Consider the following 45,296-nt stretch of genomic DNA (forward strand, 5'->3'; position numbering starts at 1 on the left):
CGTGCGTTCCCTGTCATCGTAGGTCCGCTCCCGCTCGTCCCTGACCACCCCCAGATTCAGGTAGGTCCGATCCTGCAGTCGGTAGCTGGCATCCACGTGGTAGCGGTTCTGGGTGGAACTGACCGGACGTGAAGACCATGTCCGTCCATTGTGTTCCACGTCATAGGCGGAAGTGCGGTTGTCACGATCGTCGTAGCGGTAACCCGCACGCAGGTTCAGCCGCTCGTGGGGGCGGCCGCTGGCCCGAAGGTTTACCAGCGTGGTGTTGATCTGCCCGTCCAAAGATGAAGGCAGCCCGTCGAACTGCTCCACGAATCGTTCATCCTGGGTCATCCGGCCCAGGGCCACGTCGGCGCCTATCCGGGCGGTGCTTTCGGTAAAGCTGTAACCGATAGAACCCGTGAGCTGATGAAACTGATTGTCCGGCTCCAGGGCCACCGTACGGCTCGGAGCATTGTCCCAATTGGCCACCGTGGCATCGGGAACATCCAGACTCTGGCCATCCCGCTGGGAGAAGACAGACACGTGATAGCCCAGCCGTCCCTGCAGCTGGTCACCGTCGTAGGTGACATCGGCCTCGAAACGGGTGGTCTCGTAATCCACCGGCACCGGCACCACGGCGGAACGTTGCAAGGCCCAGAAGTAGTCGTTGTTCACGCCTCGGGCCATGAGGCCATCCTTGCGGTCGTAATGCACCGCCGTACTGGCCCGCCAGCGGGTATCCAGGTTGACCCGCCCGCCCGCGCTCAGGCGCTCGCGCTTCACACCCAGATCCACTTCGCGCAGAAACTCATCGGCAGTCGCCGCCCCGCCCGCCGCTGGCAGGCTCAGATTTCCCGAGCCGGTCCCACGGTAGGGCGTACCCACGTCCCGGTACTGGTAGCTGGGCATTTCCTGGTAATACAGGAAGGTGCTGTAACGCCCCCGCTCACCGGCATCCAATTTCAGGCTGCGGGAATCCAGTCCGAGGTTGCGGCCTTCCAGTCGCCAGTAGCGGGTGGTATCTCCGTCATGGGGATCCAGGCCGCGCAGCAGGAATCCCAGATCCAGAAACACCCCGGCCTGGTCGACGCCGGTAAAGCGTCCCAGCCGGAAGGAGTCCTCGCTCAGATAACCGACCCCGGCCCGGATCTCCTTTCTGACAATCTGGCTTGATCCCTCCTGCGCGGCCAGGGTCAAGGGCGTGGCCAGTCCCACGGCGCAGACCGTGGTGGTCGTCAAGAGTGATTTCGACATTCTGCTCATGATTCTCTCCTCGCACCTGTCCACCGGGAGATACCGGTGACGGTTGGCCTCATTCCTTGAAGACGAAGCCACGGGGATGGTTGGAACCGTGGACCTGGCTATGGCAGTTCAGGCAGCTGCGACCCTGCACCCGGAAATCCATACGTGCGCCGGTGAGTGGCACGTCGGAGTGGGAACCCAGGTGACACTGCTGACACAGCATGGGGGGGCGGCTGACCAGCATCGGCCGATGGATGGAACCGTGGGGATCGTGACAGGTGGTGCAGGCCTCGCGAGCCGGGTTGTGCTCCCACAGGAAGGGTCCTCGCTTTTCGGCGTGGCAGTTGTAGCAGGTCTCATTCACCGTATGACCGATCAGCTTCTTGGGACCGGGGGTGCCATGGGGGTTATGGCAGTCGGTGCACTGCATGAGGCCTTCCGGGACCGGGTGATGAGAGGGCTTGCCGAAATCGGCGCGACGATCCAGGTGGCAGGCACCGCACACTTCCAACTGGGTATCGGCCTTGAGCAGTCTCGGGCGCTCATTGTGCATAGCATGGCAGTTGACGCAGGCCAGGCCGGAGAATTCATGGGTGCTGCCATGCCAGTGGCGGCGCGCGCCCTCCTCGTGACAGCTCAGACAGGGCTGGTTCATGCGCTCGGCGGATTCCTTCTCGGGGTTGAAGAAGATCTCCATCCCGGGTCCGTGACAGCGATTGCACATGCCCTGGGCAAACGGCGTGCGCTCATCGGCGAAATTGGCATGGGGTGTCCTGAAGATGCGCTGCACGTGTTCCTGGATACGGGCGGAGCGGTCCACCTCCAGCTTGGGTACCTTGTCCACCCCACGTATGGGCCGTTCCGGATCACCGCCCACCGCCCAGGCGGGCGCCACGGGCACCAGCACCATCGCCAGTGCAATGCCGAATACGAGTAACCAATGCCTCATCACAACCCCCTCTGGTTTGCCCCTGTTTGTTATTGCGCAGGCCCTGCAACAGGCCTGGTGGTCAACATCGACCGCTGGATGGTGGGGCAAGGTTCGCCAGCCTGCTGATGCAGGATGCGGGCCAACAAAAAACCATATGTAAATCGTTGATTCTTATGTCGACCCGGGGGCAGGAACAACCATGACCAGTGGTTAAAAACAGACCGATCGGCGGTGGGCTGGTAAAAAATCTTCCAGCACGCCGTCCCGTTAAGCCCAGCGGGCTCAAACCATCACCGGGGATATTCGTGGATGAGGCGTGAGCAGGTTATGACCATCTTGCGCAGAGAATGAACAGCGCCGGTGCGGTTGCAAACCCGGTATTTGCCCGGAGTTGCACAACGGGAATCAGCGCCTGGGACCTCGACAATCCCTAGGTCCGATCACTAAAAGCCATTGAGATCACAAGCTTTTATGTACACATAAACCAACAACGGGATTTCGAGCAGCGTTATCCATGCAGTGCTCCGGCCAGGATGGCACGCTCTCTGCAAAGATCTCGGCGCTGTCAGCACATTACAAAATGAGATAGAGGAGAACAGCACCATGAGTGACAAGAACGCTTCCATGCAGCGTCGCCGATTCCTGAAAATGGGCGCGGCCGGTGCCGCGATCACCATCCTGCCCGTGTCGTGGCACGCGGCCCTGGCAGCGGAACGCCTGGACCCGAGCAGTGCCCAGGCAAGGGCCATGAGCTATGTGGAAAATGCGTCGGACTCCACCCACAGCGCCTATCAGGCAGGCCATAACTGCGCCAACTGTCTGATGTTCAGTGATCCGTCCCAGGCGGAATGGGGGCCTTGCGCCGTATTCCCGGGCAAGCTGGTCGCGGCTGGTGGATGGTGTAATGCCTGGGTGACCCGGGGCTGACCGACGGCTGCAACAACCTGAAGTTTCCATACCAAACCGAAAAAATGAGAACTCCCCCCAAAAAATCAGGCTAAAGACTTGATCCTTGAACAGCGCCGGGAAATGATTCCAGCGAATCCCAGAGGCAAGGACGCCCCCCATGTTCACGGCTGCCGGCGGCGCCTCCGATCAGGAGGTCCACTACTTTGATGACACGGATGTTCTCACCATCTTTCGGGGTGGCAGCCTTTCCTGGCGCACCCAGAACCCGGGGCTCCTGGGCCTGGGCATGGCGGCCCTGGACAATGGCAGTATCGGCATTGCCCAGGGCCTGCCCGTTTTCCCTTCCCTGGACCAGGGCCGGCGAGCACTCAGGGCCTGGCTCGGCGGTCAGGAGACAGCGCATCAGACGCTGGCCGGTCTCTATCGCCGCATTGATCCCGACTGGACGCTACCGGAAACATCCGCGCCGGATGGAAGACGGATAAGCCGCTGCCCCCGGACCGGCCTGGATGGTGATGTCCTGCTGGGCAGACTCAACCCGGGGGACATTCGGGCGATCGCCGACACGATCGAGGCACGCATCGGCCTGATTCCCGGCACCATCCTCACCCGCCCACTCACTTCGGGAGAACCTGAGTCCGGTCACGTGGGAGGCAACTCACCCCGGACTTCCGGCAACCGAAACATCGCCATCAACGGTCGCAGCGCGGTCCATGCCGGCTCGGAAGGCATCCTCACCACCATCGACGTCTGCCGTACCCGCATCGGCAAAAAGTGCAAGCCCATCCCGTACATGAACGTGGCGGAGAGCATGGATGCCGTCGGCACCGCCGACAGCATCCGCATCAACGGCCACCCCGCCTGTCACCTGGATTCACGATTCTCCAGAAGTCGAGGAGACGAAGCCGGCAACTGCGGTGGCCTTCGCTCCGGTACCCGACAGGGTCATGCGGAGTTTCTGACCGCCTCCGGCAATGTCTTCTTCGAGGGACGACCGGCGGTCAGGCAATTCGACCAGATGGTTTCCAACTGTCGCAACACGCCACCGGCACCCTTGATGCAGCCAGGCTGCACACCTCCGCCTGAAATCGATCCCGAGATGCTGGAGGCGCCGCCTCTCGCAGAGCCTCCTTATGCCCTGCGCCTGGACATTGATCTGGATCGCGCAGAAGGGAAAGGACTGTTGATCGAGCTGACGACTCATGGCACTACCCAGCAACCCGTGGAAGCCTATCCCGAACCGGAGCCCGGTCACCGGGGCCACCATCGGATGATCTTCACAGGGCTCGAAGAAGCACCGGTCGACCTTGCATTGCGGCTGGAAGATCCCTTTTACGGTATCTATCGAGTCCCGCTGGCCAGTGGAGTCATGCCGCAGAAAAGGAACTTTGCAGGTGACCCGGAACTCAGGGTGCATCGCCACCGCCATCAGTTCGTCGCCGTCGTCCTGCACCGGGCGCTGGATCTGGACCAGCGGGAAACTGCCCCAATACGCCCTGGGTGCCGGGTTTACATCTTTCGTGACGGACATCTGTGGCGCGAACTGGAAGCCGGCCCCGAAGGCTGTTGGTTTGAAGTCAACCTGGCTCAATGGCAGGGCCAGGACGAGCGCCCGGCACATTGCCCTCTGGGCGCAAAACTACTCCTGCCCCACTACGTGGCAGGACATCTCCATGAATATCACCTGGCCATGAGCGAGATTCCCTGGCATTGGGAGCGGATTGAGGGTTTTGGGGGGATGGCGTGGGGGGATTTGAGGAATCAATCCTCATCAATATCAATGAACACAAATAAGCCTAACCGTAATGATTCGATTGTGGCAGAAAGGTTTCAACCTCTATGTTTAGGCAGAGATAGCGCAAGGTCGGGGCGCCTTGGATATAACGCAGAACATGGAGGGCAACCACGTAAACATTTTCAGCTGCAAGACGACAGAAATGACATGCTCACATTACGAGACGTCTCCAGCTGTCTTATAGCAATATTTCAAGACCCCTTGCAGATGACAAGAGATTTAAAAAATCAACTAGACGAGCAACTAACCACACTAGAAAAAATTGAAGAATCCGCCACAAAAGGAGAAATAGCACTTGGAAGACTGATTCAGAAAATGATAGAGCAAAACCCAGAACTAACTAAAGTAGCAGACACCATAAGAATAAAAAGAAGGCTTGATAAATGGGATAAAATAACCCTCAAATCCAATAAGATAAAAAACTTAACAGAAAGAAAATTGGCAAAGATAATAAATTCAAAGGATTTCGACAGATCAATAGAAGACTTCACCAGTAGCGAAAACCCAGAGACAAGAGGCATCGGAATACTGCATTGGGGATATGCAATATTTGAAAACGAATCTCAAGAATCCCTGGATTACTTATATAAAATAGCACTGGGAGAAATAGTAAAAATCCCGGTCATTAACGGCAGGGACAGCGAAGCAAGAAAAATACTATTCGCCTGGTTTGAGAGCGTAGAGAAATTAAAAACAACAAACATTAATCTAGCTAGCATCAAAGAAAGCGACCGTTTAAAGCTAATCACATTTTCTGCGGACGCCATTGAAGCAATATTACAAGCACTGACAGAAGCAACACTAAGTAAAAACCTAGAAACCCCAGAGACAGGAATACAAAAAACGGCAGAACTACTCGAGCGGATAACAAAAGTAAAACTGGATAGAATAAAAATATATTCAGAAGAAATAAATAGAACAAACATAAGCGGAAAGACAAGAAATAATACCGAAAATACAAAAATAAAACACCTTGAATTACCAAAAATAATAAGCCCAATACATTACATCCAGATCAGCCAAAAAATCACGTCCAACCCAAACTATAGAGCAAGCTTAAACTGCGTAAAAATACCAATAATTACAGCAAACATCTTCAGCGCCGCAAAAAACCCAAAAAATGCCACACTCGAAGAGCAGCTAGACCTAGTCTCAGCACTATCGGCGCTTGCAATATTCTCAATAAATGAATTGCAAATAGAAAAAGCAATAAAGAACACTAACAGAAGAGCCTTTTATGAAGGTCTGCTACGTAAAACAAGTAGATTACTGAATCGTGGGGTCGGACTAATAGAGTCTGCCACTGGCATAATAGCCATAAAAAATGGGATAAAACATAAAAACATGGGTCAAGTCTTTGGAGGCTCACTAATATTCATTTCGGGAGCGATAACTTTTCTTATCCCAGCAGGACCAGGGCTAGTAATACTAACAGCGTTAGCCATTGGCGCATTAGGCCAGACAGCAACAATGGCTAACACAAGGAGCAAAACACAAAAAGAAATAATAAATAGCTACTTTGGAAAAACACCAAAAACAGAAAACCCAAAAGACATAAAGAAAGAAATAGAAAAGATCATAATCTCTACAGTCAAAATAGAACTAAAAACAATAATTCACGACATAAAATCAAACCGAATAAAAAGCTACAAAAGAAAAGCCAACAAAACCCAAGAAGACCTACTTAAAATTCATAGAAAAACAAATGAGCTAGGACCTGAAGATCCGGTCATCATTGAAATAATAATATCCACCCCACCCAACCTAATCGGAAGTAAAAACATAAATGGAAGCATAGAATTCAATCACCAAAAAATTAATAGAAAAATTACAGAAGAAACCAAGTCAAAGACAACGAAATCAGAAAAAAACCAAAAAACTCACTTCTATTTAGAGGCAAAAAGAAAGGAGATAACACATGGGATTAGAACAAAAATAGAGATAAAACTACCCGGAATAGAAGATGATATCATTAAAAAATTTGAGCAAAAATGGCCGAACAGCACCATTTTCATAAAAAGTCATCACGAAAAAATAGAAGCGAATAAATAAACAACACTAGCAGGGAAAAAGAAAACATGGGCGTCGCAAGATCAACCGTAAAATCTCCACTAATTGAAACCTTCAAAAGATCGGATATAAAGATATCAAAAGAAAAAAATACCTCGCTACTTTCAGAAAAAATTATCGAAAAAATAAGGAGCAACGAAATACAAAGCCCAGCCCCGGCAAGACATGATAAAAATTTATTAATATATGGAGACAACTACTGGAGCCCGACTGTTGACACGATCGCCACGACGATGTTACTAGCTGGGTTAGTTATGCCAATATCAGCCATTTTTTACAATATAAATCTATGGATGATATGGCTTATCCTACTAGTACCTACAGGCATTCTTTTATTTAAAATAACTGATAAAACAAAACATAACAGATTTGTCATATTCGACAAAGAAAACCAAGTCGTCCACATCCCAAAACTACTATCAAAAAGGCAAGACACTATAAATTGGGGCGACACATCATTCTTAATTCACGATCACCATAACCCAGTAAAACCAACAAAATACGAAGAAACACATCTGAGCATCATAAGGCCGCCAGATGACCTAATTGTTAACGGGGCACCAAGCGCCTACTTGAGGTACAAATTAATAAATGTATCAGACTGCCTAGAAAATAAATACACAGACGAAGACGCAGAAGAAATTTACTGCTACATATTAAGGTTCATGGAAAAAAAAAGCCCAACCCTCCGGGAAGAGGCACATACAAAAAACAAAAACCCACCTAAAAACATCGACTCTGAAGACTGGCAATGGTCACTACTAAAAACTGAAAAACTACCAAAAAAACCCAACTGGATACGGCACCCAGACGGCAGATGGGAGAGGACTGGCCCTGGAACTGTTATCCGGAAAACCCTTCTTGATGGCTTCCGAAAGAGCAAAGGGCATGGATAAAGCCATCACTAAACATAAAACACCAATAAATTATCCTGCCGTCACGCCCACACAAGCGGGAGTCCGGAATTTCCAGTCCATGACTGGATTCCAGCTTCCGCGGGAATGACGGACGGGATGCATCCAGAACAAACCTGATCAATGTTTTCAGCAGTCAGGCCAGCTTGCACATAAAACGACAAAGCTGAAATGGAGCACAAAAAAAGAAGCACTCTGAAATTCATTTCAGAGTGCTTCTCGTTACCTGCTTGAACTTCTGAGTCAATTCTGGACGGACAGGTACTCTTCCATGGTTTCTGCATCAACTGCACGGACAGTACTGCTCAATGGACCAACGCCAATACGAGCTACATGATTACCGCTCTTCTCCTGACCCGGCTTGAGCACCCATAGACGACCATCCTTCGCCTTCGCCTGGAAACCCGGCTTGGTTCCCAGATATTCCAACGCGGTGTCCCGGTCCAGAGCGCGCAAAGTCATCCCATGAGGGCCGGCACCGATCAAGGCCACATGATTGCCACTCTTCTCCTGACCCGGCTTGAGCACCCACAGACGGCCATCCGACTCTTCAACCCGGAATCCGGCGCGATCAAACGGGCCATTCATTTCAGCCTGTTGCAGCGTGGCCTGAGCAGTCGGAGACTTTTCCGGTGCGGTCTGGCAACCGGCAACGCCCATCACCAGTACAAGGCCCGCCAGCAGGAGGGGAAATTTTTGTTTCATTGCAATCGTTCCTCAAAATCAGCCGTTGTCTACATGGAATTCAATGAGCAAAACACGTTTATGCTAAGCATCCATGATGACAATTTGCTGACAGGGCAACAGTCCCGAGGAAGTTCACAGGCCTGTCACTCTTACGTGGTATTCATGGTGAGATGCGTGGAAATGGCCGCGTGCGATACAGGTTCCCTGCCCATGACTCAGCACCCTGCCCCGGTAACCCAGGATACATCACCGGCAGATCTGAATACGTTGACGGATGCCATGCTCAAGCTCAGGAACGAGGTGGTTTCCGGCGCCGAACGGCGGCTGAAAAAATCTCATCCCGACTGCCCGGACATCATTCCATTTTCCGCCCGCAATCTGGCCCAGTATCTGGCATTGAGGGCCATGGATCTGAGGCCCCTGCAGATGAGCCTGACAAGACAGGGACTCTCTTCCCTGGGACGCACCGAGGCCCATGTCATGGCCAGCATCAATCAGGTGCTGCGGGTACTGACCCGGCTTACCCATCGCAGCCATGAAGCCGATCCGGAACCCACCGGTATCGATTTCGACCGTGGTCTATACACCCTGAAGGAGAATGCGGACCATTTGTTCGGGACCCCACCTACCGAAAGGAATGTGCGCATCATGGTCACATTGCCCAGGGAAGCTGCCTTGCATGAGGATCTGGTACTCAAGCTGATGGAAACCGGCATGGACTGTGCTCGCATCAACTGCGCCCATGATGATCCGGAGGCATGGTCCGCCATGATTCGACACCTGCGGTCCGCAGAGCAAAGGCTGAATACCCGCTGTACGATCCTGATGGATCTGGCGGGCCACAAACTGCGCACCGGCCCTCTGGCCCACCGCCCGCCGGTTTCCCATGTCAAACCACGACGCAACCTGCTCGGCAGGATGGTACAGCCGGCGCAGGTCATCCTAACGCCCGCGAATGCGACACCCATGACTGCTGCCGGTGAGGGGGTCTACCAATATCTGCTACCGAGCCCATGCCTGGAACGCATGCAGGTCGGCGATCGGCTGGTCTTCGAGGATACCCGGGGCAAGAGACGCAGGCTGAACATCATGGAAACACTGGACCACGGCGGCCGGCTGGCCACCCTGGACCGCAGCGCCTATTTCACCAGCAGCACCCGATTCATCCATGAACGGCCGGATGAGATGGGACATTGGCAGGAGATACAGACACTGCAACTGGTCTGGCCTGAGTTGGAACCCGTCACGATCCGCCTGTTCAAAGATGATCTGTTGTATCTGACCCGCAGCCAGACCCCGGGGCAACCGGCAACGGTGGACGACAGCGGGCAATGCCTGCTGCCCGCACACATTGCCTGTACCACGCCCAAGGCACTGGCGGCCCTGGCGCCGGGGCAAAAAGTCTGGATCGATGACGGCAAGATCGGCGGCACGGTGGATCACCTCACTGACGATGGTGTCATGATCCGCATTACCCACTGCCGTCCTCAGGGGCACCGTCTACGGCCGGACAGAGGCATCAATTTCCCCAGCGCCTCACTGAACCTGCCCGGTTTGAGTCCGCAGGATCTCGAACATCTCGATTTCGTGGTGGCCCACGCGGACCTGGTAGGCTATTCCTTCGTCGAATCCCGGGAGGACATGGTCCTGCTCATGGATGAACTGGCTCGGCGAGGAGGCTCGGACCTGGGGATCGTGGCCAAGATCGAGACCTGCCGGGCGGTGGAGAACCTGCCGGAGATCATCCTGGCCACCCTGGGGCGTCACCGCTTGGGGGTCATGATCGCGCGGGGAGATCTGGCGGTGGAGATCGGTGGTGAACGCCTGGCGGAGATACAAGAAGAGATCCTGTGGCTCTGTGAGGCGGCCCATGTACCGGTGATCTGGGCCACCCAGGTACTGGAGAGCTTGGCCAAGGAAGGCCTGATCTCGCGGCCGGAACTGACGGATGCCGCCATGGCGGGACGGGCCGAATGCGTCATGCTCAACAAGGGTCCCTATATCCTGGACGCCCTTCAGACCTTGGACAGCATCCTGGTGCGGATGCAGGCCCATCAACACAAGAAGACAGCCCAACTCCGGGCCCTGCGGCTGGCCGGCTAGACCGCCATAAATATCAAAAACGAATCGATAAGTTACATTTTATTCTTTTTTGACCATCCGCAATCCTTGCTAAGGTACCTCCAACGACGAATGGAGGAATACGGCATGTCACCACAGGCCATTGAACGGCACGACCACGAAACCCTGGCTAGCATCAACCGCAAGCTGGCATCCCAGGATGCCCAGGCCCGGGTACGCTGGGGACTGGAGCACTTTGGAGAGCAGGTCGTGCTCAGTTCCAGTTTCGGTGCACAGGCTGCGGTGATGCTGCATCTGGTCACCCGTGAACAACCTGATATCCCGGTGATCCTGGTGGATACCGGCCATCTCTTTCCGGAAACCTACCGGTTTGTGGACGAGTTGTCTTCGCGCCTTAACCTGAACCTGCATGTGTACCGTTCCCCACTTTCCCCGCACTGGCAGGAGGCGCGCTACGGCAAGCTGTGGGAGCAGGGTGTGGAGGGGATTGAACGCTACAACCGGATTAACAAGGTGGAGCCCATGCAGCGAGCGCTCAATGAACTGGGGGCACAGGCTTGGTTCGCCGGGCTGCGTCGGCAGCAGTCGGCATCCCGGGCACAGCTCGACGTGGCGGCATCACAGAATGGACGCCTGAAGATCCATCCCATCATCGAATGGACCGACCGGGATGTGCACCGCTATCTGACCCGGCATGAACTGCCCTATCACCCGCTGTGGCACGAGGGCTATCTGTCCATCGGTGATGTCCATACCACGCGCTCGGTACATGAGATCGATGACCCGTCACAGATGCGGTTCTTCGGCCTGAAGCGCGAGTGCGGGTTGCATGAGCATGTATGAGTTGGGGGGGGGCGACTACTGATCGTCGTTATGGGAACTGTAGACCCAGCTGCGCCCCGAGGCGTCGAAGGCCATGACGTCATAGGGCTGGGTCCGGCCATCGGGCATTTCCATCCCCGGAGAGCCCAGCGGCATGCCCGGCGCGGCGATGCCCACCGCCCCTGCCGGACGCTCGGCCAGAAAACGATGCACCACCTCGGCCGGGACGTGCCCCTCCACGATCACGCCATCCACGATGGCGGTGTGGCAGGAGGCCATGTCTCGCGGCAGCCCCACCTGGGCCTTGACCAGCCCCATGGCGCGGGTCTCCCGGCTGTCCACTCTGAAGCCGTTGGCCTCCAGGTGCCGTTCCCACAGGGTACAGCAACCGCAGTCGGGGTCCTTGTAGACGGTAATGGCCACCCCTTCCGCCTGGGCCCAACCCAGGGCAAGGGTGGCAGTCAACAGGGACAACGTCAGAACGCGCTTCAGAAAATACGGAACATGTCCCCTTAGTTCATTCCCGCGCCGACGCAGGCGGGAGTCCCGGGTTTGCGATCCGCGACTGGATTCCCGCCTGCGCGGGAATGACTCATTCAGAACACCCCTGACAGACAGAACACCCCTGACAGAATACATGGTTGAACTCCAGACCGGCCGCGGTCATCGATTGAATGGATTACTGATTGATCCAGCGCCCTTGGGCATCCCGGCAGGCCACGCCGGTAATGGTTTCCCGTGAACCTTCGATATTGCCGACGACGGTATATTCCCGGCAGTCCTGGCCCGAGGCCTGGTAGGTGCGCGTGGGGGTGGCCTGGAAACTATGGCCGGTGTTCGGGTTTCGCCAGGCCACCGGACGATGGTCAGGGGAGCTCTCCAGGGCTCGGGAAACATTCATGCGGTCCACGTCATCCATGGTCCGCCCCACGGAACCACCGATAACCGCACCCGCCAGCGTACCGGCGATGATGGCAGCAGTACGACCGCTACCGGCACCGATCTGACTGCCCAGAATACCGCCCAGGGCACCACCCACGACGGTACCGGTCTGCTCCTGGGTCGGTCCCGTCGCGCAGCCGCTGACGAGGACAGCCGCGCCCATGATCGCGGCAATACTGATCTTGCTCAGAGTTGACATGATGATGCTCCAGGGATTTTGTCCAGATAGGTTCAGGCTCCCGCAGGAGGATAGACCAGATGACCTGAACGATACCTGACCAGGGCTCGATACACGTTGGAACATCCTTGTCCCACCAGGTTCCTGAAATACAGGCTCGGGAGGACTGTCCACGGCCGCAGCATTACCCTGTGGAGTACGAAACCGGCCTACGCCGTTCTGAGCAGGTCGTATTGCAGATCCGGATAGGCCCGCGGAGGCGTCGCACCGTTCAACACGGTCTGAAGATCTTCAGTCTCGGGCAGGAGAAAGGCGTTGAAACCCACCCGACGCATGAAGTCCAGCTGATCCCGATAGACCTCGCCGGTCGCCCTGAGCTCTCCCTGATAGCCGTGCCGGGTACGCAGCAACCGGGCCGTGCTGTAATGCCGGCCGTCCGCCACCCGGGGAAAGTGCAGGCTGATCAGGTCCAATCGATCGAGCCACGGCAGGATCGGCTCCAGGCTGTCTTCCGGTTGTAGGATCACGCCCAGCCCACCGGGGCGCTGGGAATAGAACAGGGCGTTGGCGACGAAGCGATCGTGGCCGAACAGCAGGTCGCCTTCCGGCGGCAGGGATTGGTCACCCTGCACTGTGCGCCAGTGATCCGTAGTGAGTTGCCCGTCGAGAATGATCATGTTGTTCATAAACCGTTTCCTTGAAAGTCTTGAGGCCGATGCGCTGCACCGCCTCAGCAAAAGGCTCCCCCGGCAGCCGCCGGGCGGCATAGAGGGCAAGTATTGTTTCGATGGCGTCCGGGACCTGGTCTGCCTGCAGGGCAGGTCCGAGCACGCGCCCCAGGCGGCTCTCCGACCCGGCGCAGCCCCCCAGCAGCAACTGAAACCAGGAACCGTTCTGCTTTTCCACGCCCAGCAGACCAATGTCCGCCAGATGGTGATGGGCACATCCATTCATGCAGCCGGAGATCCTCAGATGGACTTCTCCCAGATCATGGAGATAGTCCAGGTCCTGAAAACGTTGCTGGACCTGCTGCGCCAACGGCAGGGTGGCGGCATTGGCCAGGTTGCAGTAATCCAGCCCCGGACAGGCGATCAGGTCATTCACCGTACCGATGCCGGGGTTGGCCAGGCCCAGGATGTCCAGGGTCTGCCAGACTTCACGCAAGGCCCGCACCGGGATATGGGGCAGCAGCAGGTTCTGATCGTAGGTGGTCTGCAGCAGGCCGAAGCCCTGCTGATCGGCCAGGTCGGCCAGCACCCTCATTTCCACTGCCGTCAGATCACCTGGCGCCCGCTCCAGCCCCTTGAGCAGGATGAAGACCACCCGGTACCCGGGCACCCGGTGTTCACGGGTGTTGTACCGGAGCCAGCGGGCAAAAGCCCCCGTGGGCGCGGGTTCGATCCGATCATCGGCCAGCGCGGGATCATGGGCCGGCTCGACGAATCGTGCCTTGATTCGCTCCAGGGCCGCCAGTGCGGAGATCGAACGGGTCTCGATGATGTCTTTCCAGGCCGCATCCACCAGAGCCGAGAAGGCCTCGATACCCAGACTCTTGACCAGGATCTTGATGCGGGACTTATAGAGATGATCCCTGCGCCCGGCCTGGTTATAGACCCGCAGCACCGCGGTCAGATAGTCGATGAGGTCATCGGCGGGCAGGAACTCCCGCAGGCACTGGGCCAAATGGGGTTCACGACCCAGGCCGCCGCCGATCCATACCCGGAAACCCGGGCGGCCCCGGTCATCCTGCTTGAGCTCCAGCCCCAGGTCATGAATCCGGCAAGCGGCTCGGTCATGCAGCCGGCCGCTGACGGCGATCTTGAACTTGCGAGGCAGGAAGCTGAACTCGGGGTTCAGCGTGGCCCATTGCCGGATCAGCTCGCACCAGGGACGAGGATCATCCACCTCGCCCGGTAGCAGGCCCGCCAGTGGATCGGTGGTGACGTTGCGAATGCAGTTGCCGCTGGTCTGGATGGCGTGCAGCCCCACCTCGGCCAACTCGGCCAGCACATCGGGCACCGACTCCAGCTTGAGCCAGTTGAATTGGATATTCTGCCGGGTGGTGAAGTGTCCATAGCCGCGGTCATGGTGCTCGGCCACATGGGCCAGACCGCGCAACTGATGCGAGGACAGGGCGCCATAGGGAATGGCCACGCGCAGCATGGGGGCGTGACGCTGCACATAGAGGCCGTTCATCAGGCGCAGAGGGCGGTAGGCGTCCTCTGAAAGCTGCCCGGCCAGAAAGCGCCGGGTCTGGTCGCGGAACTCCGCCACCCGCTCCCGCAGCAGGGCCTGATCCCATTCATCCTGTTGGTACATTGTCTGCCGTCTCCCGCATGCTTGAGCTTTGCAGGAGGTTACTCCAATTGATAACAATCAAAAAAGAATTTGTATTCATCTATTGATTCTTTTGGAGAATATGAGGCAGATCAAGGACGCTGATGGGCAGACTCATGAATGGCTGGCAGGGCCTACAATGAAGCGGTGGGACAGGCCGACTCCCACGGTTGCATGACCATCAGGAGACATCATGGAGCTACCCGCGTTGACCCTACGCCTGCCCGACTGGCTGCAAGCGCAACTGCAGGGGCCGGTTCCGGTGCTGAAGACACTGGAGGAACAAGCCCGTTTCGCCATTGATCTGTCCCGGCAGAACGTGATCCACGGTACCGGTGGTCCTTTCGGAGCCGCCGTCTTCGACGAAGTCGGCACCTTGCTGGCCCCGGGGGTGAACATGGTGGTGAGCCGAGGCTGTTCCATCCTGCATGGAGAGATGGTGGCCCTGGCCATGGCCCAGCAGGTGCTGGGACGTCACGACCTGAGCGACGGCGGGCAACGGCGTTACCGGCTGGCGGTATCGGCGGAACCCTGCGCCATGTGCATGGGCGCCCTGCCCTGGTCCGGTATCCGTGAACTGGTCTATGCGGCCCAGGACGAGGATGTGCGGGCCATCGGGTTTGACGAAGGGGACAAGCCCGCAGCCTGGCAGCAGGCCCTGGAACGGCGGGGTATCCGGGTGACGGGCGGGGTACTGCGGGAAGAGGCCGTGGCCGTGCTCAATCAGTATCTGGCGGCCGGCGGCCGGCTCTACTGACTCCCATGCATCTTGATGGCGATGCACCCTTGATACAAGAGGGGGGGGCTGTACCAAGCCCCTCTCCCAGACTCACCCCTCATCCCCGACCCTTCTCCCCCGAGGGGAGAAGGGAGTGTCTGTGCCTGAACCTGGTTTCTTTCACGTTAAGCACCGGATACCGATACCGGTGGTGTCTCCGGCAGGTCCGACACAGGCAACCGGACCTGCCGATGTGGAAGAACGCCCTCCAGAGCGGCCTATTCTTCCCCGGGGGTTTCGCCGCGGGCAGCCCTTTCCATCTCTTCCAGGCTCACATGGCGCACGTCCTTGCCCTTTACCAGGTAGATGACGTATTCACACATGTTGCGGGCATGATCACCGATGCGCTCCAGGGCACGCAGGGCCCAGATCACATCCAGGGCGCGGGTGATGGTGCGCGGGTCTTCCATCATGTAGGTGATGTGCTGACGCATCACCGACTCGTATTCCCGGTCCACGTGGGCATCCTCGCGGGCCACGGCCAGGGCCGCCTCCACATCCATGCGCGCAAAGGCATCCAGGGCATCGTGAACCAGACGGGCCACCCGGTCACCCAGGGACTGCACATCGGCGTACTGGTTCTTGGGGCGGTCCTTTTCTGCCAGATGGACCGCCATGCGGGCCACCTTCTCCGCCTGGTCGCCGATGCGCTCCAGATCGGTGATGGTCTTGACGATGGAGATGATGAAGCGCAGGTCGCTGGCCGCCGGCTGATGGCGGGCCAGGATCTCGGCGCACTGCTCGTCGATGATGACCTCCAGGCTGTTGACCCGGGCATCGTTCTTGATGACCTGATCGGCCAGGCGCACATCGGCGGTCACCAGTGCGCTCACCGCATCGGTCACCTGGGATTCCACCAGGCCGCCCATGGCCAGGACGCGGTTACGCAGGGTCTCCAACTCCTCGTTGTATTTTTCCAGGTAGTGACCACCCAGTTTATTCTGATCCATCGCTATTGCCTCGAAAAATGTCGGTGAAGAGCAGCGCCCCGGAAACCGAACTCATGATTGAACCATCTGCCTTGCCGGGGGAGCGGACCTGCCCGCTGACAACCCCGCCGGCAAGAATCCGCACCGCTGTTCGCGGCCAGGGCCGCTCCCACGAGGGGTCTTCTGAGCAAGCCATTCGCGCATCTGAGCAAGCCATGTGGGCGTCCGAGCAGGCCATTCGCGCATCTGAGTAAGTCATTCCCGCGAAAGCGGGAATCCAGTCACAGACTGAAAAGCCTAGACTCCCGCCTTCGCGGGAGTGACGGCCAGGAACATCCCAAGGCGTGCCCTCCCAACGGCTCACTCCCGCAAGACATGTTGCCGGCCGATTAACCGTAACGACCCGTGATGTAGTCTTCCGTGGCCTTCTTCTTGGGGTTGGTGAAGAGGGTCATGGTATCGCCGTATTCGATCATCTCGCCAAGATACATGTAGGCGGTGTAATCGGATACACGGGCCGCCTGCTGCATGTTATGGGTGACGATGAGGATGGTGTAATCCTCCTTCAGTTCATAGATCAGCTCTTCGATCTTGGCCGTGGAAATCGGATCCAGCGCCGAAGCGGGTTCGTCCAGCAGGATCACCTCCGGTTCGATGGCAATCGCCCGGGCGATGACCAGACGCTGCTGCTGACCACCGGAGAGGCCAAAGGCATTCTGATGGAGCCGGTCCTTGACCTCATCCCAGAGGGCGGCGCTGCGCAGGGAGCGCTCCACCACCTCGTCCAGGACCTTGCGGTCACGCACACCCTGCAGGCGCAGGCCATAGGCCACGTTCTCGTAGATGGATTTAGGGAAGGGGTTGGGTTTCTGGAACACCATGCCCACCCGGCGACGCAGTTCGGCTACATCCACCTTGCGTTCGTAGATGTCCGCCCCCTCCAGCAGGATCCGGCCGTCAATGCGGCAGGCATCCACCAGATCGTTCATGCGGTTGAAGCAGCGCAGCAGGGTGGACTTGCCGCAGCCGCTGGGGCCGATGAAGGCGGTGACCCGCTTCGCGGCCACCTTCATGGAGATGCTCTTCAGGGCCTGGGCATCGCCGTAGTAGAGGTTCAGGTTCTGCACTTCCAGGGCAATGGTCTCGTCGGCCAGGCGCAGACGCTTGCGCTCGCTGTTCTCGAAGAGACCGGCGGTGACGCCGTGGGTCATGGTGTTCTGCTCTGTCATGGTTGTCATACCGTCCATACTCTTGAATCTCTTCGGTCAGGTATCAATCCGACTCGCCCCGATATTTCTCACGCAGGTGGTTACGGATACTGATGGCGGTCAGGTTGAGCATCACGATCAGGGCCACCAAGGTCAGGGCCGTGGCGTAGACCAGCGGCTGGGCCGCCTCCACGTTGGGGCTCTGAAAGCCCACGTCATAGATATGGAAGCCCAGGTGCATGATCTTGCGCTCCAGGTGGATGAAGGGGAAGTTGCCGTCGATGGGCAAGGTGGGAGCCAGCTTCACCACCCCCACCAGCATCAGCGGCGCCACCTCCCCGGCGGCGCGGGCAATGGCCAGGATCAGACCGGTCATCATGGCCGGCGTCGCCAGGGGCACCACTACCTTCCACAGAGTCTCCGCCTTGGTGGCCCCCAGGGCCAGACTGCCGTGACGGATGGTGCTGGGAATCCGTGACAGCCCTTCCTCCGTGGCCACGATCACCACCGGCAGGGTCAGCAGGGCCAGGGTGAACGAGGCCCACATCAGGCCCGGCGTGCCGAAAGTGGGCGACGGCAAGGCTTCGGGGTAGAAGTTGCGATCAATCGCCCCCCCCATGAAATAGACGAAAAAGCCCAGGCCGAACACCCCGAAGACGATGGACGGCACCCCCGCCAGGTTGTACACGGAGATGCGGATCACCCGCAGCAAGGGTCCCTGGCGGGCGTATTCCCGCAGGTAAATGGCCGCCAGCACACCAAAGGGGGTGACGATGATGGACATCACGAACACCATGGTCACGGTACCGAAGATGGCCGGGAAGATCCCGCCCTCGGTGTTGGCCTCACGGGGATAGCCGCTCATGAACTCCCAGAACTGCTTGAGATACAGCCCGGTCTTGCCGAACACGGACATGTCGTTGGGTTTCACGGCGCGGATGATCTGGGCCATGGGGATCTGCCATTCCCGACCATCCATCACCCGGGCCACCAGGGTGTCACGGCGCACATCCTGATAGAGGGCGTCCAGGCGCTCCTGCAGCACGGCATACTCCTGATCCAGTTCCAACCGCTGGGCCGCCAGCGCCGCCATGCCCTGGTCTCGTTCGGCCACGGTGATGCGGCCTTCGCGCCATTGCAGATCCATGCGTCGCTCGCTCAGGCGCACCCGCTCCATGCGATGATTGACGTTGCCGATCTCCCCGCGCTCGATGCGGCGGATCTCATCGAAGATCTCATTGGCCCGGCGAATGCGCTGCTGCAGTTCCGGCCACAGCTGATCGCCCTCCGCCACGGTGCGGCCCTGTTCCAGAATACGCACCGGGAAGCCGTAGAAATCGCCCCATTCACGCCGCTCCAGGCGCATGGCGTCCCTGGGATAAGACCACTCGGTCATGCCGACTTCCGGATACCAGACAAAGTCCCGACCCCAGACGTCCCGGTTGCCCTGCTTGATCAGGTGGCGGGTAACCAACTGGATGTCGTCGTCGATGGGCACTCCCGCATCCCGCAGCACCTGGGCCGGCAGCACTTGGGAGCGGGACAGTTCACCGACGATATGCACCTGGCGACCGTCATGGGTGGTCAGATCCGTCATCAGGATCGGCGAGGGCCAGAAGTGAGAGAAGCCACGCACCAGGATGAGGGCCAAAAGGCCCACCACCATGATCATGCTGATGGCGATGGCGCCGGCATTGAGCCAGATCCAGGGGCTGCCGCTCTTGAACCAGTTCTTCAGAGTCATTTGCTTGTTCCCGGCACGTTCCGGTCCAATTCCAGAAAAATCATCGTGTCATGCCCTCCCCGGCCTACAGGTTGCTGTAGCGCTGCCGCAGGCGCTGACGAATGATCTCGGCGGCCGTGTTCACCACGAAGGTGAGGATCAGCAGCACCAAGGCGGAGAAGAACAGGATGCGGTAGTGGGTGCTGCCCACCGCTGTCTCGGTCAACTCCACGGCAATGTTGGCCGACAGGGTGCGCATACCTTCAAAGATGTTGAAGTTGATCACCGGGCTGTTGCCGGTGGCCATCAGCACGATCATGGTCTCGCCCACGGCCCGGCCGAAGCCCATCATCACCGCAGCAAAGATACCGGGGCTGGCGGTGGGCAGGACCACGCCCACCACCGTCTGCCAGGGGGTGGCCCCCAGAGCCAGGGAACCCTGGGTCAGATGCTTGGGCACGTTGAACACCGCATCCTCGGCGATGGAGAAGATGGTGGGGATGACGGCAAAGCCCATGGCGATCCCCACCACCAAGGCATTGCGCTGGTCGTAGGTAATGCCTACCTCGGTGAGCCACTGGCGCATGCTGCCGTCAAAGAACATCACCTCCACCAGCGGGCTGGCGGCGATGGACAGCCAAGCCACCAGCAGGATCACCGGCACCAACACCAGGATCTCCATGCCCAGGGGCACGTACTGGCGTACCACCATGGGCATTCGGGTCCAGGCAAATCCCGCCACCAGCATGGCCAGGGGCATGAGTATCAGGATGCTGAACACTGCCGGCAGATGGGACTCGATGAACGGCGCCAGCCACAAGCCCGCCAGGAAACCCAGGATCACGGTGGGCAGCGCCTCCATGATCTCCACCGTGGGCTTGACCACGGTGCGCAGGTGCCGCTGCATGAAGTAGGCGGTATAGATGGCGCCCATGATGGCCAGGGGGGTGGCAAACAACATGGCGAAGAAGGCGGCCTTCAGGGTGCCCAGGGTCACCGGGATGAGGCTGAACTTGGGCTCGAAGTCGTCGGTGGCGCCGGAAGACTGCCAGATATAGTCCTTTTCGCTGCGTCCCTCGTACCACACCCTGCCCCACAGGGCCTGCAGGGAAGCCTGGGGATGGGGGTTGCGCAGGTTCATGTGCAACAGCCGGCCGCTGTCGTCCTCAATGAGCATGGCCCGATTCACCGGCGACAGGCCGATGCCCCGGATGGGGCCATCGGTCAAATGACGCTTGAGCAGGGTCCGGTGGGAAGGGGCGTAGTGGATGCCCAACACGCCGGAGGCATCCCCCACGTAGAACCCCTTGCGAGCCAATTCGGTGGCAATGGCAGTAATGGGGGCGGCATGGGGCTCGAACTCCCGCACCAGGGTCAGGTGGTGGCGGTTCTGTTCATCGCGCACCAGGAACCACTGGGAGACGGAACCATCGGAGCCACCGACGATGATGGACAGCGTACCCACCAGGAAGTCCATGGCGGTGATCTGGTGGCCTTCGGGAACCACCCGGCCGGAATCGGCCAAACGGGCATTGGCCGGCACGGAGATGTCGTAGTAATGGAGCTGCCCCAGGTCATCGGCCACGAACACACTGCGGTGATCGCCGGAGACCAGGATCTGCCGGGTGTTGCCGGGCGGCGATGGCAACTGGAAGGAATCCCGACGCACATCCACCGCGCCGGTGAAGAGGTTGGTGGTGGAACGTACCCGGCTCATCAGCAGGCGGTTATCTTCGGTGAGGGCCGCAATCACATAACCCTGCGGTCCATCCTGGAGGGCGATCTGGGTCAGGGCTCGACCCTGCGGGTCCACCATGACAGGCTCATCCCCCAGGGGAAACTCCACCTTGGGAGCGATGTAACGCATATCATCCGGATAGCTCAGGTCATAGGCATGGCGACCGACGATGGCGCTGCCGTCGGACAGGCCGTAAGCGATCAGCCGCTGACGGGCCTCGCCATGAGCAAAGCTGGTGACGGCCACCCCTTCGGGGATGGGCATGGCCACCTGATTGCGGATGCGGCCATCGCCGGTTTCAAAGAAGGTAGCAATACCGCGGTCGGAAAAGCGCACCCCCAGTTCCTGATAGCGTTCCAAGGTCAGAAACAAGGTGTTGGCGTCGGCATCGCCGGGAAGCTGGTAGGAGCTCTCGACGGAGACATCCGCCGGCACCAGCAACGGAAAGACCTCGTAGAAGAGGTAGACGAAGATCAGGCCCAGGGCAAACACCACCCCGATCCCGCCGGCACCCACGCCGTAGCGGGACACACCGTCCTTGAAGTAGCGCCACTTGCGCAGGCGTGCACGTTTTTCACCGCTGGGGAGCAGCGTGGTCAAGTCTGACGACCTGCCGTCCTTGCCCGGGGCTGTGATAAATGCGTCAGTCATGGGGTAATCGCCGTCCGAAGAGATTCTGGGGAGCGGATGGACTGGTCCGATCCGGATTGCTCGATGCGCGCACGGTAACCCATGAAAGTGACATTACGGTTACGGATTGTCATATTTCATGAAAGGCGCGCATGTCGTCATCCCCGCGAAACACGTGCCGTCATTCCCGCGAAGCACATGTCGTCATTCCCGCGAAAGCGGGAATCCAGTCATGGACTGAAAGGCCTGGACTCCCGCGCGCGGGGGTGACGGCAGAGAGGCACAAAAAAAACCGGCCCTGGCGATATGTCGACAGGGCCGGCTGAACTCATGACATAAGGACTGCTTATTTCACGCCGACGCGCTCACGCACCTGGGCGGCCACGGTGGCCGGCAGGGGAATGAAGCCGTCCCGTACCACCACTTCCTGGCCCTGCTTGGACAGGACAAGCTTCACAAACTCGTTTTCCAGCGGGGCCATGCCACGGTTGGGGTGGGAATTCACATAGACCAGTAGCTGACGGGCCAGCGGGTAGTCCCCGGTAGCGGCATTTTCAGCGGTGGGCTCGAAGAACCCGCTTTCATCCTTGCCGATGGCAATGGCACGCACGCCGGCGGTCTGATAACCGATGCCGGAGTAGCCGATGCCATTGATGGACTCGGTCACGCCCTGGACCACGGAAGCGGAACCGGGTTGCTCGTTGATGCTGGGCTTGAAGTCACCGCCACAGAGGGCGAACTCACGGAAGAAACCGTAGGTGCCGGAGACGGCGTTGCGGCTGTAGAGGGTAAAGTCACGGTTGGCCCAGGCGCCGGTCAGACCCAGCTGGCCCCAGCGGGTGATGTCTTCGGGATGGCCGCAGCGGCGCGTGGCGGAGAACACGGCATCCACCTGGGGAATGGACATGCCCTGAATGGGGTTATCCTTGTTCACGAACACCGCCACCATGTCGATGGCCACACCCACTTCCGTGGGCGGATAGCCATGGGCCTGTTCGAAGGCCTGGATCTCAGAGGAACGCATGGCGCGGCTCATGGGACCGAAGTTGGCGGTACCCTGGGTGACGGCCGGCGGGGCGGTGCCGGAGCCGGCGCCCTGGATCTGGATGTTGACGTTGGGATAGAAGCGGCTGAACTCCTCGGCCCAAAGGGTCATGAGGTTGTTCAAGGTATCGGAGCCGATGGAGGACAGATTGCCCGAGATGCCGGAGACGCGCTGGTAGTCGGGCAGGTTGGGGTCGACGCGATCCGCCATGGCGGGCGCAGAAACCATCAGGGCCGCGGCCACGCCGGCGACAAGGGCCTTCTTCAGGTTCATCATTAATTTCCTCTGGACAGGGGTGTGCGTGTGTCCTGCATCCCACAAGGAGAAGCAGTCTTGACACGGGTGAGTATGGGAACCTGCAGTGTCAGGCTTGTGAAGGGATTGTGACAATTTGGTGACACCCCCTTCGCGGCCCGTGGTCCTCTACTGCTTCGAATGCCCTGAACCGGTCTGCGTCTCTCCCGGGGCCGGCATCTCATCGGTCACCAGCGCCTTCAGGGTCATCCCACCCATAAGCGCCTGCAGCGTTTCGTCACGCTGGCTCAGCACCTGATCCACACGCCGGTCCTCGCCGGGCGACCCCTCGTCCAGCAATGAGCTGCCGTAGCCCCGCACCGAATCCAGGATCTCCTTCAGATTGATGCGTTCCAGATCCCGTCCAGGCACATAGGCGGCGGCTCCTCTCCCCGCCGCCACCAGCAGCCCCCCCTGCTTCAAGGCCTCCAGTACCGGCTCCAGCCCCTCTTCCGGCAGGTTGAACGCCCGGGCCATCGCCGTCGTGGGCGTCGGCCCCTCCCCCTGATAGAACCGCTCTGCGGTCAGACGCATCACCCGTAGCGCCAGGCGTTCCTGAAAATCTCCCGATAGCCTCACCGACGCACCATGGGCCAGATGCAGATACCCGGGATTCTGCACGTAGAAAGCCACATGAGAACCCACCAACAGGATCAGCCAGTTCAGATACAGCCAGAACAGCGCCATGATGACGATGGCAAACCCGGAATAGATGGCATCGTAGTTGGTGGAGCCGGTCATCATGGCCGCAAAGCCCCACCCGGTGGTCTGCCACAGCAACGCGGCCACAAATGCCCCCACCAGGGCCGGCACCGGTTTCACGCGGGTATTGGGCACGAAGACATAGATGAAGGCGAAGGCCATCGTCACCAGCAGGTAAGGCACCAAGTGGCTGAACAACGCCACCGACTCCCCCACCAGGCCATAGTCCATGGCCTTCTGCACCGTATCGGCGGCCATCACCGAGGCCGTGATACCTAGGGCAGAGAAGATCAGCACCGGCCCCACCAGGATCACGCTCAGGTAATTGGAAAAGCGCTGGGTAAAATTGCGTGGACTGGTCACATGCCAGATGTAGTTGAAGGCCGTCTCCACCTTCTGGACCAGACCGATCACGGTAAAGAAGAGGAAGATCAGGCCGATGAATCCCAGCACCCCCACTCGCATGTTCTCGACAAAGACCACGATGTTGGTGACGATTTCTTCCCCCTGCTCACCCAGGGGCTCCAGGACCGTCAGCAGGAACGGCTCCACTGCGTTGTGAGCCCCGAAGGCCTTGAGCACGGAAAATGAAAGGGCCAGCAACGGTACCACCGACAGCAGGCTGGTGTAGACCAGGCTCATGGCATGCAGGTTGAGCTGTCCGGCGGAGACCTCCCGACCGATACTCATGGCCGCCCGCGCCGCACCCACTGCCCGGGCCTGGCGCCGGGGCATGCGCCGCAGATCGCCATGTTCCACCAGTTTTCTCAGGTGCTCGGGATATTCCGCGATTCTCAACTATCGGCTCCTTTGCAGAGTACGCATGGTGCCATGATAGGCCCTGCGGAAACAGGCTGTCACATTCGCGATAAGGTCCCATAAGCCTTAAACCGTCTCACAAGGCGCCGACCCGTCGGTGATCCGGGTATTTCGAGCATCATTTGCGGGGAGTCCGGCCACCAGGTCTAGCATTTCCATCACCAGCTCATCGGCCTCGACCGCGGGTGAAAACAGCCATCCCTGAAAACGATGACAGCCCATGTCCCGGAGCAGGCGAAACTGCTCCGACGTCTCCACGCCTTCCGCCACCACCGTCAACCCCAGCGCGCGGGACAGGGCCAGAATCATGGCGCAGATCTGACGATCCCCCTCGTTTTGGGCAATGTCGCGCACAAAGGCCTTGTCAATCTTCAATTCGCTCACCGGCAATTTCTTGAGCTTGACCAGGGATGACTGCCCGGTGCCGAAATCATCAATGGACAGACCAAAGCCGGCCGCCCGCAAGGCCACCACGGTGGGGATGACCTCGTCATCAAGCATTTCCGATTCAGTCACCTCCAGCATGATGACATCCGGGGATACACCTTCCTCCCGGGCGATGGCCACCAGTTGCCGGGTAAAATCCTGCCCTCGCAGCTGTATTGCCGAAATATTGATGGACACGGCATTGACTGCCACGCCACCCCGCCGCCAGCACCCCAGTTGACGGCAGACGGAACGGAACACCCATTCCCCGATGGGCACGATCAGTCCATTGGATTCCGCCAAGGGAATGAAATCCTCCGGGGAGACAGATTGATCATCCACAGTCCAGCGCAACAACGCCTCTGCGCCCACAAGCCGTCCGGACGCGTCCATCTGCGGCTGATACAGGACATGGAACTGCCCTTCCGGCAGGGCACGATGCAGCAGGCTACCCAATTCCAGCCGCTTGCGGGCAATGAGCGTGTACTCTTCCAGGTAGAAACGATAGCTGTTGCGACCGCTGGACTTTACCTGATTCAGCGCCAGATCCGCGTTACGAATCAGTTCCACCACCGTGGCCGCATCATCCGGATACAGACTGATGCCGATGCTTGCAGTGGCAAAATGCGGATCAATCTCGCTTTCCAGCCATGGTTGGGAAAAGGATTGCAGAATCTTCTCCGCCAGTCGGGCGGCCTCCGTTCTGGAGCGACACTGTTCCACCAGGATCATGAACTCGTCTCCCCCCATGCGGGCCAGGGTACAGCGACTATCCAACGCGCCACAGATTCTGGCGGATGCCTCGCACAATAGCGCGTCCCCGGTGCGGTGACCGTAGATGTCGTTGATCTGCTTGAAATGATCCAGATCCACCAACATGAAGGCCATCCGATCATGGCGTCGAGCCGCCATCTGCAAGGCGTGTTCCATCTGGTTCTCGAAGAACAGCCGGTTGGGCAGATGGGTCAGGGCATCATAATGAGCCAGCCGGAACATCTGCTCCTGATTCTGCAAAACGGCCTTTTCCGCCTGCCGCAGGCGCTCCAGCACCTCCAGCATGTGGGTCTGGCGCACCCCCACCAGCAGCAGCGTCAGCAAACAGCAGACGAAAATGATGCCTCGCTCAAATCCCGCCTCAGTCAAGGCATAAAAGAAGTGGAACAGCAGCGCCAGGGCCAGCAACATGGCAAGCAGGGGCACATGATTCATGACCCTTTCACAGGCATTCAGATATCCCGGCTCCCGTCGAACCTCGATTCGCCAGAAACGGGCACCCAGGCCCAGCAACAGGGCGCTGACTCCAAAGGCAATGTTGAACATCATGCCTGCCTGCAGCTCACCGTCCAGAACCATCAGATTCCACTGCATCCAGGTTATCCCATAGGCGGTGATACCGACCATCAACAGCAGATGTGCCGGCGCCATGCGCAGGGCCATGCCGGGGATCATCAACAGGGCAAAGAAGGCGGCACTGAGAAAGCTGACCGGATAGAAGACCAGCACCAGCAGGGCAATCAGGGAAATTTCCTCTCCATGGGGGACATAGAGCGTAAGCACCAGCGCCAGCAGGGCAAATACCATTCCGCAGATGTCCAGCATCGCGGAATGGAAACGGTCCGCGGGCAAATGCAGTTTCAATGCGCGCATCAGTCCGATCATCCAGAGGGGACCTACCGCCAGAAACAGGGCATCGGCCGGGGAGGGGAAAGGATTCCAGCCGGCAAGCACCTGCAGATTCCAGACCAGCTGACCGATCAGCAGCAGTCCTGCCCCCAGTACGATCCAGAACAGCACACCGGCATCGTTTGCGGGTGCCAGTTGCATGCCCCGCCATGCCAGGGCCAGAGACAGGGCAAAGGCGGAAGTCCAATGGAGTATGTCCAGAATCACTACCCTGGCGCCGCCTTCAAGCAACCATGCGGCCAGGCCGAGCAGAAAGGTGATCAGCACCCAGAGCCCGAACAGGGTCGGTTCCACCGGGCTGACAATCTGCTGCCGCATTACCGACATAAACCATCTCGCTCACGCATGATCATGGAACAACAGGGGCCATTGCAGACCTCAAGGAAATACTCGACAAGTCGTCCAGCGTCACTCTCGCGAGCGCGGGAGTCAAAAGCGTATAAATCCGGGCCTGGATTCCCGCCTGCGCGGGAATGACGGCATTTTCCCGGTACAGACGCCGGGAGGTGCTAACCGGGGTCCCACCCGTACTGGAATGACTCATGCGGAGCGACATCGACACACCGCCACCGTCACTCCCGCGAACGCGGGAGTCAAGATTTGGCGGATCTTGCCGGTAAGCCGCAGCAGACATCACGCCCGCGAACGCGGGAGTCAAGAACCTTTCAGCCTGGAACCGAATTTCCACCGGCAAGGGAACGGCCCATTCCGAACAACTTTACATACGTTGGACATGATCAGGTTGTAGCACAATCCAATGAATACTTATCCATTTGCGCAACGAGCCGCTACACTGCCCCACCCGGATCGATTCAAGGAGCCCCCGTCATGCCCATCCAGGTCGGCGATCAGATCCCCGAGATCACCCTGCGCGTGATGACGCCGGCAGGCGATCATCCCATCACCACGACGGAACTCTTCAGCGGCTACCGTAGCGCCCTGTTCGCCGTCCCCGGCGCCTTCACCCCCGCCTGCTCCGGTGTCCATCTGCCCGGATTCATCCACAAGGCGGAGCAGCTGCGTGCCGCCGGCATCGAGCGCCTGCTGTGCCTGGCGGTGAACGACATCTTTGTCCTTGATGCCTGGGCCGATATTCATGCGGTGGGCGACCGGATCATGATGGTCTCCGACGGCAATGCGGACTTCACCCGGGCGGTGGGGCTGGAATCCGATGCCACCGGCAGTCAGATGGGGGTCCGTTCCCGACGCTATGCCATGATCGTGGACAACGGCCGGGTGGAATGGATCGGCGTGGACAAGCCCCGTCAGGTGGTGGAAAGTGCCGCCGATGCCGTCCTCAAGGCCCTCGGCCGGGACTGATGGATCGGCGCCGCCACCGGCGGGGCGGACGATGCCTGGGGCGACGCCCCGTGGGGCGATGAAATTCTGAAGCATCCCGCCGCCTGATCCAGCTCCGCCGCCACCTGTTTCTGCTCCCGGGCCGCCACAGCCTGTTCCGCCATGGCCCGCTCGGTCTGGTTGGCCTCCCGCAGCAAAACCTCCAGACGCCGACGCATGCTCAAGGTCTTGCCGCGCTGGACGTCGGTATCCCCGGATACCTGTTCGGTCACATGCCGGATGGCCTCCACCGCCTGCCCGATGGATACCAGCGCCGTCACCGCCTCGCCGGTCTCGGTCACACAGCGCTCGGCGGTCTGCCGCTCGTTTTCCATGGCATCCACCACTTCCCGCATGTTGCCATGCAAACGCTCCACCATGCCCTGGATGCGCCCCGTGGCCTCACGGGTATCGGCGGCCAGACCGCGCACCTGTTCCGCCACCACGGCAAAGCCACGCCCCTGATCTCCTGCCCGGGCCGCTTCGATGGCCGCGTTCAGGGCCAGCAGATTGGTCTGTTCGGCAATCTTGCGGATGGTGGTAAGCACGGAATCGATATCCCCGGCAGCCACCTGCAGTGACTGAAGATGCGCGCTGGACTCGGTGACCTGCCGGGCCAGTTCATCCATCAGTCCGGCCACGTCCCGTACCTGGGCCTGGCCACCATCCGCCAGCCATGTGGCCGACGAGGCCGATTCGGCAACCTGTTGCATCTGCTCGACGATGCGATCCGTGGCGGATTCCATGGCGGTGGCCTCCGCGTCCAGCGCATCCAGGGCGCCCCGCTGATCGTGCACGGAGGACAGACACTGCTCGCTGGTGGCGGCATTGCCATCCGCCAGGGCGGCGGTACGCCCGGATCGGGTGACGATACCGCCCACGAATGACTCCAATTCGCGGAACAGACCATCCAGGGCGGTGGCGATCATGCCGATCTCATCCCGGCGACCATTGGCGAAACGCCGGGTCAGATCCTGGTGAGAGGCGGCTTCGCCGATGTTGCGAGCCAGTTCCCCCAGCGGGCGGCTGATGAGACGGGCGAACCACCAGGAAGCCAATGCCGCCAACAGGGACAAAAGGATCACCCCGGTGACCGCACCGACTGTCAGGTCCCGCCGCATTTGCGCCAGTGGCGCCATGATTTCCAGGGGGGCCTGCTGGGTCACCAGGGCAAAGCGATGGCCCGCGATCTCCAGGGGTGTCCAGGCCATGAACATGTCCCGTCCCAGATAATCCTTATCAAGGCCCATGCCGCTCTGCCCCGCAAGCGCGGCGCGGATCGACTGATTGTCGAGGGTCAGATGACCGGCGATGCGACCCAGTCCGGCCGTCCGCTGGAAATCGGGCAGTGCGGCGGGGCGAACGGCACTTAGCCGGTGCAGGAAGCCTGATTGATCCTCCAGCATGGGCCGCAGTTCGGTCACCAGGCGATGCCGGTCATCCACCAGATAGGACTCCCCCGTAGCCCCCAGCCCGGCCTGCACCCAGCCGCCGGCATTGGTCATGATCTGGGTGAAGCGCTCCGCGGGGATCTCGGCCACCAGCATGCCCAGGGGACGCTCGGGACTGTAGATGGCATGAAAGACCGGCACGCCGATGAAGACCACCGGTTCGTTAAAGCGGCCCGTGAAATCTTCGAAGGGGCTCATGCGAAAACCGTCCGCGCCCCGGTTCTCCATCATCTCCCGGGCCAACGCGCCCAGGGCGCTGTCCGCAAAAGGCCCCTGCCGCAGAGAGGTGCCGAAGACGGGTCCCTTGGTCACCGAATAGATCACCGCCAAGGACTGGGCGTCGATGAGCATGAGATCATTAAAGCCCAGACGTTCGAGGGTGTCCCGCAGGGTCTGGTGGTAGCGCATGTGCTGCTGCCCATAGATGCTGCCGTCACGGCGATCCACCAAGGCCTTCAGGTCTTCCGGATCGTGAGGATTGTCCGCCACATAGTAACGCTGAATCAGCAGGGCCTCGTGGGGCATCGCCTCCAGCCAATCTCCCAGCGGTGCGGTATGCCCCCCGGTGCGGGCCGCGTACAGGGGGGCATACCGGGTCTCATACCACTGATTCACCTGCTGTCGTAGCTGGTCCGTGGATCCGCCCTCGACCTCATATCGATAGGAGACAAAGGGACGGATAAAACCATAGACCGCATCCTGAACCAGCCGCCCGTGGGCCAGGGTCTGCAGTAAGTTTTCCAGCCCCCGCATCTCGTCCAGCAACCGAGACTGACGGCCATCGGCCACCGCCTGGAATTGTTGACCAATGGCATGCTCGATCACCTCGGTGGCACTACGGTCGGCCACATGGCTCGTGGTGACGGCGGACAACAGCACGGCCAGGCCGGTGAGCACGGTGGCTCCGACCATCAATCGGATCGTGATTTTCATGGATCACCAGGAACGGGGCTTGAGCATGACGGAGGAAACTGTCAAAAACCCCGACAGATTAAAGGCCATTCATGACGAGACCATGACGGCCCCCAGATAGAGCACCGCCAGCACCGCCAGCACCAATCCGACAAACATCAGCCCCAGGGTCTCCCAGCGCAGCAGCAACCGCTCCCCATGAGCCACCCGGTCCAGCCAGGCGGCCCAGAGCCGCGGCAGTCCATCCACCAGGCAGCGGGACAGTCTCCCGCCCGGCATCCGCCAGAACACCGAGGTGCGGCGAATCCACTGCAGCACCGCCTGACCGCCCCACTCCAGCGGCACCCACAGATCCCCCTCGGGTATCAAGCGGGGCATGGTCCCGCCCCAGAGACGAGCCAGCAGCACACCGCTGCCGCCGATCAACAGTCCCAAACCCATGGGCCAGGCCACCGCCAGCACATGATCGGGGGTCAGGGCCTTGAACGCGCCTTCCGGTGCCAGAGCCCAGGGCAGGAGTACCGTGCCCAGTACCAGCACCAGACAGGGCAGCCAGAGGAATACCGACACCGGACGAGGCTCGCGCGCGCCACCGGCGGCCAGCACCCAGAACCGCAGCATCAGCAGCAGGGTGCCGGCCGCCGCCGTGGACAGCAACAGGGTCACCAGGGACAGATCCACGGGCGCATCGTACAGGGGCGCCTTGAGCAGAATCTTGGCCACGGCGCCACTGGTCAGGGGCATCCCCGCCAGCGCCAGTCCCGGCAGCAGCAACCAGGCCAGTGCCGCCGGTCGCCCCACCCGCTGGGCAATACCCACCCCCAGGAACAGAGCGGCCTTGGCGATGCCATGGTGCAGGGCGTAGATCACCAGTGCCGATATCAGCGCGGGCGCCAGAGCCGGGTGGGCTATCGCCACCCCCAGTCCCGCCGTCATCAGCCCCATCTGACTGATACTGGAATAAGCCAGCACGGTCTTCGCCCGATACTGGAAAACCCCCGCCGCCACCCCGTAGCCGGCCCCCACCAGGCCCAACACTACCAGGATCGTACCCAGGGCTTCCGGCGCACTGCCCGGCGGTAGCAGGCGCATCCAACCCAGCAGGCCCGCCTTGATCATGGCCCCGGAAAGTACCGCACTGGCGGGGGTGGGCGCAGCCGGATGGGCCAGGGGCAGCCAGACATGCAGGGGGACCAGCCCGGCCTTCACCCCCAGACCGATCACCAGCAGGGCCACGGCCATCGCATCCGGCGGCTGCTCCCAGACCCGCACCATGCCATGTCCGCCGGCATCATGTACCAACAGGATCAGTCCTGTGAACAGGGCCACCTCGCCGGCCACGGCCATGCCCAGATAGACCCAACCCGCCCGCCAGGACTCGAAGCGCTGGTCATGCACCACCAGCCCCATGGCGGCCAGGCTCATGAGGGCAAAGCTGGTATAGAAAAAGACCACGTCCGCCGCCACCACCAGCCCCAGGTTGCCCGCCATGGCCAACAGGAAGAAGGCATGGAAACGCACCCTGGCCGGACCCGCCCCGAGATACCCCTGGGCGTAGACGGCAGCCGCCCCCCACAGCAGGGCGGTGAGCAGCAAAAAGCCCCGCCCCACCGGGTCCAGGGCCAGCTCCGTACCCACCAGCAGCCAGGGATAGAAGGCCCAGGCACCATCCGGCAACCATACCAGGCCTGCCAGGGCCGGCAACACCGCCAGCGGGGTCAGGCGCCAGAGATGCCGCCCCAGGCCCGGCAGGGCCATCGCCAGCACCAGCAGCAGCGGGGTCGCAGGGATCAGGATCAGCCACAGTTGCGGGGTCATGGCGTCTCCCATTCGAAGATGGCGCTCCAGATGTGGTCGTAGCCGTACTCGAATTCCACGATAAAGGTCACCCAGTACAGGGGGCTGATGGTCAGGGAGGCCAGCAGTCCCATACCCAGCGCCATGGTGGCCACCGCCACCGTGGGCAGCAGCAACATCCAGTGCGTCTCAAGTCGCCCGCCCCCATGGCGCTCATCGGGCCAGGGACCCTCCCGGCGACTGAACCAGCCCCGCAGGATCGGCGGCAGGAAATACAGGGCATTGAGCAGACTGCTGACCACCAGCACGACGGTCACCCAGGCCAGCCCCGCCTCCAGGGCACCCAGGCCCAGGTACCATTTACTGATGAACCCAGCCAGCGGCGGAATGCCGATCATGCCCAGGGCCGCCAGGGTGAAGGCGGTCATGGTCCAGGGCATGCGCCGACCCACCCCGCGCATCTCGTCCACTCGGTGGATACCCAGGGTCTCGGCAAAATTACCGGCGCAGAAGAACAGGGTGATCTTCATCACCCCCTGATGGACCAGATGCACCAGTCCGCCCACGGCCCCGATGGGTCCGGCCAGGGCTACCCCGAGGATGATGTAGGACACCTGGCTGATGGTGGAAAAGGCCAGTCGCTGCTTGAGATCCTCGGCGAACACCGCCCGTACCGAGCCGTAAATGATGGTCAGGACGGCCAGCAGCAGCAACGGCAACGTCACCCCCAGATCCGCCGCCAGGTCTACCCCGTAGACGTCGTTGAGTACCCGCACGATACCGAAAGCCCCGGCCTTGACCACGGCCACCGCGTGCAGCAGGGCACTCACCGGCGCCGGCGCCACCATGGCACGGGGCAACCAGCTATGCAGGGGCAGCAGGGCCGCCTTGACTCCGAACCCGGCCATCAGCATGGCAAAGATCATGATCAGGACCGGACCATGGTCGGCACTCAGGTCCCGCAGGTAACCGCCGGCGGCAAAGGGCTCGGAACCGGCCAGCAGGGTCAGCCAGACCACGGCCCCCAGCAGCACCGCCCCCCCGAGGAGGGTGTAGGCCAGATAGACGCGCCCGGCCCGGAAGGACTCCGCCGTACCCCGGTGTACCACCAGGGGCCAGGTGGCCAAAGTCAGGATTTCATAGAAAATCAGCAGGGTGATGAGGTTGCCGGAGAAGGCGATCCCCACCGTGGCACTCACGCACAGACTGAAGAAGCCGAAGAATCGGCTGCGGTTGGGCGAGTCCTCCAGGTAGCCGATGGCATAGATGGTGGTGACCAGCCAGAGCACCGCCGAGAGGGTGGCAAACAGCAGGGACAGGGCATCCGCCGCCAGCACCAGGTCGATTCCCGGCAACAGATTCACACTCAGGCTGTAGGTCTTGCCGTCCCGGTATACCCCCACCAGCAACGCGATGATCAGCAGGAATTTGAGGCTGGCGCCCCCCAGGTTAAGGGCCGTGCGCAGGGCGAACTGCTGCTCCTTCAGGAAGAAGATGGCCACCCCGGGCAGCAGGGAGCTCAGGAGAATCAGCAGCAGCATGTGTCCCCCCGTCTCCATCTCAGCCCCCTCCCCCGGTCAGGGTCCGGGCCAGCAACGACAGGGCCGGGGTGCCGGCAAAGCCCAGGCCGATAGTCAACAGGGCCAGGGCCAGGGGCACCCATTCCATCACCGCGGGCAGGGGCTGCCCCGGGTCCGCAGGACCCGGCTGGAAGGCCGGTCCCAGCAACCGGAACACGTAGGCACCGGCCAGGAGGCCCCCGCCCAGGACCATCAGGACCCAGATCCAAAGACCGGCTTCAAGGGCGGTCTGTACCAGCAGCCATTTAGCGATGAAACCACCGGTGAAAGGCAGTCCCACCAGGCTGGCCCCGGCGATCCCCAGTGCAAAGCTGGTTTTGAGGCGGCCGCGCATCACAGCGCCCAGATCCGCCAACCGGTCATGTCCAGCCGCCCGTTGCAGGGTCCCGGCGGCCAGGAACACGGCGGCCTTGGCCACCCCATGAGCGACCGCAAAGAAAACCACCGCCTTCCAGCCGTCCGGGAACGCCCGGAGAAACGGAAACAGTAGAAACAGATAGCCCACCTGGGCCACCGTAGAATAGGCCACCACCTGCTTGAGCCGGGATGCCCGCAGGGCCATGAGGCCACCCCAGAGCACCGCACCCATGGCCAGGGCTCCCATCAGCATGTCCAGCCCCGGCAGGGGCAACGCCGGGAAGACCGTCAGCCACAGGCGCAGCATGAGGTAGAAGGACACCTTGACCACCAGGGCCGAGAGGGCTGCGCTGACCGGCGCCGGGGCACTGCCGTGGGCGGGGGGCAGCCAGACATGCAGCGGAAACAGGGCCGATTTGGCCATCAGACCCACGGTCATCAGGGCCGCCGCCAGCATGGGGGCCGCCGACAGGGCCACCTGCGCGCCCAGCCCCTGCAGATCCAGCACCCCGTAAGACCCGTAGAGCAGGGCCACCCCCATCAGATAGGCCATGGAGCCGAGCAGACTCACCAGCAGGTAACGCATGGCCGCCACCAGGGGGGCGGCGCCACCGGCCAGGGCCACCAGGGCCACCGAAGCCAGCACCACCAGCTCCAGGGTGACATAGAGGTTGAACACATCCCCGGACAGATAGAGGGCATTCATGGCCGCCCACAGCCACAGCCAGAGGATCCAGAACCAGCGCCCCCCTGTCTCCCCGGCCAGGTAGCCCAGGGCGTAGAGACTGATGGCCAGGCCCACCCCCGCGGTCATCAGCAGCATCAGACTCGCCAGGCCGTCCGCCACCAGGGCGATACCCAGCGGCGGCACCCATCCCCCCAGATAAAGGACCATGGGGCCATGGGCATGGACCTGCAGCGCCAGCAACAGGGCCATCGGCAGGGTGAGCAGCCCCGTCAGCAGGCCCCACCACCGCGCCGCGGCGGGCCACAGTCCCGCCAGCAAAGCCCCCGCCAGGGGCAGGATCACCAACCAGGGCGCCAGGGCCATGTCCGCCATGACATCCATCCAGGGCATCTCAGTCCTCCGGCCCGGACAGGGGTAGCCGTGCCAGACCGGTGGCCGCTTTCACCTTGAGCATGAGCACCAGGGCCACGGCGGTGGCACTGACCGCCACCACGATGCCGGTGATGACCAGGGCGTGGGGCACCGGATCAATGCCCCCCTCCCCCCGGGCGGCCACACCCAGCAGGAGCATGAAGACCCCGGAACCCATGATGTTGACGGCGAGGATCTTCAACAGCAGGTGACGGCGCACCACCAGGGCATGCAGCCCGAGCACGAACAGCAGCACGCCGCAGAGCAGATAGATCTGGGGGCTGATGACGTCAACGGTCATGCCGCACCTTGCGGGACCGCCCCCCCAGAAACAGCAGCACCAGGGTCAGGGCAATGGACACGGCGGCGGCCAATTCGATGCCCAGGATCAGGTGATAGGCCCAGGCCGGGGGATAGCCCATGAAACCATGACCGGCCAGCAGACCTGCGGTACCCACCGCCAGGAAGGCAAACACCCCCAGGGACAGCCCCAGGCGCTGCAGCAGCGCGGGCGGCATGGGCATTTCACGAGGAAGAGACAGCATCAGCATCACCCCGGCGGCTCCCAGCACGGCGCCGCCTTGAAAGGCACCGCCGCTGTCGCTGCTGCCCACCCAAACCAGGTAGCCGCCGGTGACCACCGCCACCGGGATCAGGTGACGCAGGGTGCCGTGCATCACCGGCCCCTGCACCGGCCGGGCCGGAATCGGATCACGGCGCCCCAGGGACCAGATCGACAGCACCGCCAGCATCAGCACCGCCAGTTCCAGAAAGGTGTCATAGCCGCGAAAGTTGAGCAGTACCGCCGTGACCGGATGTCCGACGCCGGCCTGATCCATGGCCTGAGCCACCGGTCCGGCCAGCCCCGGCTGTGGCGGCAGATCCAGCACGACGACGATGAGCAGGCCGGCCAGGGCCAGGCTCATCAGCAGCGCCGGGGAGAGAGCAAATCGCCGCCGGATCAAGTGTTCTTCCCTTCCCGACGGGATCGGTTTTCCAACCGTCGCAAACGACCCAGGGCCACCAGCAGCAGGGCACCGGTGACACCGGCACCGATGGCGGCCTCGGCCAAGGCCACATCGGGGGCGGCAAGGCGCACCCAGGCCAGGGAAAGCAGCAATCCGAAGGCGATGAACAGGACCACGGACCGGAACAGATCCCGGCCCGCCAGCAGACGCCAGGCCACCCCCAGCAGGGTGAGGGCCAGCAGGACATCAAAACCGATCAAAAGCCAGGTGGTGATCTCGTCAGGCATCGCGTGGTTTTGCATGATGGATGAAAGTGGGCCTCAGGCTCGGTGGGATTCTCGGCGGCGCGCCCGTTGGGCCACCAGGTGGCAGCCGGCCGCGCCGCCGGCCAGCACCAGGGCCCAGATCAGGATCAGTTTGAACACCTGAGGCAGGCTGCCCGCCTGCAGGGCCACCCCTGCCGCCACCAGCCCCAGCCCCAGATTATCGGCCTTGGTCAAGGCGTGCAGCCGGGTGTACACATCCGGGAATCGCAGCATGCCGACACTGCCGGCGGCAAAGAACACAAGCCCCATCACGACCAGTCCCATGCTGATGACATCCATGACCAGATTCATCATGACTGATCGCCCCCCTCCCGGGGCAAGCCCCTCTGTCTGACAAAGGCCACCGTGGCCACCGCCGCCAGCAGGGCGAAGACCAGGGCCACGTCCACGAGGGCCGGCTGTTCCATGGCCAGGGACAGCAGCAACAGGATGGCCACCCCGGCGGTGCCGAAGAGTTGGGCTGCCAGCATCCGGTCCCCCGGAGTGGGACCGGACAGCACCCGCACCATGCCCACGGCGACGGTGAGAAGCAGGAACAGGGCGCCGAAAAGCCAGAATGCGGTCATGTCACGAGGCCTCCAGCTGCAGACTAAAAAGGGCCGCCACCCGGTTTTCCAGCCGGCGCAGTGAGGGATGCAGGGGCATGCCCACGTCCAGCACATGGAGCTGAATACGGCGCTGATGCAGCCCCACACTCAAGGTACCCGGGAGCAGACCGATCACATTCATGAAAAAGGTCAGTGCCGGTCCCGGCGGTAGCCGGACCGGGTAGTCGATGAACCCGGGGGCCAGCGGCATGCGCGGCGACAAGGCCCGGCGGGAGACATCCAGCCCGCCGACGAAGGACTGCCAGAGGAAGAACCCCATGAACACCACCAGACCGCGCAAGGACAGACGGTAGCGCCGCCCCGGCGGCAGGGTAAAGACCGAGGCGGCAGCCAGTAAGGCCACGGGGACGCCGATGACCCAGCCACCCGGATCACCGTCGGTCAGGATCCACCACAGGGCCAGACAGGCCGACAGGGTGACCAGGAAACGGCGCCAGGGGGGTGGGGCTGAGGGTTGGCATCGGACCGACATGGTAGGGATTGTAGCCGATGAAGCCATTCAACCCGGCCGGCTACTTCTGCCGCCACTGCCCCCGCTCATCCTGGTACCAGTACCCTCGCGGGGCTTCCTGCACCCAGACGCGGGCGAAGGTGCTGCGGATATCCGACTCCCACTCGGGCCGGTCATTGGCCCGGGCAATCTCCCGGTACAGGGCGTTGCGATCGGCGTTTTCCTCCGTCACCAGGCGTTGCACCGCAGCCCGGTCCCGCAGGGGCACGGCATTGAGGTCACGCAGGGTCACCAGGCCGTCCCGGGTGAAGCCGATGGCCCCGGAGGCAAAATGGGGCTGCAGTGCCGGCGTCCGTGACCGCATGGAGGCCCGCAGGGCATCGATGCCGGCGGTACGGATGTTGATGTTGGCCTGCTGAGCCTGAGCTGGGGGGATGATCGCATCCAGGATCAATGCCAGGACACGCTGAACGCCGCCCTCCAGGCGGGCATCCGGCGCCGTCGGCGCGGCCGACGGGCTGTCCTCGGCGGGTTGGGCCGTCTCACCCAGCACGTCCCGCACGATGGTGCGGGCGGCATCCTCGGCGGCCGCCGCGGGGAAATAGATGTTGATGGTGACACAGGCGGTCAGGAGCAGCACGGTGCCGAACCAGGCTAGGTGTCGGGGTAATGCAGTGAAGTGGCGTGTCATGGCAATGCATCCTTGGGTTCGTTGACATCCGCGAACAGCAAACGGTTCGGCGTCCAATCTAACCTGAAAAAACATCAAAACCCTACAGGGGAAGGCTGAAAAAGGCTCTTTTGTCACTTCCCGAGCAGTTTGCCGTCATTCCTGCGCATTCTTCCACCACGCCTGCACCACCTTCGTCACTCCCGCGCATTCCTCCGTCGCCCCTGCACCACCTTCCGTCACTCCCGCGAAAGCGGGAGCCCATGTTTTTCAGCCCGTGACTGGATTCCCGCTTGCGCGGGAATGACGATGGGGGAATCCCCAGGAGCGCCGGCACCGACTGGATTCCCGCTTGCGCGGAAATGACGGAAATGCGGGAATAGCTGGGATGGAGGGAGATGACTTGCTCAGAACTTCATGGAGGGCCAACAAACTGGCCCCGACCGGCCCGACCTGCTACCTTTAATCATTTTCCCTGCCCCCGCCAAGATCATGACATCCGACACTCGCAACATTCTGGTCACCAGCGCCCTGCCCTATGCCAACGGTCCCATCCACTTGGGTCATCTGGTGGAATACATCCAGACTGACATCTGGGTGCGTTTCCAGAAGATGCGCGGCAACACGTGCCTCTATGTCTGCGCCGATGATGCCCACGGCACCCCCATCATGCTCAAGGCCCGCAGCGAGGGCATCACCCCGGAGGCCCTGATCGAACGCATCGGCCGGGAGCACCGGGCGGATTTTGCCGGCTTCCTGGTGGACTTCGACCACTACCACAGCACCCATTCGGAAGAAAACCGCCATTTTGCCGAACTGATTTACACCCGACTGCGGGATGCCGGACACATCGCCCGGCGCACCATCCGCCAGGCCTATGACCCGGAAGCGAAGATGTTCCTGCCGGATCGCTTCATCAAGGGGGAATGCCCCCGTTGCGGCGCGGCGGACCAATACGGAGACTCCTGCGAGGCCTGCGGCGCCACCTACGCCCCCACGGATCTGAAGAATCCGGTCTCCGCCATCTCCGGTGCCACACCGGTGGAAAAGGAGTCCGAGCACTATTTCTTCAAGTTGGGCGACTTCCACGCCATGCTGCGGGAATGGACCGGCTCCGGCAGCCTGCAGGGGGAGATCCGCAACAAGCTGCGGGAATGGTTCGAGGCGGGCCTGAACGATTGGGACATCTCCCGCGACGCCCCCTACTGGGGTTTCGAGATCCCCGATGCGCCGGGCAAATACTTCTACGTCTGGCTGGATGCCCCCATCGGCTACATGGCCAGCTTCAAGCACTACTGCGAGCAGCATGGCCTGGATTTCGACGCCTGGTGGCGCGCCGACAGCACGGCGGAGCTGCATCATTTCATCGGCAAGGACATCGCCTACTTCCACACCCTGTTCTGGCCCGCCATGCTCAGCGGCGCGGGCTTTCGTACCCCCACGGCGGTGCACTGCCACGGCTTTCTCACCGTCAACGGCCAGAAGATGTCCAAGTCCCGGGGCACCTTCATCAAGGCCCGCACCTATCTGGACCACCTGCAACCGGAATACCTGCGCTACTACTTTGCCGCCAAGCTCGGCCCCGGCGTGGACGACATCGACCTGTCCCTGGACGATTTCATCGCCCGGGTGAACAGCGACCTGGTGGGCAAGGCGGTGAACATCGCCTCCCGTTGCGCCGGGTTCATCCACAAGGGCTTTGCCGGCCGCCTGGCCGACAGCCTGCCGGACCCGGATCTGTATGACCGCTACGTGCGGGCCGGGGAAGAGATTGCCGGACTCTATGAACGGCGGGAATTCGGCCAGGCCATGCGGGAGATCATGGCCTTGGCGGACGTGGCCAATCAGTACGTGGACGAACAGAAACCCTGGGTCCTGGCCAAGCAGGAAGACGGTCAGGCCCATGTCCAGGCCGTCTGCACCCAGGGCATCAACCTGTTCCGGGCCATTCTCACCTATCTGCGGCCGGTACTGCCGTCCATGGCGGAGAAAGCGGAAGGGTTCCTGGGCGTTCCCGCGCTCACCTGGACGGCGGTGCAACAGCCCCTGGTGGGCACCCGCATCAACACCTACGAACCCCTGATGACCCGGGTGGATCCACAGGCAGTGCAGACCATGCTGGAGGCCTCGAAGGAAAGCCTGGCACCCACGCCGATCCAGCCCAAGGGGCCGCTGGCCCAGGATCCGATCCGGGAGGAGATCACCTATGACGACTTCGCCAAAGTGGATCTGCGCATCGCCCGCATCAGTCGGGCTGAGCATGTGGAAGGCGCCGACAAGCTGCTGCGCCTGACCCTGGACCTGGGTGGCGAGACCCGACAGGTCTTCGCCGGGATCAAGTCGGCCTATGACCCGGCAGACCTGGAAGGGCGTCTGACGGTGATGGTGGCCAACCTGGCGCCCCGCAAGATGAAATTCGGCCTGTCCGAAGGCATGGTCCTTGCCGCCGGTCCCGGCGGCAAGGATCTGTTCATCCTGTCACCGGATACTGGCGCCCAGCCGGGCATGCGGGTGAAATAGCCGGCCTCTAGCCGGCGGCGACCGGGATGTGGTGACTGAAACCGGGTGCGTGGGCCTGCCGGCTTGGCAGGCCTCGCTGCCCGGTGCCCTGATGCACCGTATTCAATTCTTCTTCCAGGTGACGCAGTTCACGCTCCAGCGCCACCATGCGGCGTCTGAGCACAACTTCCCGATAATGGGCCTGGGCCGGGGTATGAATGCTGGACTGGGCCATGACGGGATCTCCTCATTTGATTGAAATCAAATCTAGCAATCCCCACTGACGGGTTGAAAGAATATAAATTTGTGTTGTAATCACTCAAGAGAATTAGCAACACACCCCGAGCCCCTATGAAGCTCCAGCAGCTGCGCTACCTGAAGGCCATCGTCGAAAACAACCTCAACGTGACGGAGGCTGCCGAGCGCCTGTTCACCTCCCAACCCGGGGTCAGCAAGCAGGTGAAGCTGCTGGAAGAAGAACTGGGGCTGGAGATCTTCCACCGCAGCGGCAAGCACTTCACCCACGTCACCCCGGCCGGCCGCCAGATCATGGCCCGGGCCGAAAACATCCTTGGGGAAGTGCAGAACATCCGCGCCCTGGCGGAAGACTTCAGGGATGAAGAACGGGGCACCCTGCGCATCGCCACCACCCATACCCAGGCCCGCTACTTCCTGCCGCCCCTGATCACCCAATTCCGACGCCGCTATCCCCGGGTGCACCTGCTCATCCATCAAGGCACACCGGTACAGATCTCCCAGATGGCCGCCTCCGGCGAAGTGGACTTTGCCATTGCCACCGAGGCCATCGCCGTGAACCGGGAATTGCTCATGATTCCCGCCTATCGCTGGCACCATTGCGTGGTGGTTGACAAGGGACATCCGCTCACCCGGGTCAAACCCCTCGCCCTGGAAGACGTGGCCGGCTACCCCATCGTCACCTATGTGCACGGTTTTTCCGGCCGTGGCCGGCTGGAACAGGATTTTGCCAACGCAGGCGTCGCGCCGGAGATCGTGCTGAGCGCGGCGGACTCGGACGTCATCAAGACCTACGTCAGGCTGGGACTGGGGATCGGCATCATTGCCCATATGGCCTACGAGCCCGGTCAGGATACGGATCTGGCCTATCTGGATGCCAAGGCACTGTTCACCGGCAATGTCACCCGGGTAGGCTTCCGCAAAGGGGTCTACCTGCGCCGCTTCATGTGCCACTTCATGGAACTGATCGCCCCCCATGCGGGAGAAGACACGATCCATGAGGCCTTGAATGCCCGGACCCAGGAAAGCGTGGACCGGATCTTCGAGGGGATGACCCTGCCCGAGCATTAGAATTTGCCGACAGGCCGACTCCCCCGGGGAGGGAGATGCGTACAGGCCATTGCCGCGCCGGCGGGAATCCGGTCACGGGCTGGGAATTCTGGACTCCCGCTTTCGCGGGAGTGACGGCAAGGGACTCGCGGGAGTGACGGCAACGGGCTTGTTCGGGACAATGGCTGAGGCCTCGTCCGGAATAGCGGCAAAGGACTTGTTCGCTGTTTCCCAAGGGAGTGGATACATAACGCAAGATTATATATGTATACTTGACCTGATACAGGCAACGCTCCATCTTGGGGCCGATTGATCCGGGGCTCGACCGCCTTGATCACAGGATAATCTCGACATGAAACTCCAGCAACTCCGCTATCTGCAGGCCATTGCACGCTACAACCTCAACATCTCCGAAGCCGCGGACCGCCTGGCCACCTCGCAGCCGGGGATCAGCAAGCAGATCCGACTGCTGGAGGAAGAACTGGGTGTCCCCCTGTTCCAGCGCAACGGCAAGCATCTGTCCGGCATGACCGCCGTCGGACGCCGGGTGCTGGAATACAGCGAAGTCATCCTCAGGGAGGTGGAAAACATCCGTGCGGCGGCGGAAGAAGCCCGGGACGAGCAGGCCGGCGATCTGCGCATTGCCACCACCCATGCCCAGGCCCGCTACATCCTGCCCCCCATCGTGGACGCCTTCCGCCACCGGTTTCCCCGGGTCAGGGTACAGATTCACCAGGGGACGCCGCGGCAGATTGCCGACATGCTCTCCCATGACGAGGTGGACTTCATCGTCGCCACCGAGCCCATGCTGGCCTCCGGCCAGGTGATCGTGTTGCCCGCCTACCGCTGGTCCCACTGCGTGGTGGTGCCCAAGGGGCATGAACTGGCCGGAGCCGACGCCATTCCCCTGGAACGGCTGGCGGATTACCCCATCGTCACCTATCTGGACGGTTTCAGCGGTCGCACCAAGCTGGATGCGGACTTCCGACGTGCCGGACTCACCCCGGACGTGGTGCTGACGGCAGCGGACGCGGACGTCATCAAGACCTACGTACGGCACGGCATGGGGGTGGGCATCATCGCCCGTATCGCCCTGGAGAAGGGTCATGATGACGATCTGGTAGCCCTGGACACTGAACCCGGGCTGTCGGAAAACATCACCCGCATCGGGTTTCGTCGGGGCGCCTGGCTGCGCGGCTACATGTATGATTTCATTACTCTGCTGGCTCCCCACCTCACCCATGAGCATGTGGCTCGGGCCGCCCAGAATCCGGATCCGGAAAACCTGGAAGCCCTGTGCCGCAACATGAAGGTCCCCGAGGGCATCTCTCACTGCGCCTGAACGGATGGGGGCGGCGGGATGGACGCGGCCGCATGGGTCGCGTACATTAACCCGCTGTTTTTCCCTTTGATCAGGCAGGTATGGAAGAGACACACGAGCACCTTGAGGCACGTGCCGCCCAACTCATTTCGGCAGGAAGCTTCTTCTATCATCGGGGCTGGATGCCGGCCGCTGCCGGCAACCTCTCGGCGCGCCTGGACGATCACCGCATGGTGATCACCGAATCCGGCCGCCACAAGGGTGAACTCGGACGCGACGGCCTGATGATGGTGGACCTGGACGGCAACGTCCTTTCCCCCGGCAAGCAGCCCTCCGCAGAAACTTTTCTGCACATCATCCTCTATCGCCGTTCCCCGCGAATCGGCGCCGTGATGCATACCCATTCCGTCAGCGCCACAGTCCTGTCCCGCATCGTGGAAGGCGCCGAGCTGACCCTCACCGACTGCGAAGTCCTCAAGGCCCTGCCGGGCATCCCCGCCCATGAGGCCTCAATCACGCTCCCCATCTTCGGCAACGACCAGGAGATCCCCCAGCTGGCGGCCCAGGTGGATGATCACATGAACCGGCATCCGGACACCCCCGGCTACCTCATCGAGGGTCACGGCTTCTATACCTGGGGTCATGATGTGGCCGAAGCCCGACATCATGTGGAAGCCTTTGAATTCCTCTTTGACTGTGAACTGCAGCTGCGCAGACTCAAGCCATGATGACACCCATCCAGACCCGGAAACCGCGGCCATGATCAGGGCCATCATCACCGACATCGAAGGCACCCTGTCCGGGGTCTCCTTCACCCGGGAAGTCCTGCTGCCCCACGCGGTGGAGCACCTGCCTGAGTTTGTGCATACCCACCGCAATGTGCCGGAGGTGAAACGCCTGCTGGCCGATATCCGGGCCTATGCCGGCGGTTCTCTCGATGACGAGGCCCTGATGCAACGCATGGTGGCCTGGATGTCGGCGGATCAGAAGATCACGCCCCTCAAGGCCCTGCAGGGCCTGATCTGGGAGGAAGGCTACCGCCGGGGGGATTTCAAGGGACAGATCTACCCGGATGCCGTGGCCTGCCTGCGGGCCTGGCATGACCGGGGCATCACGCTGCACATATTCTCTTCCGGCTCGGTGCGTGCCCAGGAGGACTTCCTGGCCCACAGCGAGGCCGGCGATCTGCGCCCCCTGTTCAGCGGCAACTTCGACACCCGTATCGGCGGCAAGACCCACATCGCGGCCTACAAGCTCATCACCGAACGCATCCGGTGCGCCCCCGGCGAAGCCCTGTTCCTTTGCGACGATACGCGGGAGCTGGATGCCGCGGCCGCGGCTGGCCTGCGGACCACCCTGGTACAGCGACAGGGCGCGGCCGACTGCAATGGCCTCCATCCGGTGGTAACGGATTTTCACCAGATCCGGCTGGAGCATTGAGCACCATGTCATTTCCCCAATGTCCGCCCGGTTGCAGGCGTCACACCGGGTAGCGGATACTCATCTGAGAGCGGGAGTCCCATGTCCGAGTACGCACTGATCCTGGTCAGCACTGTCCTGGTCAACAACTTCGTCCTGGTGAAATTCCTGGGCCTGTGCCCGTTCATGGGGGTTTCAAAGAAGGTGGAGACGGCCATCGGCATGAGCCTGGCCACCACCTTCGTGCTGACCCTGTCCTCGGTCTGCAGTTATCTGGTCAACGAGTACCTGCTGGCCCCCTTCGGCCTGGAATATCTGCGTACCATCGC

General features: G+C 61.1%; 36 protein-coding genes and 2 pseudogenes. 13 read left to right on the forward strand and 25 right to left on the reverse strand.

The features are described from left to right. Together LQ952_RS05135 and LQ952_RS05140 are read right to left on the reverse strand one after the other, a co-directional pair. Window positions 1–1,236, reverse strand: a 1,236-nt coding sequence (locus tag LQ952_RS05135) for an MtrB/PioB family decaheme-associated outer membrane protein (RefSeq protein WP_238621589.1), incomplete at its 3' end; no start/stop codon positions are given. Between the two features lie 58 nt (window positions 1,237–1,294). Then, window positions 1,295–2,173: a DmsE family decaheme c-type cytochrome gene (locus LQ952_RS05140; protein WP_238621590.1), complete on the reverse strand. Its 879-nt coding sequence runs from the start codon at window positions 2,171–2,173 to the stop codon at window positions 1,295–1,297. Window positions 2,174–2,758: 585 nt separating this feature from the next. Here LQ952_RS05140 and LQ952_RS05145 point away from each other — a divergent pair. The 3 genes from LQ952_RS05145 (at window position 2,759) to LQ952_RS05155 (ending at window position 7,825) form a co-directional block, all read left to right on the forward strand. After that, on the forward strand, window positions 2,759–3,082 hold the full coding sequence (locus LQ952_RS05145) for a high-potential iron-sulfur protein (RefSeq protein ID WP_238621591.1): 324 nt from the start codon (window positions 2,759–2,761) through the stop codon (window positions 3,080–3,082). Window positions 3,083–3,221: 139 nt separating this feature from the next. After that, the gene (locus LQ952_RS05150) at window positions 3,222–6,911 is read left to right on the forward strand and encodes a PAAR-like domain-containing protein (RefSeq protein WP_238621592.1); all 3,690 of its coding nucleotides are present in this window, start codon (window positions 3,222–3,224) and stop codon (window positions 6,909–6,911) included. Window positions 6,912–6,937: 26 nt separating this feature from the next. After that, window positions 6,938–7,825: a hypothetical protein gene (locus LQ952_RS05155; RefSeq protein WP_238621593.1), complete on the forward strand. Its 888-nt coding sequence runs from the start codon at window positions 6,938–6,940 to the stop codon at window positions 7,823–7,825. Window positions 7,826–8,086: 261 nt separating this feature from the next. On the opposite strand, the gene LQ952_RS05160 is transcribed toward LQ952_RS05155, so the two are convergent. Continuing rightward, window positions 8,087–8,548: a hypothetical protein gene (locus LQ952_RS05160; protein ID WP_238621594.1), complete on the reverse strand. Its 462-nt coding sequence runs from the start codon at window positions 8,546–8,548 to the stop codon at window positions 8,087–8,089. Between the two features lie 192 nt (window positions 8,549–8,740). Here LQ952_RS05160 and LQ952_RS05165 point away from each other — a divergent pair, with 192 nt between their 5' ends. Together LQ952_RS05165 and LQ952_RS05170 are read left to right on the forward strand one after the other, a co-directional pair. Next, window positions 8,741–10,633: a pyruvate kinase gene (locus LQ952_RS05165; protein WP_238621595.1), complete on the forward strand. Its 1,893-nt coding sequence runs from the start codon at window positions 8,741–8,743 to the stop codon at window positions 10,631–10,633. Window positions 10,634–10,738: 105 nt separating this feature from the next. Then, window positions 10,739–11,455 carry a phosphoadenylyl-sulfate reductase gene (locus LQ952_RS05170; protein WP_238621596.1) on the forward strand — a complete coding sequence of 239 codons (717 nt, stop codon included), beginning with the start codon at window positions 10,739–10,741 and terminating at the stop codon, window positions 11,453–11,455. 15 nt (window positions 11,456–11,470) lie between these two features. On the opposite strand, the gene LQ952_RS05175 is transcribed toward LQ952_RS05170, so the two are convergent. From LQ952_RS05175 to LQ952_RS05190, 4 genes are all read right to left on the reverse strand, one after another. Then, window positions 11,471–11,899 carry a DUF411 domain-containing protein gene (locus LQ952_RS05175; RefSeq protein WP_238621597.1) on the reverse strand — a complete coding sequence of 143 codons (429 nt, stop codon included), beginning with the start codon at window positions 11,897–11,899 and terminating at the stop codon, window positions 11,471–11,473. Between the two features lie 214 nt (window positions 11,900–12,113). After that, on the reverse strand, window positions 12,114–12,575 hold the full coding sequence (locus tag LQ952_RS05180; RefSeq protein ID WP_238621598.1) for an RT0821/Lpp0805 family surface protein: 462 nt from the start codon (window positions 12,573–12,575) through the stop codon (window positions 12,114–12,116). Window positions 12,576–12,763: 188 nt separating this feature from the next. Continuing rightward, window positions 12,764–13,240: a DUF934 domain-containing protein gene (locus LQ952_RS05185; protein WP_238621599.1), complete on the reverse strand. Its 477-nt coding sequence runs from the start codon at window positions 13,238–13,240 to the stop codon at window positions 12,764–12,766. Continuing rightward, complete coding sequence (locus LQ952_RS05190) at window positions 13,176–14,873, reverse strand: nitrite/sulfite reductase (protein ID WP_238621600.1); 1,698 nt, start codon at window positions 14,871–14,873, stop codon at window positions 13,176–13,178. The genes LQ952_RS05185 and LQ952_RS05190 overlap by 65 nt, the downstream gene beginning before the upstream one ends. Before the next feature lie 211 nt (window positions 14,874–15,084). Between LQ952_RS05190 and LQ952_RS05195 the strand changes: the two genes are divergently transcribed. Next, complete coding sequence (locus LQ952_RS05195; protein ID WP_238621601.1) at window positions 15,085–15,648, forward strand: nucleoside deaminase; 564 nt, start codon at window positions 15,085–15,087, stop codon at window positions 15,646–15,648. 239 nt (window positions 15,649–15,887) lie between these two features. On the opposite strand, the gene phoU is transcribed toward LQ952_RS05195, so the two are convergent. The 7 genes from phoU to LQ952_RS05230 form a co-directional block, all read right to left on the reverse strand. After that, window positions 15,888–16,619 carry a phosphate signaling complex protein PhoU gene (gene phoU / locus LQ952_RS05200; RefSeq protein WP_238621602.1) on the reverse strand — a complete coding sequence of 244 codons (732 nt, stop codon included), beginning with the start codon at window positions 16,617–16,619 and terminating at the stop codon, window positions 15,888–15,890. Between the two features lie 368 nt (window positions 16,620–16,987). Continuing rightward, window positions 16,988–17,845: a phosphate ABC transporter ATP-binding protein PstB gene (gene pstB, locus LQ952_RS05205; RefSeq protein ID WP_238621603.1), complete on the reverse strand. Its 858-nt coding sequence runs from the start codon at window positions 17,843–17,845 to the stop codon at window positions 16,988–16,990. 25 nt (window positions 17,846–17,870) lie between these two features. Then, window positions 17,871–19,544, reverse strand: coding sequence for a phosphate ABC transporter permease PstA (pstA, locus tag LQ952_RS05210; protein ID WP_238621622.1), 1,674 nt, complete (start codon window positions 19,542–19,544; stop codon window positions 17,871–17,873). 70 nt (window positions 19,545–19,614) lie between these two features. Continuing rightward, on the reverse strand, window positions 19,615–21,918 hold the full coding sequence (locus tag LQ952_RS05215) for an ABC transporter permease subunit (protein ID WP_238621604.1): 2,304 nt from the start codon (window positions 21,916–21,918) through the stop codon (window positions 19,615–19,617). Window positions 21,919–22,243: 325 nt separating this feature from the next. Next, entirely contained in the window at window positions 22,244–23,215 is a 972-nt protein-coding gene (locus tag LQ952_RS05220) for a PstS family phosphate ABC transporter substrate-binding protein (RefSeq protein ID WP_238621605.1), read from the reverse strand. 150 nt (window positions 23,216–23,365) lie between these two features. Further along, window positions 23,366–24,736 (reverse strand): YhjD/YihY/BrkB family envelope integrity protein, encoded by a 1,371-nt coding sequence (locus tag LQ952_RS05225; protein ID WP_238621606.1) that lies wholly within the window; start codon window positions 24,734–24,736, stop codon window positions 23,366–23,368. Window positions 24,737–24,823: 87 nt separating this feature from the next. Next, complete coding sequence (locus LQ952_RS05230) at window positions 24,824–27,193, reverse strand: putative bifunctional diguanylate cyclase/phosphodiesterase (RefSeq protein ID WP_238621607.1); 2,370 nt, start codon at window positions 27,191–27,193, stop codon at window positions 24,824–24,826. Window positions 27,194–27,694: 501 nt separating this feature from the next. Between LQ952_RS05230 and LQ952_RS05235 the strand changes: the two genes are divergently transcribed. Further along, window positions 27,695–28,186, forward strand: a complete 492-nt coding sequence (locus LQ952_RS05235) for a peroxiredoxin (protein ID WP_238621608.1) — start codon at window positions 27,695–27,697, stop codon at window positions 28,184–28,186. Here the strand turns inward: LQ952_RS05235 and LQ952_RS05240 are convergent. From LQ952_RS05240 to LQ952_RS05285, 10 genes and pseudogenes are all read right to left on the reverse strand, one after another. Then, entirely contained in the window at window positions 28,132–30,567 is a 2,436-nt protein-coding gene (locus tag LQ952_RS05240; RefSeq protein ID WP_238621609.1) for a methyl-accepting chemotaxis protein, read from the reverse strand. The two genes, LQ952_RS05235 and LQ952_RS05240, sit on opposite strands and share 55 nt — an antisense overlap. 90 nt (window positions 30,568–30,657) lie before the next feature. After that, entirely contained in the window at window positions 30,658–32,385 is a 1,728-nt protein-coding gene (locus LQ952_RS05245; protein ID WP_238621610.1) for a complex I subunit 5 family protein, read from the reverse strand. After that, complete coding sequence (locus LQ952_RS05250) at window positions 32,382–33,923, reverse strand: complex I subunit 5 family protein (protein ID WP_238621611.1); 1,542 nt, start codon at window positions 33,921–33,923, stop codon at window positions 32,382–32,384. The genes LQ952_RS05245 and LQ952_RS05250 overlap by 4 nt, the downstream gene beginning before the upstream one ends. A 1-nt stretch (window position 33,924) precedes the next feature. Then, window positions 33,925–35,379 carry a complex I subunit 5 family protein gene (locus LQ952_RS05255; RefSeq protein WP_238621612.1) on the reverse strand — a complete coding sequence of 485 codons (1,455 nt, stop codon included), beginning with the start codon at window positions 35,377–35,379 and terminating at the stop codon, window positions 33,925–33,927. Between the two features lie 4 nt (window positions 35,380–35,383). Next, window positions 35,384–35,701 (reverse strand): annotated as a pseudogene (locus tag LQ952_RS05260) (NADH-quinone oxidoreductase subunit K); the annotation flags it as partial. After that, window positions 35,691–36,655, reverse strand: a pseudogene (gene mbhE, locus LQ952_RS05265) (hydrogen gas-evolving membrane-bound hydrogenase subunit E). The pseudogenes mbhE and LQ952_RS05260, both read right to left, overlap by 11 nt. A gap of 33 nt (window positions 36,656–36,688) precedes the next feature. Beyond that, window positions 36,689–36,979, reverse strand: coding sequence for a cation:proton antiporter (locus LQ952_RS05270; protein ID WP_238621623.1), 291 nt, complete (start codon window positions 36,977–36,979; stop codon window positions 36,689–36,691). A gap of 5 nt (window positions 36,980–36,984) precedes the next feature. Further along, a complete protein-coding gene (locus LQ952_RS05275; protein WP_238621613.1) occupies window positions 36,985–37,260 on the reverse strand; it encodes an MrpF/PhaF family protein in 276 nt (91 codons plus the stop codon). A gap of 1 nt (window position 37,261) precedes the next feature. Further along, a complete protein-coding gene (locus LQ952_RS05280; RefSeq protein ID WP_238621614.1) occupies window positions 37,262–37,774 on the reverse strand; it encodes a Na+/H+ antiporter subunit E in 513 nt (170 codons plus the stop codon). A 40-nt stretch (window positions 37,775–37,814) separates the two neighbouring features. Beyond that, entirely contained in the window at window positions 37,815–38,444 is a 630-nt protein-coding gene (locus LQ952_RS05285; protein ID WP_238621615.1) for a YdbL family probable chaperone protein, read from the reverse strand. 471 nt (window positions 38,445–38,915) lie between these two features. On the opposite strand from LQ952_RS05285, the gene metG reads away from it, so the two are divergent. Continuing rightward, window positions 38,916–40,943, forward strand: coding sequence for a methionine--tRNA ligase (metG, locus tag LQ952_RS05290; RefSeq protein ID WP_238621616.1), 2,028 nt, complete (start codon window positions 38,916–38,918; stop codon window positions 40,941–40,943). 7 nt (window positions 40,944–40,950) lie between these two features. Here metG and LQ952_RS05295 read toward each other — a convergent pair whose 3' ends face one another. Further along, on the reverse strand, window positions 40,951–41,157 hold the full coding sequence (locus tag LQ952_RS05295) for a hypothetical protein (protein WP_238621617.1): 207 nt from the start codon (window positions 41,155–41,157) through the stop codon (window positions 40,951–40,953). Between the two features lie 116 nt (window positions 41,158–41,273). Between LQ952_RS05295 and cysB the strand changes: the two genes are divergently transcribed. The 5 genes from cysB to LQ952_RS05320 form a co-directional block, all read left to right on the forward strand. Beyond that, window positions 41,274–42,248, forward strand: coding sequence for an HTH-type transcriptional regulator CysB (gene cysB, locus LQ952_RS05300; RefSeq protein ID WP_238621618.1), 975 nt, complete (start codon window positions 41,274–41,276; stop codon window positions 42,246–42,248). 331 nt (window positions 42,249–42,579) lie between these two features. Beyond that, window positions 42,580–43,569, forward strand: coding sequence for a LysR substrate-binding domain-containing protein (locus tag LQ952_RS05305; protein ID WP_238621619.1), 990 nt, complete (start codon window positions 42,580–42,582; stop codon window positions 43,567–43,569). Window positions 43,570–43,649: 80 nt separating this feature from the next. Next, complete coding sequence (locus tag LQ952_RS05310) at window positions 43,650–44,276, forward strand: methylthioribulose 1-phosphate dehydratase (protein ID WP_238621620.1); 627 nt, start codon at window positions 43,650–43,652, stop codon at window positions 44,274–44,276. Between the two features lie 31 nt (window positions 44,277–44,307). After that, on the forward strand, window positions 44,308–44,988 hold the full coding sequence (mtnC, locus tag LQ952_RS05315; protein ID WP_238621621.1) for an acireductone synthase: 681 nt from the start codon (window positions 44,308–44,310) through the stop codon (window positions 44,986–44,988). Between the two features lie 81 nt (window positions 44,989–45,069). Next, on the forward strand, window positions 45,070–45,296 hold a 227-nt coding region (locus LQ952_RS05320), incomplete at its 3' end, for an Rnf-Nqr domain containing protein (protein WP_274521958.1).

It is taken from the genome of Ectothiorhodospira lacustris (genome assembly GCF_022227785.1).
GTDB classification, from domain to species: domain Bacteria; phylum Pseudomonadota; class Gammaproteobacteria; order Ectothiorhodospirales; family Ectothiorhodospiraceae; genus Ectothiorhodospira; species Ectothiorhodospira lacustris.

What these genes read in the sequence shown, in the direction of transcription:
- LQ952_RS05140 (WP_238621590.1), bottom strand. Translation starts at nt 2,173, where the DNA reads ATGAGGCATTGGTTACTCGTATTCGGCATTGCACTGGCGATGGTGCTG.
- LQ952_RS05145 (WP_238621591.1), top strand. Translation starts at nt 2,759, where the DNA reads ATGAGTGACAAGAACGCTTCCATGCAGCGTCGCCGATTCCTGAAAATG.
- LQ952_RS05150 (WP_238621592.1), top strand. Translation starts at nt 3,222, where the DNA reads ATGTTCACGGCTGCCGGCGGCGCCTCCGATCAGGAGGTCCACTACTTT.
- LQ952_RS05155 (WP_238621593.1), top strand. Translation starts at nt 6,938, where the DNA reads ATGGGCGTCGCAAGATCAACCGTAAAATCTCCACTAATTGAAACCTTC.
- LQ952_RS05160 (WP_238621594.1), bottom strand. Translation starts at nt 8,548, where the DNA reads ATGAAACAAAAATTTCCCCTCCTGCTGGCGGGCCTTGTACTGGTGATG.
- LQ952_RS05165 (WP_238621595.1), top strand. Translation starts at nt 8,741, where the DNA reads ATGACTCAGCACCCTGCCCCGGTAACCCAGGATACATCACCGGCAGAT.
- LQ952_RS05170 (WP_238621596.1), top strand. Translation starts at nt 10,739, where the DNA reads ATGTCACCACAGGCCATTGAACGGCACGACCACGAAACCCTGGCTAGC.
- LQ952_RS05180 (WP_238621598.1), bottom strand. Translation starts at nt 12,575, where the DNA reads ATGTCAACTCTGAGCAAGATCAGTATTGCCGCGATCATGGGCGCGGCT.
- LQ952_RS05185 (WP_238621599.1), bottom strand. Translation starts at nt 13,240, where the DNA reads ATGAACAACATGATCATTCTCGACGGGCAACTCACTACGGATCACTGG.
- LQ952_RS05190 (WP_238621600.1), bottom strand. Translation starts at nt 14,873, where the DNA reads ATGTACCAACAGGATGAATGGGATCAGGCCCTGCTGCGGGAGCGGGTG.
- LQ952_RS05195 (WP_238621601.1), top strand. Translation starts at nt 15,085, where the DNA reads ATGGAGCTACCCGCGTTGACCCTACGCCTGCCCGACTGGCTGCAAGCG.
- phoU (WP_238621602.1), bottom strand. Translation starts at nt 16,619, where the DNA reads ATGGATCAGAATAAACTGGGTGGTCACTACCTGGAAAAATACAACGAG.
- pstB (WP_238621603.1), bottom strand. Translation starts at nt 17,845, where the DNA reads ATGGACGGTATGACAACCATGACAGAGCAGAACACCATGACCCACGGC.
- LQ952_RS05215 (WP_238621604.1), bottom strand. Translation starts at nt 21,918, where the DNA reads ATGACTGACGCATTTATCACAGCCCCGGGCAAGGACGGCAGGTCGTCA.
- LQ952_RS05220 (WP_238621605.1), bottom strand. Translation starts at nt 23,215, where the DNA reads ATGAACCTGAAGAAGGCCCTTGTCGCCGGCGTGGCCGCGGCCCTGATG.
- LQ952_RS05230 (WP_238621607.1), bottom strand. Translation starts at nt 27,193, where the DNA reads ATGTCGGTAATGCGGCAGCAGATTGTCAGCCCGGTGGAACCGACCCTG.
- LQ952_RS05235 (WP_238621608.1), top strand. Translation starts at nt 27,695, where the DNA reads ATGCCCATCCAGGTCGGCGATCAGATCCCCGAGATCACCCTGCGCGTG.
- LQ952_RS05240 (WP_238621609.1), bottom strand. Translation starts at nt 30,567, where the DNA reads ATGGTCGGAGCCACCGTGCTCACCGGCCTGGCCGTGCTGTTGTCCGCC.
- LQ952_RS05245 (WP_238621610.1), bottom strand. Translation starts at nt 32,385, where the DNA reads ATGACCCCGCAACTGTGGCTGATCCTGATCCCTGCGACCCCGCTGCTG.
- LQ952_RS05250 (WP_238621611.1), bottom strand. Translation starts at nt 33,923, where the DNA reads ATGGAGACGGGGGGACACATGCTGCTGCTGATTCTCCTGAGCTCCCTG.
- LQ952_RS05255 (WP_238621612.1), bottom strand. Translation starts at nt 35,379, where the DNA reads ATGCCCTGGATGGATGTCATGGCGGACATGGCCCTGGCGCCCTGGTTG.
- LQ952_RS05275 (WP_238621613.1), bottom strand. Translation starts at nt 37,260, where the DNA reads ATGACCGCATTCTGGCTTTTCGGCGCCCTGTTCCTGCTTCTCACCGTC.
- LQ952_RS05280 (WP_238621614.1), bottom strand. Translation starts at nt 37,774, where the DNA reads ATGTCGGTCCGATGCCAACCCTCAGCCCCACCCCCCTGGCGCCGTTTC.
- LQ952_RS05285 (WP_238621615.1), bottom strand. Translation starts at nt 38,444, where the DNA reads ATGACACGCCACTTCACTGCATTACCCCGACACCTAGCCTGGTTCGGC.
- metG (WP_238621616.1), top strand. Translation starts at nt 38,916, where the DNA reads ATGACATCCGACACTCGCAACATTCTGGTCACCAGCGCCCTGCCCTAT.
- LQ952_RS05295 (WP_238621617.1), bottom strand. Translation starts at nt 41,157, where the DNA reads ATGGCCCAGTCCAGCATTCATACCCCGGCCCAGGCCCATTATCGGGAA.
- cysB (WP_238621618.1), top strand. Translation starts at nt 41,274, where the DNA reads ATGAAGCTCCAGCAGCTGCGCTACCTGAAGGCCATCGTCGAAAACAAC.
- LQ952_RS05305 (WP_238621619.1), top strand. Translation starts at nt 42,580, where the DNA reads ATGAAACTCCAGCAACTCCGCTATCTGCAGGCCATTGCACGCTACAAC.
- LQ952_RS05310 (WP_238621620.1), top strand. Translation starts at nt 43,650, where the DNA reads ATGGAAGAGACACACGAGCACCTTGAGGCACGTGCCGCCCAACTCATT.
- mtnC (WP_238621621.1), top strand. Translation starts at nt 44,308, where the DNA reads ATGATCAGGGCCATCATCACCGACATCGAAGGCACCCTGTCCGGGGTC.